General features: G+C 65.7%; 40 protein-coding genes (2 of these 40 running past the window's edge). 17 read left to right on the top strand and 23 right to left on the bottom strand.

Annotated features, from left to right (window positions below):
• The 3 genes from OG734_RS05540 to OG734_RS05535 all read left to right on the top strand — a co-directional run.
• Positions 1–154: the 3' portion of a hypothetical protein gene (locus OG734_RS05540; RefSeq protein ID WP_319129926.1), read on the top strand. 53 nt of this gene lie to the left of the window's left edge; 154 of the gene's 207 nt are visible here — the last part of the coding sequence; its start codon lies beyond the left edge, outside the window; its stop codon occupies positions 152–154.
• A complete protein-coding gene (locus OG734_RS47885; RefSeq protein WP_443064829.1) occupies positions 154–372 on the top strand; it encodes a hypothetical protein in 219 nt (72 codons plus the stop codon). Before OG734_RS05540 ends, OG734_RS47885 begins: the two co-directional genes overlap by 1 nt.
• Positions 373–713: 341 nt before the next feature.
• Positions 714–899, top strand: coding sequence for a DUF397 domain-containing protein (locus OG734_RS05535; protein ID WP_330286330.1), 186 nt, complete (start codon positions 714–716; stop codon positions 897–899).
• A 190-nt stretch (positions 900–1,089) separates the two neighbouring features.
• Here the strand turns inward: OG734_RS05535 and OG734_RS05530 are convergent, their stop codons facing one another.
• From OG734_RS05530 to OG734_RS05500, 7 genes are all read right to left on the bottom strand, one after another.
• The gene (locus OG734_RS05530) at positions 1,090–1,503 is read right to left on the bottom strand and encodes a DUF6197 family protein (RefSeq protein ID WP_330286329.1); all 414 of its coding nucleotides are present in this window, start codon (positions 1,501–1,503) and stop codon (positions 1,090–1,092) included.
• A 967-nt stretch (positions 1,504–2,470) separates the two neighbouring features.
• Positions 2,471–2,887 (bottom strand): PIN domain-containing protein, encoded by a 417-nt coding sequence (locus tag OG734_RS05525; RefSeq protein ID WP_330286328.1) that lies wholly within the window; start codon positions 2,885–2,887, stop codon positions 2,471–2,473.
• 225 nt (positions 2,888–3,112) lie between these two features.
• Positions 3,113–4,555, bottom strand: a complete 1,443-nt coding sequence (locus OG734_RS05520) for a type IV secretory system conjugative DNA transfer family protein (protein ID WP_330286327.1) — start codon at positions 4,553–4,555, stop codon at positions 3,113–3,115.
• Between the two features lie 59 nt (positions 4,556–4,614).
• Positions 4,615–5,610 (bottom strand): replication-relaxation family protein, encoded by a 996-nt coding sequence (locus OG734_RS05515; protein ID WP_330286326.1) that lies wholly within the window; start codon positions 5,608–5,610, stop codon positions 4,615–4,617.
• A 127-nt stretch (positions 5,611–5,737) separates the two neighbouring features.
• Positions 5,738–6,268: a hypothetical protein gene (locus OG734_RS05510; protein WP_330286325.1), complete on the bottom strand. Its 531-nt coding sequence runs from the start codon at positions 6,266–6,268 to the stop codon at positions 5,738–5,740.
• Positions 6,261–8,348: a helicase HerA domain-containing protein gene (locus OG734_RS05505; protein ID WP_330286324.1), complete on the bottom strand. Its 2,088-nt coding sequence runs from the start codon at positions 8,346–8,348 to the stop codon at positions 6,261–6,263. Before OG734_RS05505 ends, OG734_RS05510 begins: the two co-directional genes overlap by 8 nt.
• A gap of 612 nt (positions 8,349–8,960) precedes the next feature.
• The gene (locus tag OG734_RS05500; RefSeq protein ID WP_330286323.1) at positions 8,961–9,890 is read right to left on the bottom strand and encodes a single-stranded DNA-binding protein; all 930 of its coding nucleotides are present in this window, start codon (positions 9,888–9,890) and stop codon (positions 8,961–8,963) included.
• Between the two features lie 723 nt (positions 9,891–10,613).
• Here OG734_RS05500 and OG734_RS05495 point away from each other — a divergent pair.
• Positions 10,614–12,281, top strand: coding sequence for a hypothetical protein (locus OG734_RS05495; RefSeq protein ID WP_330286322.1), 1,668 nt, complete (start codon positions 10,614–10,616; stop codon positions 12,279–12,281).
• A 38-nt stretch (positions 12,282–12,319) separates the two neighbouring features.
• Here the strand turns inward: OG734_RS05495 and OG734_RS05490 are convergent, their stop codons facing one another.
• Positions 12,320–12,844 (bottom strand): hypothetical protein, encoded by a 525-nt coding sequence (locus tag OG734_RS05490; RefSeq protein WP_330286321.1) that lies wholly within the window; start codon positions 12,842–12,844, stop codon positions 12,320–12,322.
• A 71-nt stretch (positions 12,845–12,915) separates the two neighbouring features.
• On the opposite strand from OG734_RS05490, the gene OG734_RS05485 reads away from it, so the two are divergent.
• Entirely contained in the window at positions 12,916–13,668 is a 753-nt protein-coding gene (locus OG734_RS05485) for a DUF5677 domain-containing protein (RefSeq protein ID WP_330286320.1), read from the top strand.
• A gap of 63 nt (positions 13,669–13,731) precedes the next feature.
• Here the strand turns inward: OG734_RS05485 and OG734_RS05480 are convergent, their stop codons facing one another.
• Positions 13,732–14,586, bottom strand: coding sequence for a caspase family protein (locus OG734_RS05480; protein ID WP_330286319.1), 855 nt, complete (start codon positions 14,584–14,586; stop codon positions 13,732–13,734).
• Between the two features lie 204 nt (positions 14,587–14,790).
• On the opposite strand from OG734_RS05480, the gene OG734_RS05475 reads away from it, so the two are divergent.
• Positions 14,791–15,630, top strand: a complete 840-nt coding sequence (locus OG734_RS05475) for a DNA/RNA non-specific endonuclease (RefSeq protein WP_330286318.1) — start codon at positions 14,791–14,793, stop codon at positions 15,628–15,630.
• 139 nt (positions 15,631–15,769) lie between these two features.
• A complete protein-coding gene (locus tag OG734_RS05470; RefSeq protein WP_189152324.1) occupies positions 15,770–16,000 on the top strand; it encodes a hypothetical protein in 231 nt (76 codons plus the stop codon).
• 1,097 nt (positions 16,001–17,097) lie between these two features.
• Here the strand turns inward: OG734_RS05470 and OG734_RS05465 are convergent.
• From OG734_RS05465 to OG734_RS05450, 4 genes are all read right to left on the bottom strand, one after another.
• A complete protein-coding gene (locus tag OG734_RS05465; protein ID WP_330286317.1) occupies positions 17,098–23,712 on the bottom strand; it encodes a type I polyketide synthase in 6,615 nt (2,204 codons plus the stop codon).
• Positions 23,713–23,963: 251 nt separating this feature from the next.
• Positions 23,964–24,770, bottom strand: a complete 807-nt coding sequence (locus OG734_RS05460) for a thioesterase II family protein (protein ID WP_330293573.1) — start codon at positions 24,768–24,770, stop codon at positions 23,964–23,966.
• Between the two features lie 277 nt (positions 24,771–25,047).
• The gene (locus OG734_RS05455; RefSeq protein ID WP_330286316.1) at positions 25,048–25,914 is read right to left on the bottom strand and encodes an ABC transporter permease; all 867 of its coding nucleotides are present in this window, start codon (positions 25,912–25,914) and stop codon (positions 25,048–25,050) included.
• Positions 25,911–26,573, bottom strand: coding sequence for an ABC transporter ATP-binding protein (locus tag OG734_RS05450; RefSeq protein ID WP_330286315.1), 663 nt, complete (start codon positions 26,571–26,573; stop codon positions 25,911–25,913). The genes OG734_RS05455 and OG734_RS05450 overlap by 4 nt, the downstream gene beginning before the upstream one ends.
• A 682-nt stretch (positions 26,574–27,255) precedes the next feature.
• Here OG734_RS05450 and uppS point away from each other — a divergent pair.
• The 3 genes from uppS (at position 27,256) to OG734_RS05435 (ending at position 29,658) form a co-directional block, all read left to right on the top strand.
• Positions 27,256–28,182 (top strand): polyprenyl diphosphate synthase, encoded by a 927-nt coding sequence (gene uppS, locus OG734_RS05445; protein WP_330286314.1) that lies wholly within the window; start codon positions 27,256–27,258, stop codon positions 28,180–28,182.
• Between the two features lie 121 nt (positions 28,183–28,303).
• A complete protein-coding gene (locus OG734_RS05440) occupies positions 28,304–28,501 on the top strand; it encodes a hypothetical protein (RefSeq protein WP_330286313.1) in 198 nt (65 codons plus the stop codon).
• Between the two features lie 248 nt (positions 28,502–28,749).
• Positions 28,750–29,658 carry an LLM class F420-dependent oxidoreductase gene (locus OG734_RS05435; RefSeq protein WP_330286312.1) on the top strand — a complete coding sequence of 303 codons (909 nt, stop codon included), beginning with the start codon at positions 28,750–28,752 and terminating at the stop codon, positions 29,656–29,658.
• Between the two features lie 226 nt (positions 29,659–29,884).
• Here the strand turns inward: OG734_RS05435 and OG734_RS05430 are convergent, their stop codons facing one another.
• The 3 genes from OG734_RS05430 to OG734_RS05420 all read right to left on the bottom strand — a co-directional run bounded on the left by OG734_RS05430 (position 29,885) and on the right by OG734_RS05420 (position 34,053).
• Entirely contained in the window at positions 29,885–30,031 is a 147-nt protein-coding gene (locus tag OG734_RS05430) for a hypothetical protein (RefSeq protein ID WP_330286311.1), read from the bottom strand.
• A 237-nt stretch (positions 30,032–30,268) separates the two neighbouring features.
• Positions 30,269–31,906 carry an amino acid ABC transporter substrate-binding protein gene (locus tag OG734_RS05425; RefSeq protein WP_330286310.1) on the bottom strand — a complete coding sequence of 546 codons (1,638 nt, stop codon included), beginning with the start codon at positions 31,904–31,906 and terminating at the stop codon, positions 30,269–30,271.
• 5 nt (positions 31,907–31,911) lie between these two features.
• Positions 31,912–34,053, bottom strand: coding sequence for a hypothetical protein (locus OG734_RS05420; protein ID WP_330286309.1), 2,142 nt, complete (start codon positions 34,051–34,053; stop codon positions 31,912–31,914).
• 2,754 nt (positions 34,054–36,807) lie between these two features.
• Here OG734_RS05420 and OG734_RS05415 point away from each other — a divergent pair.
• The 4 genes from OG734_RS05415 to OG734_RS05400 all read left to right on the top strand — a co-directional run bounded on the left by OG734_RS05415 (position 36,808) and on the right by OG734_RS05400 (position 41,259).
• Positions 36,808–38,118 carry an ABC transporter substrate-binding protein gene (locus tag OG734_RS05415; RefSeq protein ID WP_330286308.1) on the top strand — a complete coding sequence of 437 codons (1,311 nt, stop codon included), beginning with the start codon at positions 36,808–36,810 and terminating at the stop codon, positions 38,116–38,118.
• A gap of 70 nt (positions 38,119–38,188) precedes the next feature.
• Positions 38,189–39,148: a carbohydrate ABC transporter permease gene (locus OG734_RS05410; RefSeq protein WP_330286307.1), complete on the top strand. Its 960-nt coding sequence runs from the start codon at positions 38,189–38,191 to the stop codon at positions 39,146–39,148.
• Complete coding sequence (locus OG734_RS05405) at positions 39,148–39,981, top strand: carbohydrate ABC transporter permease (RefSeq protein ID WP_330286306.1); 834 nt, start codon at positions 39,148–39,150, stop codon at positions 39,979–39,981. Before OG734_RS05410 ends, OG734_RS05405 begins: the two co-directional genes overlap by 1 nt.
• A gap of 90 nt (positions 39,982–40,071) precedes the next feature.
• Entirely contained in the window at positions 40,072–41,259 is a 1,188-nt protein-coding gene (locus tag OG734_RS05400) for an ABC transporter ATP-binding protein (RefSeq protein WP_330286305.1), read from the top strand.
• A gap of 268 nt (positions 41,260–41,527) precedes the next feature.
• Here OG734_RS05400 and OG734_RS05395 read toward each other — a convergent pair whose 3' ends face one another.
• Positions 41,528–46,744 carry a family 43 glycosylhydrolase gene (locus OG734_RS05395; protein WP_330286304.1) on the bottom strand — a complete coding sequence of 1,739 codons (5,217 nt, stop codon included), beginning with the start codon at positions 46,742–46,744 and terminating at the stop codon, positions 41,528–41,530.
• Between the two features lie 268 nt (positions 46,745–47,012).
• On the opposite strand from OG734_RS05395, the gene OG734_RS05390 reads away from it, so the two are divergent.
• Positions 47,013–48,518: a family 43 glycosylhydrolase gene (locus OG734_RS05390; RefSeq protein ID WP_330286303.1), complete on the top strand. Its 1,506-nt coding sequence runs from the start codon at positions 47,013–47,015 to the stop codon at positions 48,516–48,518.
• 67 nt (positions 48,519–48,585) lie between these two features.
• Here the strand turns inward: OG734_RS05390 and OG734_RS05385 are convergent, their stop codons facing one another.
• The 4 genes from OG734_RS05385 to OG734_RS05370 form a co-directional block, all read right to left on the bottom strand.
• On the bottom strand, positions 48,586–49,647 hold the full coding sequence (locus OG734_RS05385) for an iron-siderophore ABC transporter substrate-binding protein (protein ID WP_330286302.1): 1,062 nt from the start codon (positions 49,645–49,647) through the stop codon (positions 48,586–48,588).
• Positions 49,647–51,476 carry an ABC transporter ATP-binding protein gene (locus OG734_RS05380; RefSeq protein ID WP_330286301.1) on the bottom strand — a complete coding sequence of 610 codons (1,830 nt, stop codon included), beginning with the start codon at positions 51,474–51,476 and terminating at the stop codon, positions 49,647–49,649. Before OG734_RS05380 ends, OG734_RS05385 begins: the two co-directional genes overlap by 1 nt.
• Positions 51,473–53,170 carry an ABC transporter ATP-binding protein gene (locus tag OG734_RS05375; protein ID WP_330286300.1) on the bottom strand — a complete coding sequence of 566 codons (1,698 nt, stop codon included), beginning with the start codon at positions 53,168–53,170 and terminating at the stop codon, positions 51,473–51,475. Before OG734_RS05375 ends, OG734_RS05380 begins: the two co-directional genes overlap by 4 nt.
• A 99-nt stretch (positions 53,171–53,269) precedes the next feature.
• Positions 53,270–54,622 (bottom strand): lysine N(6)-hydroxylase/L-ornithine N(5)-oxygenase family protein, encoded by a 1,353-nt coding sequence (locus OG734_RS05370; RefSeq protein WP_330286299.1) that lies wholly within the window; start codon positions 54,620–54,622, stop codon positions 53,270–53,272.
• A gap of 86 nt (positions 54,623–54,708) precedes the next feature.
• Here OG734_RS05370 and OG734_RS05365 point away from each other — a divergent pair, with 86 nt between their 5' ends.
• Both OG734_RS05365 and OG734_RS05360 read left to right on the top strand, forming a co-directional pair.
• Positions 54,709–55,656: a methionyl-tRNA formyltransferase gene (locus OG734_RS05365; protein ID WP_330286298.1), complete on the top strand. Its 948-nt coding sequence runs from the start codon at positions 54,709–54,711 to the stop codon at positions 55,654–55,656.
• Positions 55,657–55,729: 73 nt separating this feature from the next.
• The gene (locus OG734_RS05360; RefSeq protein WP_330286297.1) at positions 55,730–56,299 is read left to right on the top strand and encodes a GNAT family N-acetyltransferase; all 570 of its coding nucleotides are present in this window, start codon (positions 55,730–55,732) and stop codon (positions 56,297–56,299) included.
• Here the strand turns inward: OG734_RS05360 and OG734_RS05355 are convergent.
• Positions 56,296–57,033: a GNAT family N-acetyltransferase gene (locus OG734_RS05355; RefSeq protein WP_330286296.1), complete on the bottom strand. Its 738-nt coding sequence runs from the start codon at positions 57,031–57,033 to the stop codon at positions 56,296–56,298. The genes OG734_RS05360 and OG734_RS05355 overlap by 4 nt on opposite strands.
• Positions 57,030–57,671 carry the 3' portion of an ABC transporter ATP-binding protein gene (locus OG734_RS05350; protein WP_330293572.1) on the bottom strand. Its footprint extends 213 nt past the window's final position, so only the last 642 of its 855 coding nucleotides appear in the window; its start codon lies beyond the right edge, outside the window; its stop codon occupies positions 57,030–57,032. The genes OG734_RS05355 and OG734_RS05350 overlap by 4 nt, the downstream gene beginning before the upstream one ends.

The following is a 57,671-nucleotide window of genomic DNA, read 5'->3' as shown; positions in this document are numbered from 1 at the left end:
GCGCGAGGCGCTCTACGAGGCGGGTGGCATCGTCTTCCCGTCTCTCTCGGTCGACCACGTGTCGCCGGACTTGAAGCTCGTTGATCTCGGACGGGTGCGCGCTGACGTAGCCGTGCGACTGGCGGACGCCCTACGGCGAGGGGGCCGTGAGTGATGACAACGGAGCATCCGGTTGACGCCCTGGTCGTTGACACCTCGAAGGAAGACAAGATCGGCTACGTGATGGGACACGAGGGCCCATACGTTCAACTGCGTGCACCAGGAGGGGGAGTTGAGTGGGACGCGAACCCCGAGAAGGTCAGGCCGGCGACTGAGACGGAAGCGCTGCGGGCTCGCGTTACCGAACTCAATCGGGCGCAGCGGTTCGGATGAGTACGACTGCTGGCGACGACCTCGAAACGCGGTCTGCTGAGTGCGCGCTCGCCGCTCGTCCTGACTACACGGACCTCCACACCAGATGCCGCCAGATCGAAGACATCCCGCTTCCCCGTTCCAACGGCATCCTGCTCATACGTCGCTGCACGTGCCCGTGCCACACGTACAACCGCAAGCCGTAATCCGGCAGGCTCCTCGACCTGAGCCTTTGGCCGGTGGCCTGCATCGTGGTGGGAGCAAGGAGGGCTTACGCTCGCCAGTGGATCGGGTAGCACTATCGTCTTCGCCGCGATTCAACACTTTTGACAGGATGCCAACCAAATAGGAGAACCAAACCTATGGCCATAAACCCCAACTGGCGCACCAGTTCCTACACGGGGACTGAGAACTGCGTTGAGATCGCTGACAACAACCCCACCATCATTTGGGTCCGGGACACCAAGAGCCGAGACCAAGGGCTCATGGCACTCCAGCCGGCCAACTGGGCACGCTTCGTCGAGTTCACGAAGGAACTCCCACTGTAGCGACACCACCCCTACCCAAACTGCTCATCGCCCTGAGGCTTTGGCCGGTGCCCTGCATCGTGGTGGGAGCGGGAAGGCCTTACGCTCGCCAGCGGATCGGGCAGCAGTACAGCTGCCCTTTAGTGTCCGATGAGGTCTTCCCGCGTCGGGCCCCACCACGAGGGAGGTGGGTAAAGCCTCAGGGCCACTCTTATGCTCGGGGGGCTGCGTTCCACGCGGGCCAATCCCGTGCGGCCTGACGCAAAGCGCGGGCAACGTCTTCGGCAGTGGTGTCCCGGTCGTCATTCCAGCTTGAGACGTCCCAGATGGCGCAGTTGCGCCGCACCCAGCGCAGGAAATAATTCTGCACTCGAAGGCACTGCTCGTACTCTTGATCGAAGTTCGGGTTCGAGAGGGCAAATTCCATGACGGTGCCCCAGATGGCACGCTCAATTGCACCCACGACAGAGACCGGAGCAGACCTGCCGGCCTCCTCTACGGGCTCGATCCAGGGAGGCTCATGAGCCACATCCTCAGGACGGGGCCAGGCAAACGAGCGGAACTGGGTGTGTCCATCGCGATCGATGATCTCAACTGCCTTGCGCAGTACCTCGTCAGGTGTCATTGAGCCTCCCGTGTGGCAGGGATTAGCCCCATGTTACTCCCGGCGTAGGGGCCCCAAGACAGGGCAGGTGGATAAATCTTCAGGGCCACGTCGTAACTCCGTGAGTTAGTACGGCACTTGGCAGAAATCATTGCGCATTAAACAGTCGCGAACATTGGCAGTATCGCATGAAACGTAAATAAAGGATAGATCTGTACATATCAGACACATGCCTGTTGTCATGGAGGCATCGAAAGGGCCGCGAGCTAACAACCAGGAGATCCAATGGTCGAGAACGGCACTGCCTCGGGCTTGGCGTACGAGGCGGGGAGGGCGCTGATCCCTGGCGGGCTAACCACCTCCGTCTTCGGCGTAGCGGGCGGCTTGTGGGGGGCAGAGCTATTCAAAACGAACGGCAAGACCTCCTGCCCCGAGGTGAGCTATGAAACGTCCACGTCCATGTTCCCCCAGCCCTCTAGCTGCAAAGTAACGCTAGATATGCCTGTCATTGGAGAGGTTTACAGCGCGCAGCAGGCAGGCATGATTATGGGCGTTGTCATTGCGGTTGTGGTAGGGCTCATCGCATTGGGATTCGTTTGGAAGTCGAAACGAGCTCACATCTAGTAAGGCTCGGCGACGATCACCTTATAAGTCCACAGGTGAAAGTTTAGAAGTGGGAGACCAAATTCCAGCTCTCTAACGGGAGCTGGAAGCTACGCTACTGAATAAAGATGTGACTACAGGTCCCGTGGGGGAGTCAAAAGTGTCACACGACCTCAAAACCCCGTCGCCAGACAATTCTTCTGCGACATGAGTCCTATGACAGAGCCTCAGCTATGGGATACCCCTTCCTTCCTTTGACGTCATACTGTCGCGGTTTGCCTGCGCGTCAAGGACTTCGCAAGCCGGCTCCGCCGGTCCTTGACCCGAGAGGCAAGCCCGCAAGGGAACCGTCAATTAAGGGGAGGAAGGGAAAGATGGTCAGAACCTAAGTGATGATGTGGTACCCAAGGCGAGCGAACGCCTTGTCAAGGCCGAAGATTTCCAAAGTCCCATACTCGTCGCACGATGCCATGACGACACAGTCAGTGTGACTAACAGATCCGGAAACCTCTGCGAACAACTTCAATGAGGCTAGGAGGGACGAAGAGCTGATGTTGTTGAGGATGGTGAAGTGGTCTGACAGTTCCTCGGCCACCCGCACAGCTGCCTCGTGGCCCATTATGCGACCAAGAATGTTAAGTAACTCCAGGTATACCGCCACTGGAATGAGCATGGTGGTGTGACGATCACGGAGGCGCTCTGCGGCTGCTACAGCTATATCGTGATTGCTGTCTAGTGGATGAAACAGGGAGACGAGTCCGCTCGTATCCGCAATGATGATGTGTGGGCTACTTTCCTCCATACAGGTAGTCGTCGATTCGGGAGGACAGATCAGTAGGCCCTGTGACCTTCAGCTCTTTGCCAAGCTTGGCGAGACGCAAGAGTGCATCCCCGAGGGTCTCCCTCGGCATAGTACGAGCAGTGGGAGCACTGGCACGCAGTTCGCGTCTGAGCTGTTCAGAATGCTCGATATTTATAGGCGTATGCAACATATATCTTTGCTTATAGCATATTTAACACTAGGGAGTCAACGTCTGCCTTTCCTTGCGGAATAGGCAAAGACGGTCCCGGCAGATGAAGAGCCAGGTTTTCTGTGTGGCCCTGGCCTACGGCCGATCAAGGTTGAAGAGGCAGGCGCTTGCGTTGTGGTGACGAGAGGGGCCGCGACGCTGGGCGGCTCGAAGTAGCGGTCAAGGTAGTACTGCTCGACCTCGGCCAGACTCTCAGGTGGCTCGGTGAGGTTGGGGAGTGTGGGGGTGGTGACCTTGCGCACCTCGTCGTTTGGGAGCCTGATGAAGGCTTGGCCGACGCGTAGTTGTTGGATGGACTGGACTTGTCGCTCCCACTGCTCCTGGAGGGCGTAGTACGTCGGATGCGTGCGCTCTTCGGCGGCGTGGTCGGTGACGATGTGCTTGATGGCGTCCGGGTCGACCGTGCCGAAGAGGCGGGCCGAGTGCTCGGCGTCAGGTCTCCCGGCTTTGAGGATGACCTCCATGCCCACGTTCTGAAGGGCTCCCTTGAGTCGGTCTGATGCCTGGCTCCAGTTCTGGTGGGCCATGACACAGAACAGGTTGTACTTGCGGGTTTCCGAGAGCATACGGGTGAGGCTCTCCTCGCTCTGGGCCATGAACTGCGAGAACTCGTCCAAGATCAGAAAGTGTGGGGCACGGCCTGATCCTGCGGCCCGGACGTTGGCCCGACTGAGTGCCGCGGTCTCCATGCCCACAGTGAGCAGACAGCCGAAGAGCCGGCGGGCATCGGGGGACGCGACTGCCAGGTTGACGATGAGGGACGTACCCGAGTCGATGATGGCTCGGAAGTCCAGGACGTTGCGCTCGTGTCCGAGGGCGTAGCGGAGGATGGGCGAGAGAGTCAGAAGATCAGCCCGGTTGAGTGTCGACTCCTTCATCCGGGGTGCGTCCCTTCCCCACTGATCCATGCGCAGCTTGAAGAAGCGAATCACCTGCGGATCGGCAACGTGGGTGAGTAGTTCGTCGCGGAGCGCCTTGTCCGTCAGTAGATCCGACAGGCGGGTCAGCGGGAGTCCTGCCTCGCGCAGTGCCACGACCGAGTGTTTGAGGATGTTCTCAAACGTCGGTGCGCCATGGGCCAGCTCGGGCCAGGCCCGGCGGGCTGCCTCGGCGACGTGCTCGGCCATCGCATGGTCGTCGTAGGGCTGGGCGAGGAAGTTAAACGGCAGATACCGCCCCTCGACGGCAGCGGCCGGTACGTCCAGATACATGAGCCGGGCTCGCTGCTCCGGGGTGACAAGCTGGCGGGCCTGGACGAGATGAGCCAGAACCAACTGGGCCAGATCGCCGTGGGGATCGATGAGAGTGACGGGCTGGCCGGCCAGGTAGAGGGAGAGAAAAAGGGAGGCGAGGAAGTAGCTCTTGCCCGATCCCGTCTTGCCCAGTACGTGCATGTGGACGCGGGCGTCGCTCAGCGGCAGATAGAGGGTCCGTGGCATGAGCCACCTGCGGTACGTGCCAAGCGCGATGCGCGACTGTGAGCGGGCAGGGCGGAAGATCATTTGTCAGGCCAGCCCCACTCTGGCTCCTCCTGGTCTTCATCCATGAGCACCCATGGGAAACCGGGCGGGCTCGGTGGCTCCTCTGGTTCCTTTGGCGCCGACTTCGAGTGAACGGCGGCGGCCTCTTGTTCAGGGACTTCCGGCAGGGGATCGAGCAAACTCACGGGACGGACTGCGCCGGCTGGGTACCAACAAGGGCTGAAGAACAGCTCGAAGGGGTCAGTCTCAACAGGGGACGCCTCGGTGAAGAGGAAGATGTCGGCCAGCTCCGCCTTGCCGATGTCCTCAAGCTCCTCATGTGTCCAGGCACTGAGCTGTTCACGACGTGGCGTACTTGGGGCTGCAACGGCCACCGTGAGGTTGTCGACCTCAAAGGCGCGACGATACGGGCCCTCGGCCCAGGCCGTGAGGGCGGCGATCTTGCGGCGCCAGTGCTTCTGGCCTTCCGTGTCCCGGTCGAGTTCCAAGGTGATTGCCACCGAGGGATCGTCTGAGACCTGAAGCTCAAACCATGCGTCGGGAATGACGGCGACACGGGGCGCATCAGGGCGGCCAGCGGGTTGCACCCGGACACCGCTTCGCTTGAGCTGGCGCTCATTGAGGAGGCGTGGCATCGACACCTGGAACCTGCGACACAGGCTCTCTGCGGCAACGAGAACGTCCACGGCGGCAAGGGTGTGCTCCATGAACGGGTTGTCCCGAGCCTTGGCCCGCTCCTCAGACGGTCGGTAGTACGAACTGGCAAGCACGTCGCCACGACCCGCAACAAAGCGCCGGCCCCTGTCCGCCAGGGTGAAGACGTGCGGTGCTGACCCAATGCGAGGGGCGGGCAGCTCGCGAAGCCTGAGGAGGTAGCCGGCCTCGACCAAGCTACGCAGGCGGCGCTGCACATAGCGGTTGTCGTCGTGCTGGTCGGGATACAGCAGGCGACCCACCTGGGCAGCGGTCATGTACTGCAACCGGTTGATGGCGCGGAGAATCTCCTCGTCCACGGCTCCGATACGAAGCGGGCTGCGAGGCGTAACGCTGGAAGTATGAAGTGCATCGTTCATTGCGCTACTTTGCCAAACGCGCGTGAGAACTCGAACGTCAAGGCCGTAAGACTCCCGTAATAACCGACTATTTCTGCTTCGGTGACCTCCTGCCGATAGAGGGAAGCACTGAGAGGATTTCCTCGGAATTCTGTTCGATTGGGTGGTCCCGTTGCCACTTGGCCCTAGCTGTCGCCTGGGCCAGATCAATCGGAGATGGAGCCGCTTTGGTGCTGACCTGACCGTGAACCAAGCGCTCCTGCCTCCGCCTAATCTCTTCCTCGACCTGATCGCTTGGTGTGCCATAGCGATCACGGCTCGTGCTACGCATATGTTCTATTTTCAGCGGGGGTGACGTAATTGGTGAGCGTTTTGCCCTCCTAGCCCCATACCGCCAATCGCGCATAAAATCTGACATCCTTCTTTGGAACTCCTCCGTCTTGATATACGTTCCTATCTCAGGCGAGTGACCGCTGAACTGCAGGATATCTAGAGGTTCTGGATTTCTGATCTTGGAACTGATTCTCAGTGCTCTCTTAAGCTGATCGTCAAAATAATGCGTCTCGGCCTGCGTTTTGGCGTTAGCGGGAGCCGGCGTCTGGACCCTATGTTCAGTCATGGGGCCTCTCCTCGGGATCGAAAACCTTGCAGTACGCGACGTATCGGGGGAGCTGCGTCAACATGTTGGCAATTTCAGCTTGCCGATCTGCGTGGGTTTGGTCGAGCTCCTCGACATAGTCAAACCACTGGGCGTTCACTTGGTGCTCGTAAGACAGGGGGTATGATGTGCCGCCCGGAAAGATCGAACGAACCATTTTCGACCCACGCACGGTTTCCTGTGACGGCTTCTCGCCGAGGTACTCTTTGTGGTGCCGAGTTGAGTGGTGACGCGCATAATGAAGCTCAGCACGCTCACGCAATTCGTGATATTGAGTTTGGTCTCGGTATAGCTCGGCTATCTTTCCCGCGAGCCAGGTAACACCCTCAGGAAACTGATCAGGTACCCAGTGGCCATAAAGTGGCCAGGGAGTCTCCTCGCTAACTCGCCGCTCGTATCCGGGCGGAGGAGCTGATCCGAGGCTATCATCGGGAATGAATCTAACGGACGATCGTTCGTAACGAGGGCCTAGTATTTCCGCGAGTTCTTTTTTGAATGACTTGACCCATGGAGCGTCATCGCTCAAGCGATAGTTGAGAGAAAGAAGCCCGGACAGCCACGACCAATGGCTGGTGCCAAGAATGTAGAAATACTGCTCCCAGATGGCATTACTTTCAATCATGCCTGAACGAGTGCACGTGTCATGCTCTAGCGCGAACTCGACCAAATAATTAAAATATGCACCAGAAGGATTGAACGGCATATGCCAGCTCATTGGTTTGTCGACAGGGAGGGGAAGGAGCCCTTTGCGGATTCGATCAAACGGAAAGCTCCCGTCGTAGACAAACGTGCGATGCCCAGATTTCGCTTCGACGGTAAATGGCTCATTGAGGCTTTTCTCTAGGATGGATAGCCTGCGCTCGGCGAGGTCGGCGCGCTCTCTAGCCGGATACAACTTGCGCGACAGGTCGTCGTATTGCTTCTTGGCCGTCTCGCTGTCCCAGATTTCTTCATCCCACTCCTTATACTGCGGATCGGTGCGCTGCCTGGCAACCTTCTTGGTTCGAGTAGGCGTGCAGTCAAACTCGTTAGCTACGATCGGTGCGTCTTCCCCTGAGAGCTGAAAGGCGATGAGGGATTCGACGTGCAGCGCCTCTCGCTGGGGCGTCTGAGCGAGGTTTTGATGTGCGATGGTTACGCCCAGGCCGTACTTGCCGCCCTCCTCAAGAAGCTGCTGCGTGGTGGAGGTGGCGAACCGGCCGTACTCGTCCAGGTACAAGTGCACGCGAGACCGCGGCCCCTCGGAGACCGAGCGCTGGTGTATGAGGTTGCTCAGAACCGAGAGAAACACCATGCCAAGGAACGAGACGGACTCACGATCCAGGCCGACGAGGTTGAGGATGAGGGTTCCGCCCCCGTCCATTGCCTCTTTGAACGGAACAGTCGTCCTGGCCTGTCCAATCATGAGGTGAATAAGGTCATCTTCAAGGAAACGGCCGACCTTGTTGAGTACGGGGTCGCGCCTCTCTTGCTGGCGCTGTCGCGTACTGGATTCGTACTCCTGCCAGTACTGATGCACACCTGGATTGCTTACCTGGGCGAGAGCGGCATGTCGAAACACCGGGTCTAGGTAGAGCTGAGGTATCTCCGCCATGGTTAGGCCATTGGCAATAAGCACGCGGGCAGTGTTGCGAAGTCCCGAGTCAATTACCGGCAGGAGCCCGCCACCCTCCACACCCATGAGCTTGTGAAAGATCCCAACGACGTTACCAACTGTGGTGGTTATGACTTCCACGCTAGCCGCAGGAGGACACTCATAGAGGTTCAGCCCAAACGGGCGGTCACCATTCGCTTCGACCAGGATGAGCTTGTCCCGTATATCAGAAGGTGCAAGGGAGATAAGGCGCTTGGTGAGGTCACCATGGGCATCAATCACGATGGCGGCTGTGTCATCTCGCATGTCTTGCAAGATCAGGTGCTCAAGCAGGGTGGTCTTGCCGAAGCGGGACTTGCCGAGGATGGCTACGTGAGCTGTGCGGCGGTCGTAGCGCAGGTAGACGGGGGTAGCACCGTCGTGACCGAGCAGAACATTGGAGCCCATGACGTGCAGCCCCTTCTGGAGAAGGAGGGACGCTGTCTCTTAGCGTCAAGCGTAGGCCTGCACACGCCGAGGGGCACGTGGAAGCGGTACTGAGGCGTCAACTCGTCATCGATGAAGGCGAAGCCAGGTGAGGACCCGTTGAACCTGCCGTCTCAGGGGACGATCAGCCTTCGATGACTGACGGCCCTCTCTGGAGGCCTCGTCGGATGGCTTCTGTTCTGTTGGCTGCGACCGAATAAGCTCCTTGGCCATCCGCTCCTCAGCCGCCTTGTGAGTTCCACCTGGTCCCCATATCAGCTCGTCTATCTTGGCGGTCGTAGGATCTTGCGCGGCCTTTGCGTACTCTTCGTCAATGCGTGCCTTATCCTCAGGCGATCCCGCGCGCTTAGGATATTCCGAGAGCCAGCTAGGCTCTTCTGGTTGTTGTACTTCTCCTCCTTCTGGCATATATAACTGTTTTTCTCATATTCGACACGCGAGTGTCAAGACGCAAAAAAGGGACGACAGGATTTGTGTCGTCCTAAAAGAATGCGCAGGGAGACCTGGTCTGTTTCATGGTAGAAAAGTAGTAGAGGCGCCGACGCGCATCCACGGCCAAGCCCGAAGGCTTGCTCAGTGTCGTGTTACCGCAACTGAGTAGATCTCCTGCGCCGTCTTGGTCGTGCCGTCTCTGCCCTGGTACTCCCGCTCATGGAGGTAGCCCACGACCTCGATCTCGTTTCCCTTGACCAACTCGCCGGCTTCGGTGCGCGTCTTGAGTGCTGCTGCGCGCTCGCCGAAAGCCACGATGTTGTGCCACTTGGTCGTTCCGTCGTCGAGATGCACGGCCAGGGGGAACTTGCCGACGAGCTTGCCGCCCGCGGTTTCCCGCACCGTGGGGGTACGTCCGAGTCGACCAACCAGCTTGACCCGCTGACGCTCGGCCTCGCCGGCCTCCGACTCCTCCTTCGCGTCTTGCTCCTGCTGCGGCGCGCCTTCCGTGGGCTTAGCGGGCTCGGGCGTGGATTCAATCTGCTGGATCATCGGGCGCACATCAGGGAGGGCACCAAGTGCCCGGGATGGTTCGGGCCCAGGCTTCTCCGGCGGCTTGGCTCCCTGCACGGTGACAGGTGGGCTGTCCTCCTCGGCCGGGGCCTGGACGGCCTCATGGCGCGTGATGATCTGCTCGGTGTCTTCCATGTCCTGTGGGAGGCCATCGACCGCAACCGGCCCGGCATCGACCTGGTAGCCAAACGTCAAGCCACCATCGGGATGAATGGTCGCCGTGGAGTGCTCGTGCTCCTGGTCCTTCTGCATGAAGACGATGCCCTCGTCCTCGACGTGGGGCAGCATGTCGCCGAAGAGCTCGATACGAGCGCCCTTGGTGGTGATGCGGGAAACGCCACGCTCGGGGAAGGTATCGAGACTCAGAAAGGTGCCGTTGCTTCGCACCTGGAAGTGCTGGCCCTCGCCGTACGCGGGATCGGTCACCGCTTGAGCCTGGGTGCCGAGCGCCTTCGCGACGGCTTGTGTATCAAATGTAGGTCTTGCTCGTTCTGTCATACGAGAACGGATTATACGAGGTCAGAACGAGGAAAGATGTAAGACAGATTACTCGCGCAAAAAACCCTATTTACCCAATACTGCTTGAGGTCGACCTTGACCTTCCCGCTTCCATGCTTTAAACTAACTTACCGAATGAGTCGTCTTGCTCTCCTCGATGAGGAGTTTAGATGGGGCCAACCACCGGTAAATTCCCTTGCGGCTTACTGTATGAAGATGGTTCCTGAGAAGTAGTCGTCCACCTGCGGCTCGCTAGGGCTCTGCAGTGCCTTCATTTCCCAGACAGTGCCAGCCGCGGGCAAGCTTGTGGAATCCTGAGTGCTGCTCTCATCGCGCCAAAGCGGGTTGACAGTAGGCTGGGTCTGCGACATTTCCTGAGGCGTACTCATAGGGTTTCTCCTGAATGCGCGAAATATTCTGCGCTTATGTTCTTGGTGATCGGGTCCGCCCCGAGATGTGCTCTTTTCCATACAAGTCAAAAATGATCTTACCATTTCTGGTGATCATTTACAATGGTAACTTTGCGTGATGACTCCAATGTAGGCCTCCCCGCCCTTGGTGGGCCGCCACGACTCCCATGTTCTGCGCAAGTCACACATGTCATGCGCATGACATATAGCTCCGTCTGGCTGATCTTAAGGCGTCGGCTGTTAGCGCGCAGGAGATCGCTGGTAGTAGCAAGGTTGGCAATAGGGTGCTTATTTGAGGACAGGAGCAAGGCCAGTGGGATCACGGGAACATGAAGGGGAATCCAAGGACACGCAACAAGGAGCGGAAAATCCTAAGCAGGACCAGGGATGTGAGGACCGAGTCTCTGAACTGCGAGAACCTCCAAAGATTCGCGATGATGTTGTATTCGGTCTCTTGCGTAATCCTCTTGCCTGGCGATTGCGTGCAGTTGAACAAATCGAACTCTCAAGTGCCATCTTCGCGGATAGGCGAAGGTCAATCCAGGCCATGCCGCTTCGTGAGTTGCTAAAAGGCATCGCCGCAGATGGGGTGCAGAGTACTGACACCCACGCCCGGCTCTACCTGCCAGTGGGAAACTTTCCCAAGAGGCAGCTGTTCGACTTCGACCTTACTGTAGATGGCGAGATCGCTTTCCTTCTTCCTCGTGCTGCCCATGGATATTTTCAATCTCGTTTTCTGGAGACTTTGGCGTCTGAGTGGGCTGGAGATTTCCCTCCTGATCTAATGGCACTCCTTGATGCGATCTGTCAGTTTCCTGTTGGCCCATGGCAGACAATTCACGAACGGAGCAAAAAAGTAAAGGGTAAGAAAGAGGCTTTCACGAGTCTGCTTTGTGAATACCTAACGGCCAAAGGGTTGGCGAGTCATTTTGGGAAAACGGAGCTATCTCCTCCTGACATTGCATCTTTTCAATGTGCTATTGAGCCACTCCGGCGAGCAGTATGTGAAAACTCCCCTCCAGACATTAACAGCGCATCGGAGAATCCACTACTGGCGCTTCCGTACCTAGATCGGCAATGGTTGCCCGACGAGGATAGAACAAGAATCCTTTTGGAGCGACTTCGGAATCTAGTCACCGAAGGAAGTCGAAATAATACTGCCAATGCCAAGCGGTTCGTGAGGGTGTATTCGGACTACGGTAGAAACTGGGATGCACTCGCCGAGTGCAAAGTTCCCCTCGATTCCCCTTTTCTGATTAAAGTATCGGAAAGGAGGGCCCTGCCGCTAAGAGAGCCTCAAGGAGGTGTCATCGACGACGCTAGGCATCATGAAGGACTGCGTCGAAAGATTCGACGCAAGAGGGTCCATCAGCTGGTCAACTTTGCCGATGCTCGAACAAATCACGTGAGCGTTCGGATGATGGATGCTTCTGTAGAGTTGATCAGAGAAAAATGGAAGCCCATGGACGAGCGATACCTCCCTATCGCGCCCGTATCGCCACCTGATGCATCAGAAGCAACCGACGAAATCATCGCGTTCTATGATGCTAAGCCCGGCCGTAAAGAGCGGATGTGGCTCGAACTTCCCTTGCGTCCTTCGAGCGGTGTAATCGCCACAAACCTGGTGATCTTGCTCCTGACGCTGACCGCTATTGTTGGATTTGTGACCTTGGTTTCTAATGCTGGAGGAATTGGAGGGGGTAAAGATCTGTCGGGAAATGATGTCGCGGTTCTACTGGTGCCTTCCGCTGTTGCGGCTGCCCTATTGCTCGTGCGGCATAGTACGACCCTCGCCGCTGAAGTGAATCGAAAAGTCCACTATGGCGCTGCTGTATTGCTTGTTGGTCTGTGGCTACTCACGCTTATTCTGTATATGACCGACCAAGTCTCATTCGGCGAACTCGAAAATTCTTCGGCACCGCAAAAGGTTGACGAGAGACTCGATCGACACACACTCATGGTGCGGGTTGAACATCATTAAGCTCGAATTGTCCTTGTGTGTGATAGCCCGATTCCTCGCTATCTAGGCGTATCTACTCGCTCGGTGTACAACCGAATTGCCTCGTCAGGCGTCGGAGGCTGTACCTTGGCCTTTACTGCACCTGTATAGTCGATGAGGAATGCTCGAACCTTTTCTGGGTCCGTTGCCTCCACGAAACGTGCTTCAAAATCCGGAGCAACTTCCTTAGCAGCCTCGGTTACCTGCTCCTGATTCTTCTCAGTCACAGCTTTCGAGGCCTCAGCCCAACTGATGGAATGGTCTTTTCCCAAGGAAACCTGTGTTGGTAGCCGGCCTGCAATGGCGAACATGAGAAACACGAGTGCCAGTACAAACAAACTGGCAGTCCCCGCTTCGCTCGCGTCCTTCTTGAAGGTGGCGACAATGCCAAACGCTAGAGTGGTGAGCCCAACTGCTGCGCCAAACCAGCGAAATAGCGGCCGAATCGTTCGACGACGAGTCTTAGTTGGCGTCATTGAAGTGACCTCCATTGCGAAACCGTCGATCTCCTCCCCTCCAGGTTGGCACAACGTGGTGTGAGTCACACCTCGGATCACAGCGATGGTCTGTCGAAACCCCATGGCGCATCGAGAGCCGCTCCCTCGATGATGGGCCGATGGCAGAACGCGACCCCAAGGACGACCTGATCCGTCTCGAAAACCTGATCAGCAGCGACCTTCACACGTACATCGACCCCATGAACCGAGCCGCAGTCATCGGCTGGGGCCTCTTCTTCAACGTGGCTCACCAGGTCCGTGCGATCCTCACCCTGCACCAGGCCGGCGCGTGCGGCGCAGCTTCCCCGAACCGACGGAGCGCTCTGGAGTACGCCATCACGCTGCGATGGTGTGTGGACCAAGGCGACCGGATGGGCGACATCTATAACCGAAAGCTCGGGGCCGACCAGATCCAACTCGCCAAGGCCCTCAAGGCGGACGGTACGAAGGACCGCTACAAGGACGCCTACGAGATCATGGTCAAGACCGTGAAGACGGTGAAGGAGACCATCCCGGCGGATCCAAACGAGCGCCTGGCCAAGATCGAGCACCTGATGGAGGGCTACCGCCTGACGATGGAGCGGACGTTCTACCAGGTCGATTCGCGCTTCGCGCACCCGACGCTCACGGGCGCACAGATGTTCTTCAAGGACGACGGCAAGGACTTCCACGTCAGTCAGATGCCGATCCACGAAGAGCTCGTGGCCTGCCAGCTGTTCTGCCTGTGGATCTTCCACATCGCGATGCTGGCCTTCAACGAGGTGCTTACCGGCAAGCCGTGGACCACCGAGCTTGAGCAGGTCGCCAAGGAGCACGGGTTTCCAACGACGCTCCCACAGTGGCGGGAGCCCGGAGGGCCCAGCGCGCAATAGATCAGGGAGCCTCATCGGAAAGGGGCGCTCAGATTACCGAGCGCCCCTGTGTGCCTGCTCCCTTCAGACCGTAAAGGGATCCTGCTTAACGAACCGGTTGTTGGTCGGACCGACGACGTAGAGGTTTGGGCTCTGGGTGGCCGGCATCTTCTTGAGGATCTCGCGGTGGAACGCCTTGTAGCCACCCGTGAACTTTCCGCCGTTCCAGACGTCAAGCAGGGTCGCAGTGAAGAGGCCGTTGCGCAGGCCGTCAGCTGCCAGCTGGTTGTCCTGGCAGGCGGAGATGAGCAGGGCGGTCGCGCCCAGCTCACGATGGTCCTTGGCGTTCAACTTGCGCTGGATGTCGTCGAAGAACTCCTTGTCCCGCTCGTAGAGTTCGGCCTGCTTGTCCAGGGGCATGAGCCTGGACGTCGTCTCGACCTTGTTGGGGTCTTTCGTCTGGAACTGGTCCTGCATTGCCTCGGGCGTGAGGATCTCGCGGACCTTGATGCCGCTGCCGCTGTGACAGCTGTCCATGAACGCCAGGATCCGAACACCTTCGGCGAATCCCTCGAACTCCCTGTACAGCTCGTCGTCGATGTACTCCCGGTCGAAGAGACACATGGTCTCGTCAAGCCGGTCCGACTCGTCCTCGGGACCGTTGAGGTCGGGTACCTGCCCACCGTGACCCGAGTAGGTGAAGAGGAGGATGTCACCGCTTACCAGCTTCTTGGCGGCCTTACGAAGTTCTGCGGTGACCTTCTTGACCGTCGCGTCTGCCGTGAGCAGTGTCGTACCCGTGAATCCAGCTTCCTGGGCCAACTGAGCCATGTCGCGCGCGTCGTTCTCACAGGCGATGAGCTTGCCGTCCCAGCCGCCGTACTTCTTGGGATCGACCTTGTTCAGCCCGACGTGAATGGACATACCAGTGGCAGCCATCGAGGCGTCTCCTTCGGTGACGGACGGGATGAACCGTCCAGACGGGGTGCGGGTGTCGACTGCACTAGTTCCGTGCCCCGCTCCTACCTGAACCCGCTTATAGATCCAACCGCCCGATTGGACGTGCCGATGTCGTAGGCCATCTGAATGACTCAGGGCCCTGCAATGGTGTGTTGATCAAAAGCGCGCGGTACTGAAGGAGCTATGGCAACTCTTCCCGAAACGCGTGCTTCGTTGGCAAACCGGGCTGGCTACGATGCGGCTTTTCTTGGGCCCACTGTGCCCCTGCCGGTGCCCACCGATCCGGCCATCGAGACGGTAGTCCTCCCGTACACCCACTTCAGCGTGGTGTTCCGTCCTGACCGACGTCTGGCCACGGCAACGGCGGTCACCATCGACGGCGTAAAGCTGATCGACGCAGACCGTGACGACGACTGGCGGTTTGACCCACGTCTTCCCGACAGCCAGCAAGCGGGCAACCCGGTCTACAAGAACAACCCGCTGGACAGGGGTCACCTCGTCCGCAGGCTTGATCCGGTATGGGGCGTGGGAGACGAGGCAGAGACGGCAAACGAGGATACGTTCCACTTCACCAACGCTGCTCCGCAAATGGACATCTTCAACCAGGGCAAGGAGCTCTGGCTGGGGCTTGAGAACTTCCTGCTCGATCATGCAGAGCAGTTCGACCGCAAGCTGTCGGTGTTCACCGGCCCGGTGCTTGAGGACTCTGACCCGCCCTACCGGGGCATCAAGGTGCCGCTGCGGTTCTGGAAGGTCGCCGCGTTCATGCAGGACGGCGAGCTGGCGGCTACCGCGTACGTCCTAGACCAGAGTCCCGACCTAACCCGCGATGCCGCTGCCCGAGCCCTGGCCGATGCGGCGAGGGCTGGTGATCCTCCGCCTCTGGGCGCCTTCCGCACCTTCCAAGTGCCGGTCGCTGACGTTGCGGAAATCACGGGTCTGGACTTGGGGCCGCTGCCGGCCGCTGACCGGCTGCCTCGTGCAGTTCGCGCCGTGTGCGGTTCTGTACCACCCCCTCGTTGAAGCCGTGGCTGGGCGGGCTGCCGTTTGGTGCGCGGGTCGAACTCCGTACACGTGCAACGGCAGTCCTGGAGTGGCGAATCGGGTGAACAAGGCAGATTCTGGCGTAGACCGCTCAACTCTTCTGTGAAAGGAGCCTTGTATGACGACGCACGAGATCCCTACGGACCGAGCCCTCTCCGCCGAGGAGGGGGTCGAGCTCAAGAAGCGCATCGCTGAGAGTAAGGCGACCGGACAGTGGCACTGGATGGGGAACTACGGAAGCCCCTACGACGTGATGGCCGTCGCGAACGCCGCACCGAAGTGTGAGGCTGGCGAACTCATCACCGGTTTCCATGAAAACGGTCTGATCCCGACGTTCATGTACCGCTAGCGGCGCGTACCCCGCGAAAGCGCTCCCTCCACCGGCCGAACGAAGCGCCCTCGTGGAGGGGCGTTGCTAGCAGGTCGCCAACCATTGGCTGACGTAGCGCCGTGTAGCTTCACTAAGCGGGCGCTTCGCGCCAAACGATCAAGTAGCCAAGCAGCGCCCGCGCCCGGCTTCCTGGAGACTCAGGTGCCCTCGTAGGGCACATCCGCACTGCGCCTCGGCGTGTCACCGATGTGTCACACACCCCAACCCGTACACGGGAAACCAGGGCGCTGACCTGGACGTATACCAGACCGTGTGGACTGCACGGACGAGAAAGACTGGGCGTCAGCCACTGGGGGTCAAGGGGTCGCAGGTTCAAATCCTGTCGTCCCGACTTTACGAAGTCGCAGGTCAGGGGCCATTTCAGAGGAGATCTGAAACGGCCCCTTGATCATTCTTGGGGAACCAGTTGGGGACCAGGGCACTTGACTGAACTATGGCGCACCTTGACCCAGTCAAGGTGCGCCATATGGCCCGTTGACGTGCGCACGGTGTGTTCCAAGGACGCGTTCAAAGATCTCTGGCGCAGCACACTAGAAGAAGCCAAGCAAATGGTGCCCGTCGAGACTTAGGCAGGACCCCTGGCCCGGGAATGGTCCGGATCTTGATCGATGCGGTTCCTCGGACCGGGTCATTGCTTGGATGGACCTTCGCCTCCTGCACTACTTGTCGGCAGCATCGAAGAGCGCCGCTCCTGCTGGGCCGCCGCCCGGTGCCATGAAGTGGTCGAAGCTGGATAGGGGGGTGCCATCCTGCTGCACCGCTCGCGCTCCGGCGTGACATTCGCGCCGACCGACGCCGCCTTGTGCGCCGAAGGAGCAATTGTCAGTTGCTGGACTGGTCTGCTCGTGAGTCTTCTCCTGGCTCTTGACAGCGGGTCTCGGCGATCAGGCAGGGAATGTCCTGGCGGGCGCTGGCAATGAAGTGGGCGGTTTCGTCCCAGAGGTCGTCCGCGACGTCGACAGTCCTGAACATCGCTCGGTTGTTCCTCGGTGCGCCGACGTCGCGGAACCAGTACAGGTCACCACGGGCGTACGGGCGTGGGGTCCGACACCCCCTCAGCAGCCCCCGCGCCCGCCGTGCGAGAGCGTGTGGGCGGGGAGTTCGGCTGCGAGCGTGCGCAGGCTGGCGGCTTTGAGTAGGTGGGGCACTGTGATCTCGCAGCTGTGTTCGCGCCGCAGGCGCGTGGTGAGTTCGGCGGCCAGGAGAGAATCGATGCCCATTCGGTTGATGGGCTTTGTCGGGTCCACCTGGTCGACGGGCATGTCCAGGACGAGGGCGACCTGTTCTGTCAGCCAGTGCTCCAGCGTGGGTGCGGTGTGCGCAGGGTCGGGTTCCGGTGGTGTCCCGTCGCGCTGTCCGGGTGGGCTGTCCGTCGTGAGGGACGCCGTAGACATGCTCATGGGGGTGCGAGCGAGGGGGATCGGGCTTGGTCGGTTGGGTGTTCGTGACGGCTCCATGACCGTGTTGGCAGTGGTGCACGTCGTGTCGGTGGCGGTGTGAAAGGAGGCGCTGGCGGCAGGGCGGGGGCGGTCTGCTGGCCCGGCCGGGGTCGGCTGGCCGGTGGCGTCGAGCAGCTCCTTCAGGAGGGGGTCGGTGGCATCCTGTGGTGAGGAGGAGGCGTAAGCGTGCCAGTCGGCCGGGATGCAGCAGAGGTTGTTGTCCGCCGCGAGTACGGCGGTGAACAGCTCTGGCGCCTGCGCCGGGGTGATGGGCAGGATGCCGATGGGCAGTACGGATCGGCCGTCGCGTTCGCTGAGTCGGTGCGCCATGCCTGTCTCGGCCCAGTAGCCCCAGTTCACGACCGTGGCGGGGGCGCCTGCCGCTCGCCGGTGGGCGCCGAGCGCGTCGAGAAAGCCGTTCGCGGCGGCATAGGAGCCGAGCTGGCTGCTCAGGCGCATGCCGCTGAGAGGCGATACGGCCGAGGAGAACAGGACGAAGAAGTCCAGGTCGTCGCCCGGGAAGAGGCGGTGGAGGACCCAGCCGCCCGCGACTTTGGGACGCAGCGTCCGCTCGATGTCCGCCTTGGTGGTGTCCCGCAGCGGCGCGGGTTCGAGCGCGAGAGCGCTGTGGACCACTCCGGCTACCTTCGGCAGGCCCTGACGGGTGCGCTCGCGCAGCAGCGCGGTCATAGCGGGCTCGTCGGCCACGTCGACGGCCGCGTACCGCACATCGAGGCCCGGTCGCTGGGTGAGGCGGGACAGCCGTTGCGCACGGGGGTCGGTGGGTGGTGCCGTCGACAGGTCGGTGCGGCCGGTGACGAGCAGATGCCGGGCCCCGTTGTCGGCCAGCCACTCGGTGAACAGCCCGCCGATGCCGCTCAGCCCGCCGACGACGAGATAGGTGGCGTCGGGGCGTAGCCGCGGGTGGGGCTGTCCGGGCGGGGGGAAGCGGAGGGCCAGCTTGCCGGTGTGCTCGGCCCGCGCCATCAGGCTCATGGCCTGCGCCGCCTGCTCAGCCTCGAAGACCTTGACGGGGAGGGGTGCCAGCTCGCCGCGGGAGAGCAAGTCGATGACCGTTCGCAGGGTGATGCCCAGGGCGCCGGGGGCGTGCTCGTGCAGCGCGGCCAGATTCATGGAGTGGTAGGAGCGGCCGGGTTCGAAGAGGCGGGCGGGAAACGGTTGCCCGTCGTGCGTCTCGTTGCAGGCGGCCTCCACGTAGTGGCCGAAGGGGGACAGAAGTTCGAAGTTGGCCTGCCGGGCGTCTGCTCCCTTGAGGGTGTTCAGGATGATGTCGACGCCTGTGCCGTCCACGTCGCGCAGTTGGCGGGCGAAGTCCGTGGAACGGGAGTCGGCGACCTTCTCGGCGCCCATCTGCAACAGCAGGTCACGCTTGGCCTTGCTGCCTGCCGTGGCGAAGATTCTGGCGCCGCACCAGCGGGCGATCACCATGGCGGCCATTCCCATGCCGCCACTCGCCGAGTGGATGAGGACCTTCTGACCCGGCTGGAGGCGCGCGAGGTCGATCAGGGCGCGGTAGGCCGATACGTACGCGACGGGAACGGAGGCCGCCTCGGCTGGTGTGAACTGGGGGGGCCGTACGGCGGCGTAGGCGGCCAGGGCGATGGCGTAGGAGGCCGGCGGCGCGAACGTGAGGGCACAGACCTCATCGCTGACGGCGAACTCGGTGACGCCCTCTCCCACGGCCACCACGGTGCCTGCGCATTCAAAGCCCGCGAGGGCTTCTTTCCGGCCGGCCAGCATGCCCACGGCGAGCAGCACGTCACGGTAGTTCAACGAGGTATGCGTGACCTGGATGGCGATCTGACCCGGTCCCGGCGGGGGATTGTCCCTCGCGGGGGTGAGGCTGATGCCTCCGATACCGCCGGTGGTGGAGAGAGCGACCCCGAACGGGTGTGCTGCCAGGCGTTGCGGTGAGGGAACCAGTCGCGGAACGTGGGCACTCCCCCCGCGTAGGGCGATACGGTCCTCGTCGCCCGCCGCGTGCAGGTGGAGGGCCAGATGGTCGGCCTCTTCACACGGTTCACGGGGTCCACGAAGCTCGGGTGCGCGGGCGTCGAGGTCGATGAGGACGGAAGACGAGCGTGGTGTCTCGAGCTGCAGGACACGCGTCAACGGCCACAGGGCTGCCTGCCATGGGGCGGGCAATGAGTCGTCGGCCAGGGCCGCCTGGGCGCCACGGGTGATCACAAACAGTGTCGGGGGCGGCGAGGACGGCAACTCGGCCAGGGCGCGGGAGACCGGTAGCAGACTGGCGCACAGATCTGTCGTGACCCACTGCACCTCGCGCGGCGAGGCGTCCGCCCCGGTGGCCCCAGCCAGAGCACCCAGGTGGACCACACCAGTCAGGGGTGCGTCACGGGTGATGTCCTTGAGCATGCGCGCCAGGTCGTCGGCCGAGGCGAGGTTCGCGCGAAAGCGGCCGGGGCCGTGAACCCGGTAGCCAATGCCGGGCCTGACGGTGTGGACGGTGCCTCCGTTCGCGGTCAGCGCGGCGTGCAGGGGCTGGTCGAGGGATGAACCACCGGACACCAGCAGCCAGTTGCCGCCTTGGCCGGACGGTGCGGGTGGCGGCAGCGGCCGCCAGCACACCTCGAGCATCGGGTCGAACAGGGGGGCGGCCGCCGGTTGAGGCGGGACAGGCGTAAGGCTCTTTCCCCGCACGCCCTGGATTTCGGCGATAACCGTGCCGTACCGGTCCGCCACCACGAGATCGACGCGGATGTCGTCCGCCGTGTCCGGCTTCCGCCTCGAGGCGTGCACCCACAACTCCTCCCCCTCCGGCTCTCGGTACAGCCGTAGGCGGTCCACCGCTGTCAGCACGAAACCGTGCTCCGTGGCTCCGTCGGACTCGGCCGCGGCGAGCGCTGCCTGCAAGCAGCCGTCGAGCGCTCCGGGGTGGATGAGATGGCCACCGCGTGCCACCGGACGCAGGCGCACCAGCGCTTCTCCTGCCCCGCGGTGGATCTCGGCCACGCAGCGGAACGGCCCCCGCCAGTCGTTGCCCTCCATGGCGCGCTCTTGGTAGAAGTGCTCGCCGGCCTGCCAGTCGGGGCAGCGCTCGCGCAGGTGATCCAGGTTGACGGGCGAGGGGGGCAGCGAGGTGTCGCCGGCAATGTGGAGGTTCACGTGGTGCTGCCAGGCGGCGGTCTCATCGCGGCGGCTGGTGACGCTGAGGCACCGGGCGTCGTCGGCGCTCGACTGTGCGCGTACCCGCAGGTTCCAGGGCTGGTGGTCGTCGAGCAGCAGCAACTCCTCGAAGGTGACGTTTCGCACCTCGTTGCCCAGGCTTCCCTCCCTGGCGGCCGCGAGGGCGAATTCGAGGTAGAAAGCACCAGGGACTACGGGGCGCTCCGCGATGCGGTGGCCGAGCAGGTAGGCGTGCTGCTCCCTGTCGAGCACGCCGCTCCACGACCGAGCGCCCGCGCCCGTCTCCTCCTCTGTACGCGTGAGGACGGCGTGCGAGGTCTTCGGGGGCGGCGGTGCAGGGGCAGCAGCGTCGGTCACTGGGAACACCTTCGTGGTGGTGGACTGGATGGGGGGCCAGGGGAAGGCACGAGCCTGTTGCCAGTACGAGAAGCGCTGCCAGGGGTAGCCCGGCAGCGACACAGGGGCTGCGGGCTTTCCGAGGACCTGCGGCCAGTTCGGGTCGCAGCCGGCCGCATACAGGTCGCCCAGTGTGCGGTGGAGGGAGGCCAGCTCGTCATGGTCGCGGCGCAGCGACTCCAGCGTCAGGGCGCCACCGCGGCCCAGGGCTTCGGTGAGCACGGGGTGCGGGGAAACCTGGAGGAACACAGTGCGTCGTTCACCGGCCAGCTGGCTGCGTACGGCTCTGTCCAGCAGTACCGGGTCGCGCAGGTTTCGCCACCAGTAGTCGCCGTTCAGGGCAGTGCCCGGCACCACTGATCCGGTGACGGTGGACAGGAAGGGCACGTTGGTCTCACGGGGACGCAGATCGGCAAGCTGCCGCCTCAGCGGGTGTCGCACCGGATCGACACTGCGGCTGTGCGCGGCGTAGTGGACCGGTACGCGCAGGCAGGAAATGCCCCGCTGCTCGCAGCCCTCCTCAATGCGGTCGATTGCCTGCGAGGTGCCCGCGAGCACGCTGGAGGTGGGACTCTCCTCCACGGCGACCGAGGCCGCCACACCCAGCTCGTCCAGGAAACCGGCGACCTTGTTCGGCGGCACCTCCGTCCAGCACAGGGCACCGGGCTGGGCAAGTGTGTCGATGAGCCCAGCACGCAGGCAGCTCACACGGCCGGCTTCTTCCAACGTGAGGGCACCGGCTACCTGAGCGGCGGCGATCTCACCCTGGCTGTGCCCCAGAACGGCGTCGGGTTCGATGCCCCAGGAACGCCACAGGGCGGCCAGGGACACCCCCATGGCCCACAACGCGGGCTGGATGACGGAGGTCTGCTGTAGCCAGGTGTCGTCCTCGTCCCGCAGGACGTCGCACAACGACCACCCACCGTGCGTACGGATGACGGCGTCGCAGCGCTCCACCGTGTCGGTGAAGACGTCTTCCCTGCCCAGGAGTTGCCGGCCCATACCGGCCCACTGGGAGCCCTGGCCCGGGAGCACGAACACCACGCGCGGTGCGGACCACACCGCACCGTTCGACGCTGACACATCCCGCCGCTCCTGTCCCGCCAGGTGGGCGCGCAATGTGTCGGCCAGAGAGGCGGGCGTTGTTGCGGACACCGCCAGCCGGTGTTCGTGGTGGTCGCGGCCGGTGGCGGCAGATGCGCACACGTCTGCCAGACAAGGGGCAGGGTTTGACGTCAGCAAGTGCACATAGCGTTCGGTCAGTTCCCGCAGGGCGTCGGTCGAGCGGGCGGACAGGGGCAGCAGGGACTGGCCCGCACCGGGCCGCGGTTTCGGCACGGCCGCCTGACCGCCGGGCGCGGCCGACAGGACCAGGTGGGCGCCCACGCCTGAAGCCCCGATGGACGTTACGCCTGCCACGAGGAGGCGCTCGTCGTCCGGCAGTGCGGTGGGCCGACGGGGAAGGCACAGCGGAGCGGCTTCCCAGTCGACGGCAGGGTTGGCAGTGCCCAGTCGCGTGTCCCCAGGCACGAGGCGGTGCTCCAGGCACAACACGGTTTTGATGAGGCCGACCACCCCGGCGGCCGCCTCGGTATGTCCGATGTTCGTCTTCACTGACCCCACCAGGCAGCGCTCACGGTCGCCGTCCCGCGGGCCGAGCACCCGGGCCAGGGCTTCCAGTTCCACCCGGTCGCCCACGGCGGTGCCGGTGCCGTGGGCTTCGACGAACCGGGTGTCACGGGGGTCGACGCCCGCGAACTCGCAGGCCAGGCGCAGGGTTTCCTCTTGGCTCCGCACGGACGGCGCGATCATCCCCTGGCCGGTGAAACCGCTGCTGCCCAGCGCCCCTCCGAGAATCACCGCTCGTACCCGGTCACCGTCGGCCAACGCCCGTGCGAGGGGCTTGAGCAGCAGCATGCCGACTGCCTCGGACTGGACGTATCCGTTGGCCGAGGCGTCGCCGAACTTGCAGCGGCCGTCCGGGCCGATCGCTCCGGCCCGCGCCAGGGGTACCGAGCCGTACGGGGCGAGCAGTACGTGGCTGCCGCCTGCCAGGGCGTAGTCGCACTCGCCCAGCCGTAGGGACTGGCACGCGGTGTGCACAGACACCAGCGACGAAGAGCACGCGGTGTCAATAGTCATGGCCGGCCCTCGTAGGTTCAGGGCGTACGCGATACGGCCGTGGAGAGCGCTGTGGGTCCCGCCTTGCATGGCGAGCAGATCCAGGTTCTCCAGGTCCCCGATCTGCCGCAACCAGTAGTCGTTGCCGAAGGCGCCGAGGAAAACGCCGGTGCGAGCCCGGCTCAGTTCCCGTACCGGGACCGCGGCGTCTTCGGCAGCCTCCACGGATGTCTCCAGCAACAGCCTCTGCTGGGGATCCATGCGCCGGGCCTCGCGGGGGGAGATACCGAAGAATCCCGCGTCGAAGAGATCAAGGCCGGGGAGGAATCCACCACGCACCGTGGGCAGCTTCCCAGGCGCACCCGGCTCTGCGGCGTACAGCTCGCGCAGCCAGGGCCGTTCGGTAGAGGCTTCCGTGACGCCGTCCCGGCCGGCCACCAACAGGTCCCACAGTTCACGTACTCCCGGCGCTCCCGGAAAACGGCCGCTCATCCCGAGGACGGCAACTGCTTGTTCCGGGGCGGCGAACTCTTCCTGCCCGTCCATGGATAGGAACTCCCTTTCCGTCCCCGACGAACAAGCAGGACCGGGTTGGCTTTCACAGCAGTTGTTACGCCAGGGCCCGTCCGGACGCTCTGCCCGGGAGCTGCCCCCTACGCAGACCAACGATCAGCCTGGCAAGCCGTAATGGCAGACACCGCTGCCGTACTGGCTGCGGGCAGGCAATCGCGGTTGCGTGCGGGAGCTGCTGTCGTATCGGTGCCCCGGTCGCTCGTGGTGACCCTCTCCTGTTGTCCTCATGCGAGGGGGAATGACGGTTCCTCTGGTGGGGAAGGCAGGACAGCTTTGACGTCCGAGGAAAAATGCCGTGCCACGGTGTCCCAGTGTTCGCGCAGGAACACGTGTCCACCGGCGTACGCCCGGTCCGCGATGACGCGCGAGCTGGTGTATGCGTCCCAGCGGCGTACCAGGTCGCGGGGGATGATGGCGTCTTCTTCGCCCGAGAAGAGGGAAACAGGACAGGTCACTTGAGTCCCCGGGCTGTACCGGTAGGACAGCACCGTAATGCTGTCCCGGTAGATGGCTTGGGCTGCGAGTTCACGCATATCCGGTGTCAGGGCTCGTTCCTGAAGGAGCGCGCGGACCGCTCTGTCCGGACGCGCCATGAACCGTGAGTATTTGGCGGCTTCGCCCGGAGCGGGAGCAGCGCACACACCGAGCAGGAGCGGCCCCTGAGCACCCTTGTGGACCAGTGCGCGCGCGGTCTCGAAAGCCCAGATCCCACTGGCGCAGTAACCGAGGAAAACGCTGGGTTTCGAGCTGCCCGCCGCACTCATTGCTTCGGTGGTGGCCTCCACCAGTTTGGAGTAGTGGTTCACCCGCGGTTCAGCGCTGCGTTCTTCGCGACCGGGCGCCTGCAAGGCCACCGGCTCCATGAACGTGGGCAGCTCCTCCGCTAGCCCAAGGTAAAAGGATGCGCCTGTGCCAGGTGGTGGGAAAAGGTAGGCGCGCACAGACGCTGATGGGCGGGAGGCCAGTGGAATCAACCAGCGGCTGGCCGAGCTGTGCTCGGTTCCGTTGGACGGCGGCTTGCCATTTCCCATCATGTGCCCTTTCCGGCAGTTGCTGTGTGCTCCAGCAGGCCGAGGTCCGGGCTGCCGGCTTCGAGGCCGAAGAGGGCAATCTCGCCGGCCTTCGGCGACGACAAGAAGCCTGGCTTGGCACCGGCCAATCCACGGTTACGCCCCTCCGTCGATTTGTCGCAGGAGAAGCGCGAGTGCCGGCGTGGCGTTCAAGCGGCGAACAGTTCACGCCCGGCTCCCTCCCACCCTCGCTGCGCAGTTGCACGCCGACGGCCCTCTCCAACCAACCTGGAGCGGTTCAGTGCTGGTCTCCGTGCTGCGGGCTGGGGGAGGTTCCCGACCGGGAGGCGGCAAGCGCCGGGCTGCAGTCATGTCGTTCACCCGCCGGTGCTGTGGTGGTGTTGTCAGCGAGACGTGAGCGGCTCCGTAGGCCGAAGGCCGTCATGCCGGCGCCCACCATGCCCATTGCCCAGAGGATGCCCAGGGCGAGTTCGTGCCAGGGCACCACGTGCAGTCCCCCGGCTGTGACCACGGTCTGCATGGCACCGTAGGCCGGAAAGAATCGCAGCAGAGGGCTGTCGGCGGCCGGGTTGGCAATGGGGTTCTGCAGAGAGAGGTCAATGAAGCTGATCATGATGACGAGGAACATGCCGGCCAGTTCGCTGCGCAGACCAGCGGCGAGCATGACACCGATCCCGCCGTAGATCAGTGCCCCCACGAACAACCCCACGGCCAGCAGAAGCAACTGCTGGGGGCGCCAGTACACGCGCATCCACGCGGCGCCGTAGACGGCGACCACGGCCGCAGCCAGCACCAGAGCGGTGAACTTCGCCAATGCCAGGCACAACCTGGGGTAGCCGGCCAGCACCAGGCGCCGGTCGAAGGAGGCGGAACGGGCGGTGGCGATGAACATCATGAAGCCGACGATCAGACCCAGAGCGTGCAGGGCCCCGGACATCTGGCTGATGACATTGCCGTCCATGGTGATCGACCGCTTGACGGGGCGGACGAAGAACCGCACCGGATCACTGGCCGTGACCTTGTACCCCAGTGTGATCCACAGCGGGATGAAGAACACCACGATCACCAGGGCCAGCCGATTGCGCAGCTGCTCGATCAGCGCGAACCGCACGGCAGTCGCCAGACAGGACGTCCATCGCCTCATGACCGCACCCCGGGAGCGGCCGTGCCGCCGATGGCCACGCCGATAGGTTCCGTCTCCTGAAGTACGCCGTCGTGCAACCGGTACATGCAGTCCAGGCGGGAGGCGTCGTAGGCGAGGTGGGAGACGACCAGAACGGAACAGCCGCGATCGCGCAGCTCCCCGGCTACATCCCAAAAACGCAGATACGTATCCCAGTCCAAACCCTGATAGGGCTCGTCCAGGAGCAGCACTTGCGGATCGTGCATCAAAGCCAGCGTGAGGTTCAGCTTCTGCCGTGTTCCGCCGCTCAGCGTTCCCGGGCGAGCCCGGAGGTACTCGCTGCACTGCAGGATCTCCAGTAGCTCATAGGCCCGGTCCAGGCTGTCCAGACCATAGGCGGTCTGGAAGAACCGCAGATGCTGCTCGACGGTGAACGCCTCATGCAGCAGGGTCTCTTGCGGACAGTGCCCAAGCAGGCCCTGGCAGCGCACCGAACCGCCATCCAGGCAAAGGTCACCAACCAGGATGCGCAGCAGAGTGCTCTTGCCTGCACCGTTTTCTCCTACGATCCCCACCAGCTGCCCCGGCGGAAGGTCCAGGGACACGCCTCGCAGGACCTGCCGACGCCGGTAACTCTTGCGCACGTCCTGCATGCTCAACACGGGCCCGCTCGCCCTCATCCTTCTCCCCCTTCCTGGACAGGCCCGGCCGCAGCCTGTGGCGGCCTGCCTGTTCTGCGCCCGCGCTTGCTGTGTCACAGCAGAAGCCCTGATCCATGCCGAGTGGAATCCCTCAGGGCTGTGCCCAGGACGCCGGGCGAGTAAGCACGACGAACGCATACGCAGAGCAAGGAAATGATTACATGCTGCGATAGTTGAGGTTGGCTTCAGTGGGGCACCCTGTGCTCAGCCACGCCGCCCCTTGCCCACGCTCCTATCACTCCTCAAGCATTGCCGGTTATGCCGGGCAGACGCGAAGCTGTCCCGCAGCCCGCTGATCGTCACGCATCCACTCGATGTACAAAACCGGTCCGGTCATGCGCTACCCCGCCCCGACCGTGACGCCTGCCCGATGACGGTGACCGGTTGCTCCACCGCCTTCTGGCCACCGAAACGTGTGACGACGCCAGGGGCGGCCGGCTGACCAAGGAATCGGGTCGCCGCTCAGTCCGAGTGTTGCTTTGGACACGTGTTTGACGGATTGTCCTTCATCGTGTCGGTTGCCACGTGTCCCGGTGGCCTTGCCGCTCGTTGCAGAAACTGGCGCTGCGCCCATTCCTTTGAGGTGGCATCGCTGTCTTCAGTTTTTCTACTGAAGCCGGTTCCCTGCCTCGCGTGCTGCTCAGAACTCCAGGAGAACGCCGTGACTCTCGACTCGGTTCCACAGCCGCCGTCTTCTCAGCTGTCGGCCGTGTCCGACCGCGCTCACCAAGACCATGGTGAGATGCCTGGCGCGGGCAGGGACGACACGCCAACAGGGAAGGAGCGGATGCCTGCGCATGTGGCCTGCATCATGGATGGCAACGGCCGCTGGGCGGAACAGCGCTCACTGGAGCGGACCGAGGGACACTCCGCGGGCGAAGCCGCGTTGGACTCCACGGTCCGAGGTGCACGCGACATGGGGATCCAGTGGCTGACCCTGTTCGCCTTCTCCACCGAGAACTGGCAGCGCCCCCAGGCAGAGGTCGACTATCTGATGCGCTTCAACCAGCGCACCCTCAGCAACAACGGCCAGCACTGGCACCACATGGGAGTCCGGCTGCGCTACCTGGGCGCACTCGACGCCCGCGTCCCGGACTTCGTCCGTGAACAAATCATCCACTTCGAAGAACTGACGGCCGACAATACCGGCATGACCTTGACCATGGCCTTCAATCATGGGGGACGCAGTGATCTCGTCCATGCGGTCCGCGCGCTGATGGACGCTGGCACCAAGGCGGCCGAGGTAGCCGAGGAGAGCCTCGCCCGGCACATGCAGTGTCCCGACCTGCCGGATGTGGACCTGCTCATTCGGACCTCGGGAGAGCACCGGCTTTCCAATTTCCTGCTCTGGCAGATGGCCTACGCCGAAATGTACTTTCCTGAAACCCTGTGGCCTGACTTCCGCGCCGAGCACCTGGCCAAGGCCGTGGCCGTCTATCACAGCCGCCAGCGCCGCTACGGGACAGTCATCCGTACGCCTCAAGACCAGCCCCTCGCACCCCGCTACCCGCGCGGGCATGTGCCGGCACCGGTCCAGATCACCGACTCCAGCGCCCGGGACCTGCTGCGCGAGGCCGACGAGCAGTGAGACCCGCAGCCCGTACACGCAGCGCAGCAGCACGTCCCGGCCATGCCGCTTCGAGGGAGTAGGCGAGCGAGGTGACGCTCCGGTCGAGCCGCGATCCCGGGCGGCGAGCACCCCGAGCAGCGTGCCGACCAGCACGGCGACGATGAACGCGACGGCGCACAACAGGGAGGATCACACTGGCAAAAGCACCTGCGCCGCACTCCTCCAACGCTACTGGGATCCGGCCGCCGACACGGTCACCATCGGCGGCCACGACTTGCGCGACCTGCCCTCGGCCCAACTCCAGCGCCTCATCGCCGCCGTCCCCCAGGACGCCTGACTCTTCAACCTGTCCATCCGCGACGACATCCGCCTCGCCAGCCCAGACGCCACCGACACGGACGTGGAAGCAGCCGCCCGCGTCGCCCACGCCCACGACTTCATCACCCGGAGCGGCCTGCGTCCTGAGCATCATCGTCGGCCACCGGGGTACTCGCGCTCACGGACGAGGGCGGCACCGGGCGGGAGGTCGACCTGCGGCCGGGGACGAAGCGGTGAGGGCGCACAAGGACAGAGGAGAAGAGCGGCATGGTGCGGATCGGGTACACGATGATGACCGAGCAGGCCGGACCGCGGGAGCTGGTCGGGCATGTGGTCGGTGCCGAGCGCGCCGGCTTCGACTTCTCCGTCACGTCCGACCACTACTTTCCCTGGCTGGCGTCCCAGGGACACGCCCCCTACGCGTGGAGCGTGCTCGGTGCCGCCGCGCAGGCCACCGAACGCATTCCCCTGATGACGTACGTGACGTGCCCGACGACCCGCTACCACCCGGCGGTCGTCGCGCAGAAGGCCGCCACCCTGCAACTCCTCTCCCAGGGGCGGTTCCGCCTGGGTCTCGGCTCCGGGGAGAACCTCAACGAGCATGTGGTGGGCGGCGGTTGGCCCGCCGCGCATGTCCGGCTCGAGAAGTTGGAGGAGGCCGTGGAGATCATCCGCTCGCTCTTCACGGGGGAGAACGTCAACCACCACGGCGACCACTTCGACGTCGAGAACGCCAGGTTGTGGGATCTGCCCGACACGGCCCCGCCGATCGGTGTCGCCGTCTCGGGCGACCGCTCGTGCGAACTCGCCGGCCGTCTGGCCGACTTGCTGATCGCCACCGAACCCAAGCCGGAACTGACCTCCGCGTTCGACCGGCACGGTGGCGCGGGCAAGCCCAAGGTCGGCCAGCTGCCGATCTGCTACGACACCGACCGCGACGCCGCGATCGCCCGCGCCCACGACCAGTTCCGCTGGTTCGGCGGCGGCTGGCCGGTCAACTCCGAACTGCCCGGGCCCGCCGCGTTCGATGGCGCCACCCAGTTCGTACGGCCCGAGGACGTCGCCGAGTCCATTCCCTGCGGCGACGATGCGGACACGGTCGTCGAGGCCGTACGCCCTTACGTCGACGCGGGGTTCACCGAGGTCGCGCTCGTCCATGGTCTGCCGGCCCGATGACCTGCGGCGGCGTGCGGTTGGACGAGCCTGGTCGCGGGGCGGTCGGGCCACGCCCGCCTCCGGGCGCCGCCGATGCGCGAACCCCGTTCACCAGTGGACGGTCACCCTCGCCGACTCGCGCCGAACGGCGTGGCGGGACGCGGCCGGTGGCGACCGCGGAGCGCAGGGTGCGGAGTCCCCGATAGCCCTCCTTGTGAGCCGACGTACATCCATCCTGGAACATGACTCAGGCCGAGCCCTTCTTCGCACCGCAAAGCACGCCGAGGGCGGCCCCTGGTGGGGACGGCTCGACGAGATCGACTTTCTGGAGGGTGTACGACCTGGACGCGCTGGCGTCGACGGACTGCCGGTTCACGACGGCGCGTGACGACATACTCCAGCACCGGATCAACAATCCATGGTCCCCGTCCGGTGCCGGGCCGTTCGGGTGGGACCATACGTACGGGTGGAGGGCGGGTGGGGATTCCCACTGCTGCGGAATGGTAAAGGCTCTGACCTGGCTGCGCACCCGGTGAGCGCTCATTCCGGGCCCGGCAGGGAGGAGTGCGACAGCAAACCGAGGAATCGCCGACTGTCCGCTGGGGGTGAGCTGAGAGAGGGGTCGGCTGTCTCAGGATGTGCTGCTCGGGATCACGCAGTTCTTCGGCTGTTCCTTGCCGGTGGGCCAGCCCAGACCGACGAACTTCAGGGTCCCGCGCACGCCCTGGCCCGGGTTCAGTTCGACGACCGCGACGGGCTTGTCGTACGGATTCCCGCCGTTGGTCAGGCAGATCAGGCCACTCGTGCCCCTCACCCGGTGCACCGACTGGAGTTTCGACCACTCCTGGCGGACGTCCGCGAGGCTGGGTGCCTGCTCGGCGTCGTTTCCCTGGACCTCGTGCAGGGCCGTGCCAATGGTGACGAGGCCGTCGTAGACGACCATGGTGCGGGAGTCCTCCAGGTTCGGGGTGGAGCCGAGGTCCGTGCCCGCCGTGCTCGTGCTCTTGATCAGGTCGTTGAGGGCGTCCAGGGCTGCCTTGGGCTCGGTGAGGTGCTGGGGGAGCTCGTTCGCGGCGGGCTCGCGGTGATGGGTCTGCTTCCAATGCTTGGTCCAGGCGGCCAGCTCGGTGTCCCAGGCGGCAGGGTGCGCCGGGGCGGCGTACTGGACCGTGACCTTCGCCTCGCCGTCCTCGCCGCGCAGCTGCGCCCAGTCCTTCTCGGACATGGCCTGTCGCAGCGAGGCGGCGTCGGAGCCGCTGACCAGGGTGAAGTGCCGGTCCGCGCAGGTCTGCCTGGCGAGCGTGAGCGCGAAGATCCGCATGTGCAGCGTGCGCCCCGCGAAGTAGACGGTGTCGGCCGCGGAACCGCAGATGTTGTTGGCGATCTGCTCGAACTGGCTGCCGGTCGAGCCGGCCTCGTCGATCCCCGGGGATTCGAAGGACATGTTGTCGGGACCGGCCGGCCCCGTTTCCTTGATCCCCCGGAACGCGCTCGCCAGCGACTCGTCGTAGGCGTCCGGGCGGGTGTCGTAGACCAGCACCGTCCTGGCGTTCTCCCGGCCCCGCTCGCCGTTGAAGTTGGCCAGGGCCTCGGCCGCGTTGCCGTTGGTGGGGATGATCCGGGCCAGGCCGGGGAATCGTTGCTTCTTCCCGTCGACGTTCGCGATCCCGTCCCCGCTGATCCGGGAGGCGAGCACCGGGACGCCGTTTTCCGTCAGACGTTCTACGGCCGCCTCGGTGGCGTCGAGGGTGAGGTTGAAGCCCGTGACGGCCCGCAGCTTGTCCTTGTCGGATTCGGCCATGTCGAGCAGCGTGCTCACGACCTTGTCCTGATGGCCGTAGTTCAGCCCGGGGTTGGCCAGCACCAGTCGGATCTTGGGCACTTGGCCCTCGCCCGAGTTGGCCTGTCGCTGTCCCAGATACGCGCCCTGGAGGTCGCTGCGCATCTGCCGCCGCAGCCCCGCCGTGTCCGACTGGAGGGGCAGCATCATCGCCACGGCGATGTGGGGCTGGTTCGCGATCCTCTTGTTCTCCTCCGAGATGGCCTCGGCCACGGCGCTGATCTCCGGTGTGCCGAAGTCGTAGCCCGCGCCGTCGACGCCGACGCACTCGACGCCGATCTTCTCGATGCCGTCGTGGCAGGTGTCCGGCTTCAGGAGGGCGGGAACGCCGTATACGCCGGCGGCCACGAGCACCGCCACGCCCGCCAGCGCGTAGAGGATCTTTCCCCACCTGGGCAGTCTGTTCCACCTGGGTATCCGGCTGGGCATCCCCGTTACCTCCTTCTGCCGAGCTGATCGGTGCAGTCGCAGCGGAGCAACGGCTGCTCGTTCGCGGCCAGGCGGCGCCACTCGGTGGCTGTCGGGCCGAGTTCTCCGGCGCCGTCGAAGTCCATGGTCGACAGTTGCCTCAGCAACTGCTCCAGCGTGCGGGCCATTTCGCCCCCGGTCGGCCTGGTGCGCTCCTCGCACAGCCATACGGCGTGCAGCAGTTGGTCGACGGTGCGGCGCAGCGGCGGTCCGTCGACCCGTGCCAGACCCTGGGCGCGCTTGCGGCGCTCGTCCGCCCCGCCCGGATACGGCGCCTGGGCGATCTCCAGCAGTTCCTCGCACCACTGACGCGAGCGGCCGGGGAGGGTGGCGGCGAGGTGGCGAACCACGTCGTCGACGCCGCCGGAGACAAGATGGTGGTTCATCTGGTGGGTCGTCACCGAGTGGAACGCACCGCCGCTCGGCTCACTCACGGCGTAGTGGTCGCGCAGCAGATGGTGGTTGGTGTACCAGGCGGCACCGTCGCGCGACAGCCCGTACAGCCGGTGCACCAGCAGCTGACGCAGGCCGAAGTCCCCGATGAAGTGCCGCTCGCAGCTGGGCCACCCGGTGTCGTTGAGCAGCCGCGCGACCTCATGTGCCGTCAGGCGCAGGACACGGCCCGCCTGGTGATGGCGCAGCAGGACGTCCGCGCACGCCGGGTCGTGCGCCACCGACAGATGGGTGAGGAGATCGAGCCACTGTTCATGGTGCTCGTCCGGCAGCCGCACCGGCAGCTGGTCGAGGATCAGCTCCTGAAGCAGTACGTCCGTCACCGGCCGCTCGGCGGTGCCGTCCGGGTGGTGCAGCTTGGCGTCCAAGATGGCCCGGTCGTTGGCGTCCGTCTCCATCCGGTGGTCGGCGGCAGCGGTGGCCAGCCGGATCACCGTGTGCGGCCGTCCGCCGCTCAGCTGGGCCACGGCGGCGGTGATACGGGGGCGATGCATACCGCCCTCCCGCTCCGCGCCCAGCTGTATTCGCTCGGTCGCCCGGCGGAGCTGGTCGCCGGTGAGGAAAGGCATCCGCAGTATGAGCACCCCGGCGGACAGCGGGCCCCGGTCCTCCTCCGGGTCACTGCGGCGGGACCAGGTGGCCGGCACCCCGTCTGCGGGTCGGAACGCCGCCACCTCCCTCGGCGGCAGACCCCCGTGCAGGAAGTCGCCGCCGTCCGCCCGGCGTGCCGTGCCCACGATCACCACGCGGTCGCGCTGCCCGTCCCGGCGGTCGGTGAGCGCGGCGCGCAGTAGCCGCTCGCCCAGCGGTTCTTCGGCGTGGTCCAGCAGCAGTCCCGGGCGGCCGACCCGGCCCAGCCAGCCGCCCAGACCGCCGTACGCCGCCTCCAGATCCTCGCGCAGCGCCCGGAACAGGAAGCGCTCCGCGTCCTCCCGCCGCTCGCCGCCGGCCCGGAAGTCGTCGGCGAGCCTGCGCAGCCCGTGCTTGGGCTGGCCCGCCGCGCCGGGATACTCGCCGTAGATCCGGGTCAGTTCCGCCTCGATCCGGGGCGTCACGCGCTCGAAGAGGGCGTCGAGCAGCGCGGTGAGCGCGGCGGCCCCGTATGGGCCGAACGCCTGGCCGGCCAGGACCTCCAGCATCCTCTGTACGGCCCCGAGGAGCGCGCCGCGCCAGAAGTCGAGCGCCCACAGACCGCGCAGGCGCGGCTGCTGGATCAGCTCCTCGTACCGCTCGACCTCTGTCCTGATCGCCTCACCGGTGCCACCCGCGACGCCGGTCGCGATCACCGCCAAGCCCGCGAAGAACCGCGGGAAGGCGAACGCGCCTCCCGTTCCCCGCCAGGTGTGCAGCAGCAGGGCGGCCTCGACCAGGGCCTCGGTCACCACCGAGCGGGCACCGGGCTCCGCCCTGGCCCGGCCCATGTACTCCGATGAGGCGCAGTCCAGACGGATCACCGGCACCTGGCGGGCGAACCGGTCGTGCACCGCCCGCAGCAGCCGCCCCTTGCCCATCCCCGGGCCGCCGGTGAGCAGCACCACGGGCAGGTCGGGGCCGTACAACGGCTTGCGGTCTTCACCCGACGGCGACCGCCCTAACAGGCGTGCAAAGAAACCGTCCGCGTCAAGGAGTTTCTCGAAGCCCAGATCCTCATACACGCATCTCCCCCGTGAATGCCCTCCCGCTCGGAAGCGGGTGATCGATGTGGTGGATGGAGATTAGTGGAACACGAGACCTTCAATCAGGACAACGGTTGTTATGTGAAGGGAAGTTGGTGGTGGAGACCAATGGTGTCTCATGTCGTTGCTTCATGGCGCGGTGGGGGCCGACGTGCCTGAGCTCCGGAGAGCATGAGTACGGCCGCCGAGCGTGGAGTCGGCGGTCGCGCCGTCGGCGTGCACCCAGCCCCTGCCGCTGGTCAGGACTGCTCGTTGTGGGAGCCGAGACGACGATGGTGCAGCATCAGGAGGGTGGCCACCGCGTTCGCCGACCGGATCTCACAGCGCACCACCGGTTCGGGCACCTTCTCCAGAGGTGCCTACTCACGGCACGCGGACTCGATGGCATCAGCCGCATCGGACCCGGCCGTCAGCGGGTCTCCTCCTTGAACTCGCGCGAGGCGACCACGGCGGGGTCTTCGCCCCACGCTGGTGCCGCCCGACGGCAGCTCCCAGCCCCATCCCCGGTCATGAACCGGTGCCGCCACAGCAGCAAGAACGTTGTTCGCCTCGTTGACGACCGTGGCTCCTGCGACCGGCCGCAGGCGAATGATGGTGTGGTCCAGTTGCCGGCCATCGGGCAGCTCGACGTCCGCCTGTGCGGTCGCTGCCCCGAGCGGGCCGCGCGCAGCCCGGGGCCGTTTTACAGCCTGTACTTTCCGCCCTCCGGCCTCGCAACAGCCGGTTTCGTTTCGCGAGCCGCACTTGGAGCGAGCCGAAATGTACTGGCGGAGCTGCTCCGCTGTGGCCTGATGAGGGAGAGGCCGAACCGGGAGCGGGTGCGCCGCCAGAGCGCTGTGGGGACAGCGTGGCTGTTCAGAAGACACCTGCTCTGTTCTCAACAGCGGCAGCCGGCCTTGCCGCCGAGGCTGAGCGAGGCCCAGTTTCGCACGGCTGGAGGAGCGGGAGCTGGAGGAGCGGGAGTTGGACAAGGGGCCGGTCGCGCACGGCTGGCTGGTTCCCTCACCGCCCACACCGTCAACATCCCGTCGGGACTGCCCGAGCGGCTGGACACCGAAGGGTTGCGTGGCTCGTCCTGCTGGTGCTGGAATCGGTCGGCGGTGGCCTGCTACCGGCTGTAGTCCTGACTTTGGCGTGGGTTCTGCCCTTGGCTCCCCGGGCGCAGTGCTTCGGGCGCCGGTCCCGGCGGTCGGCTCTTCTGCGGACGGTGACGGCGTTCACCGCCGGGTTGTGCGGTATGCCCGTCGCTGACGGACTGAGGTTGTGGACCGGGCCCGGAACGCTGTTGCCGAAACGGGTTACGCTGCTGGTCGGGGCGATGGCGGTCGTGGCCGCAGACGACAGTGCCGGTCCCTGCACCGCTGGCCGGGCCGTACGCCATGGGCATGGTCCTGTTGTCGTGCACCGATTCGGGCCTCCGTGGCCTGCCGGACGCACTTCCCCATCTTCTGGCTGGAGGGCAACTGCTGGCGGGCCTGACCGTAGTGGCGGTGGGCGGCGCCAAGCGGGTGCTCGGTCGAGTTGCGCGAGCCACTGTGGCGAGGGACATCAAGGGCGGAGAGTCCGATGGCGCCCCGCCCGTCGCGGCCGGCCCTGCTACTCAGTTCTATGATCCTTTGCCGGCAGAGGCTGTATGCAGGGCACTGGAACACGGCGGCCCGTTAAGCACATCGGACCGGCGGAGCGTGCGGCGTCTCCCGGTCCGGTCCCACCGCCGGCGAGCTTCCCTGAAGAAGGAGGGTGGATCGTCTGGCCGTGGTTCGAAGATCAGGACCTCGGCGCCGCTGGACGCTGCCGGGTCCAGGGCCCAGCCTTCACTGCCCGACACGCACTCCACGACGAACGACCAGTCGCCGCTTTGGTCGATGCGGCCGGGGCCGGTGGGGCACAGCGAGAACCAGTGCTGTGCCCCACCAACGGTCAGAAGCCTGTCACGGCTTGAGATCGTGCAGGCCACGGTCGCCTTGGACGCGTCGTGGTGCGCGAACTGGGGGAAGTTCACCCAGTACGGGTCCTTGTCCAGCAACCGGTACTTGCCGGAGAAGCCCCCGCTGAACGCTGCCCCCATCGAGGTGGAGTTTGATCTATCCCGACATGGCCGAGCGGCCACACCTGCGTCCATGTCGGAGCAGCCTCACGGACGTTGTCGTACAGGTGCCATTCGCCCTGCTTGACCCGGTGGCACAGGTCTGCACGCGGTCGTTGCCGGTGTCGCCTTCGTTCATGCCGCCCACGCCGGCGGACATGCCGCCGGAGTTGCAGGAAGCGGCGTAGGCAAACTCGTCGCACGACGCCTTGTCGGTCGAACTGATCTGCCCCACACCGTTGTGACGGGCTCGGGCAAACTGCGCGGCCTGGTCAGCCGACGAACTCGACCATGACGGTCGCCGTGCCGGGCACATGTGTGGCGTCGCCCGCGTAGGTGACCGTGTACTGCGGATACGTGTTCCAGTCCGGCCGCACGGGCGCGGCCGGTGGAGCAACTCTATTGATCCGCACTGACATTGGGCCCGCAGTCTGATCGCGTGCGGAGCGCACGTCAGGCCACGGAATCGCTGCAGCCCTCGTCACCTGGCTCCGCACATGACCGACCGGGCAAGTCCTAGTGGGCAAAGTTGGGCGATTGGATGCGATATGTGCTTGATCTTGCTTTATGTGGCCTTTAGTGTTCGCTGCGCAAACGCTGCGAGGTCCGAGTCCCGTGCCACCGTCCGGAAGAGAGGTGTGGAGCGCGTGCACGCGAAGTGCGGCTGCCGGCCCGTTTCGGGTCAGAAGGGACGCCCCAGGGGGGCGCGATGGCTGCGGGCGTTCGCCGTACTGCCGTTGCTGGCGTCGGTGCTCGCTGCTTGTGGCAGTGACGAGGGCTCCGGTAGGCCCACCCTCAACTGGTACAACTTCCCCGATGACTCCGGTGCGCTGCAGAAGGCGGCCGACCGGTGCAGCCAGGCGTCGGGCGGCCGCTACAGGATCAGCTACAACAAGCTCCCGCGCGCCGCGGACGGCCAGCGTCAGCAGCTTGTCCGCAGGCTCGCCGCTGAGGACGACTCGCTCGACATCCTGGGCCTGGACGTCACCTGGGCGGCGGAGTTCGCCGAGGCACGCTGGATCCGGGAATGGACGGGGGCGGCGAAGCAGCAGGCCATCAAGGGCACCCTGCGCGTACCGCTGCAGACCTCGACCTGGAAAGGCAAGCTGTACGCCGTCCCGTACAACACCAACACCCAGCTCCTGTGGTACCGCAAGGACCTGGTGCCCACCCCACCCAGGACCTGGGCCGAGATGCTGGAGATGGCCGGCGCCCTCGCCCGGCAGGGCAAACCACACTTCGTGGAGATCCAGGGCGCCCAGTACGAGGGCCTGACCGTCTGGTTCAACACGCTGATCAACAGTGCAGGCGGCTCCATCCTCAACGCGAGCGCGACCGAGCCCTCCCTCGGTCCTCCTGCCGTGCGGGCCGCCGGGATCATGCGTGATCTGGCGAAGTCCCCGGCCGCGGACCCTTCCCTGTCAAACCAGATGGAGGACCAGAACCGCCTCGCAATGGAGTCGGGGGTGGCGGCGTTCGAGCTCAACTACCCGTTCGTCTATCCCTCGATGAAGGCGAACAACCCCGAGCTGTTCAAGAACTTCCGCTGGGCGCCGTACCCTCGGGTCGACGCCAACCGCCCGGCACGGCCCACCATCGGCGGCATCGACCTGGCCGTGAGCGCCTACTCGCGCCACCCCGATCTGGCCTTCGAGGCGGCGCTGTGCCTGCGCAACCGGGAGAACCAGCTCACCGCCGCTCTCGAGGGCGGTCTGCCGCCCACCCTGCGCGCCCTGTACGACGAACCCGCGTTCATGAAGGAATACCCCTTCTCCCGGGAAGTGCTGGCCGCCCTGGAGTCGGCGAGCGTGCGCCCGCTCACTCCCGCCTACCAGAACGTGTCGATCGCGGTCTCCCACACGCTGTCTCCGCCGTCCGGGATCAAACCGGAGAACTCCGTCAACACCATCAGGGAGCAGATCGACGATGCCTTGCGATCCGAGGGTGTGATCCCGTGAACCACCTCCTTCCGCACCACTCCGTCAGCCGACACCGCGGTGCGCGGGCCTCGTCCTCGGACGGCCCAAGATGAGCACGCGGGCGCAACCGGCCGGAGCCCCGCTGCCCCCCGACGCGGAGACGGAGCAGGCGGGGCCGGACCGGGCTGCGCTCTCGGCGGGCGCCAGGCAGGAGCGGCGGCTCGGCTGGCTGCTCTGCGCGCCCGCGGTCGTCGTCATGATCGCCGTGACCGCATACCCCATCGGGTACGCCGTCTATCTGTCCCTCCAGCGGTACGACCTGCGCTTTCCCGGACGGGCTGAGTTCGTGGGCCTGAGCAACTACGGGGCAGTGCTGTCCTCCCCGTTCTGGTGGGATGCCTTCTGGGTCACGCTGTTCATCACCGCCGTGTCCGTGGCGATCGAGCTGGTCCTCGGCATGGGGCTCGCCCTGGTGATGCATCGCACGATCTTCTGGCGCGGCGTCGTCCGCACGTCGGTCCTCATTCCGTACGGGATCGTCACCGTGGTCGCCGCCTTCTCCTGGCAGTACGCCTGGACCCCGGAGCTCGGATACCTCGCCGCACTGTTGCCCAGCGGGGAGGCCCCGCTGACCGAGCAGTGGCCCGCCCTCTGGCTCATCATCCTCGCCGAGGTGTGGAAGACGACGCCGTTCATGGCCCTGCTGCTGCTCGCGGGCCTCGCGCTGGTCCCCGAGGAGACCTTGAAGGCGGCCATGGTGGACGGTGCCACCGCCTGGCAGCGGTTCACCAAGGTCATACTGCCGCTGATGAAACCGGCCATCCTGGTGGCACTGCTCTTCCGCACACTGGACGCGTTCCGGATCTTCGACAACATCTACGTCCTGACCGCGGGCGCCCACGGGACCGGCTCGCTGTCCATCCTCGGTTACGACAACCTGTTCACCGCGCTGAACCTGGGCATCGGGTCGGCGATCTCGGTCCTGATCTTCATCTGCGTCGGGATCATCGCCTTCACCTTCGTCAAACTGTTCGGCACCGCCGCGCCCGGCACGGAGATGAAGCGCTGATGGCCGCGGCAGGAAAAACTCATGCCGCCCGATGGGGTGTCCTGAACGTGGTGGTGGTGCTGTACGCCCTGTTCCCGGTGTGGTGGATCGCCGCGCTGTCGTTCAAGGACCCCGCCACCCTGACGGACGGCAACTACGTCCCCACGGACTGGACCTGGGAGAACTACCGGGGCATCTTCGAGACCGCCGAGTTCACCCGCGCGCTGATCAACTCGATCGGTATCGCCCTGATCGCCACGGTGATCGCGGTGGCGCTGGGCACCATGGCCGCCTACGCGGTGGCCAGGCTGCGCTTCCCCGGCAAGCGGGTGCTCATCGGCATGTCACTGCTGATCGCCATGTTCCCCCCGATCTCCCTGGTGTCACCACTGTTCAACATTGAGCGGATCATCGGGATCTTCGACACCTGGGTCGGGCTGATCATTCCGTACATGACCTTCTCCCTGCCGCTCGCGATCTACACCCTGTCGGCTTTCTTCCGGGAGATCCCCTGGGATCTGGAGAAGGCCGCCAAGGTCGACGGGGCGACGCCCGCGCAGGCATTCCGGATGGTCATCGTGCCGCTGGCCGCGCCGGGCGTGTTCACCACGGCCATTCTCGTGTTCATCTTCTGCTGGAACGACTTCCTGTTCGCGATCTCGCTGACTTCCACCGAGTCCGCGCGCACTGTGCCGGCCGCGATCGCGTTCTTCACCGGGAGCTCCCAGTTCCAGCAGCCCACAGGGTCGATCGCCGCCGCCGCTGTGGTCATCACCATCCCGATCATCGTTTTCGTCCTGTTCTTCCAGCGGCGGATCGTCGCCGGACTGACCTCCGGGGCAGTCAAGGGGTGAACGGGCCGACCGCGGCAGACAGGCCACCGGCCCGAGACACCGACCGCAGTGCTCGGACCCGGAAGGCATCAAGGCAAGGAGGCACCATCCATGGCCGAGATCATCCTCGAGGGAGTCACCAAGCGCTTTCCCGACGGGGCCCTCGCTGTGAAGGACGTGGACCTCGAGATCGCCGACGGGGAGTTCGTGATCCTGGTCGGTCCGTCGGGATGCGGCAAGTCCACCACCCTGAACATGATCGCCGGACTTGAGGACATCACCGAGGGCACCCTGCGCATCGGAGACCGGGTCGTCAACGACCTGGCTCCCAAGGAACGCGACGTCGCCATGGTGTTCCAGAGCTATGCCCTGTACCCGCACATGAACGTCCGGGAGAACATGGGCTTCCCGCTGCGCCTGGCCAAGGTGGACAAGGACACCATCAACGCCAAGGTGACGGAAGCCGCCCGGATCCTCGACCTCACCGAGCACCTGGACCGCAAGCCCGCCAACCTCTCGGGCGGTCAGCGCCAGCGGGTGGCCATGGGGCGGGCGATCGTCCGTGATCCCAAAGCGTTCCTGATGGACGAGCCGCTGTCCAACCTGGACGCCAAACTCCGGGTACAGATGCGCACTCAGATCTCCCGGCTGCAGCGGAGCCTCGGCACGACCACCGTGTACGTCACCCACGACCAGACCGAGGCGATGACGCTCGGCGATCGCGTCGTGGTCATGAGACAGGGCCTGGTCCAGCAGATCGGCACACCTGCCGAACTGTACGACTTGCCGCGCAACATCTTTGTCGCGGGCTTCATCGGCTCCCCGGCGATGAACTTCCTGAACGCCACTTTGGAGGGTAGTGCCCTGCGCTCGCCCCTGGGCGACCTGATCCTCGACGACCGTACGAGGCAGGCGCTGGAAAGGCAGAACGCGCCCCGTGAGGTCATCGTCGGGCTACGACCGGAGACATTCGAGGACGTGGCCGTGTCACACGACCGGGATCGGACGGGCCCGGTCTTCACCGCCATCGTGGAGGTACTGGAGTCGCTGGGCTCCGATGTGTACGTCTACTTCACCGCGGAGGGCGGGCCCGCGACGACCGCCGAACTGGAGGAGCTCGCCAAGGACTCGGGCCTGCGTGACACCGGCGCCGACACCCATCACATCGTGGCCCGCCTGGACGCCGCCACGCGTGCCCGTGAGGGCGAACCGGTAGAGCTGCGGGTCGACATGGCCAAGGCCCACGTGTTCGACCCGGCGACCGGAGCGAACCTCACGCATCCAGTGAGGGCGGACTGACGATGCACATCACAGGGCGCGATCCGCATCCATGTACCCGGCGACTCAAGAGGCGGCTGGTCTTTGCCGACTGCGCAGGTGTCCCGGACAGGGGTGTTCCCTGTGGAGGTGGCGCGTGGTGTTCAGGCGCCACCGGCGGCCGGTGCAAGACGCTGTTCTGAAATCGGGCAGCGGAACGCCGAGGGCGCGCACATCGAGCGGGCGGTCATGCCCCACTCGGTGTGCGCGCCCTCAGGTTCAGCTGTCTGGCGCGATCAGTACCTCTGGCCTAGCGGCTGAGGACGATGCCCTTCGTCGCGGCCCCCGTGCGGTTGTCGTAGACGACATCCCCCGTGGACTTCTTCCAGATCCGGATGCGGAACGTGTCAGGCCCGTCCGTCACCGTGATGCGGAAGACGTAGCCGCTCTTGCCGTTGACCGAGCCGGAGCCCTGGTACTCCGCCGTGGAGCCGGTGACCAGCAGCCAGTCGGAAGACGTGGCGCGCAACCGCACGTTTGTCTTGGACTTCCCGGCTGCCGTGAAGTCGAAGGACGCCGTGCCGGTCGGGACCGTGGCGCCCTTCCGGTAGGTGGCGCCGAAGGAGAAGGCCCCCTTGCCGGTCAGCTTCGGGTCGGCCGGGTAGGAGCCCGCCCGGGATGTGATCACGCTGTTGCCCGAGGCGCCGGCCTTGGGGTCGAACACGATCAGCTCGGGGAGCTGAACGGTGGCCGCGGCCTTGTCGTCGTCCGTCACCGTGATCGTCGGGCGGAGGATGCCCGCCTTCAGGTAGGCGTGGCTCGCCTCACAGGTGCCGTTCGTGACCTTGCCGGAGGTCGGGGTGGTGCCGTCCTTCCAGTCGATCTTGCAGGTGTGGGTGTCGGCGCGGCCCGGGTCGGTGAACTTCGCCGAGATGCGGACCGGGGTGCTCTTGCCCGCCGGGACCGGGGTCTTCGGGCCCTGGACCGAGGTGATCGACGGGGGCGCGTTGGTGACGGTCACCGTCAGGGTGTCCTTGCTGCGGCCGCCCGTCAGTGTGACCTCGTACGTGCCGTTGTCCTGGCAGGTGATGGACGTCGGGATCGTGGTCCTGCTGGAGAGCGTGCAGGGGGTTGTCGGGCTCACGCTCCAACTCGGCTTTCCTGCCCCGGAGATGGTGCCCGTGAGCGGGATCGCGCTGCCTTCCTGGCCCGTTGTGTCGGCGCCCGCGTGGACGATCGTCACCGGGTCGATGCTCGACAGGGTCGGGATCACCTTCTTGATCAGACCGTTGGCGTCGAACTCCAGCTTGTCGATGGTTGTTTCGCGGTGCATGCCGTCACCGCCGGGGATGGCGAAGCGGTGGTAGGCGATGTACCAGTCGTCGGTGTTCGGGACGTGGACCACCGAGTGGTGGCCCGGGCCCTTGATGCCCAGGGAGAGGTCCTTCTCCAGGATCACACCGCGCTTGGTCCAGGGGCCCGTCGGCGAGGAACCGGTCGCGTAGGCAACCTGGTAGTTCTCGTCGCGGGTGTCGTTCTCCGACCACATGAGGTAGTAGGTCCCGTTGCGCTTGATGACGAACGAGCCCTCGTTGTAGTTGCTCGGCGTGATGTCGGTGACCTTCGAGGCGTCGAAGGAGACCATGTCCGCGTTGAGCGGCACCACGTAGGCCCTGCCGTTGCCCCAGTACAGGTACGACTGGCCGTCGTCGTCGGTGAAGACCGCCGGGTCGATCATCTGGCCCGGGTGGTCACCGGCCTTCAGCAGCGGCTTGCCCAGGGCGTCTTTGAAGGGGCCCGTCGGCGAGTCCGACACCGCCACGCCGATGTTCGCGTCGGCGCAGAAGTAGAAGTAGTACTTGCCGTTCTTCTCCTCCATGGTCGGCGCCCAGGCGCGGCTGTCCGCCCAGCTGATGTCGGGACCGAGGTCGAGGATGATGCCGTGGTCCTTCCAGTGGACCAGGTCGGTGGAGGAGTACGCCTTGAACTGCGTACCGCTCCAGCCCTCGAAGCCGTCGGTGGTCGGGTAGATGTAGAAGGTGTCGCCGAAGCGCACGATGTTCGGGTCGGCGTTCAGACCCGGCAGCACCGGGCTCCTCATCACCACGGCCGACACCGTCCAGGTGCGCTTCTTGCCGTCGGAGCCGGTCACCTCGTACGTCACCGGCTTGGTGAAGTCGTGCAGGGTGCCGGAGGCGGGGCTGATGCTCGCGCCGTGGGCCAGGGTGAACTCCGGTGCCAGGGCCTTGACATTGCTGCCCGGGGTGAGCGGCAGGACGATCTTGCTGTCCTTGTCGGTGATGATCGCGTCGACCTTGAGCGCCGGGTGGGTCGCCCCGGCGATCCCGGTGGTGTTGCCGCTGATCTCCAGGACCTCGGCCGGGGAGAGCGCCCGGTTGTAGATCCGGAAGTCGTCGACCTCGCCGCCGAAGTACGGGTCGGGCGAGTACATCGACTTGCCGATGTAGCCGGAGTAGCCCTTGGCCGCGTCGTACAGGTCGGACGGTTTGATGGTGATGCCGTTGACCCGGGCCGCCTCGGCGCCGTCGACGTAGAGGATCGCCGTGCCGGAGGCCCCGTCCAGGGTGACCGTCACGTGCTTCCACTGGCCGGCGGTGAGCGGGGCGCCGCCGATCATCTGCTTCTCGCCGGACCAGGTCGCCTTGGTGATCGCGGAGAAGAGCTTGCCGCTGCCGTTGGACGGCGTGGCGAACAGGTACTTGTTGCTGTCCGGGCCCAGGCCGAACAGCCACTGGAAGTTGTCCCCGCCCTTCCACTTCACGTACGTGGAGACGGTGACGCTGTTCGTGTCCTTGAGGACGCCGTTCGGGATGCTGACGTACGGCGACGTGGACGAGCTGTTGCCGCCGGACATCTTGAAGGAGCCGCCCTCGACTCCCGTACCGAAGTCGGGAGTTCGGACGTAGGTGCCGTGGTAGCCGTGGCCGCTGGAGTCACGGGCGATGTTGCCGCCCGTCTCGTCGAAGTCGTAGTGCAGGACCAGGTCGGCCGGTACGTCCGGGCCCTCGGCCGAGACTGTGACCGTGGCGTGGACCGGGAGGGCCTCGCCGTTCGGGAGGGAGCCGATCACCGTGAAGGTGCCGGGCTGGGCGTACGCCGACGCGGGGACGGCGTCCCAGGTGACGGAGACGGGCCGCTTGACGCCGTCCGCGTAGGTGGCGATGACCGTGGCCGGGAGGACCGGGGCCTCACCCGTGCGCGTCTTCACCGTGATGTCCTCGACGGATGCGACGAGTTGGTCCGGCTGGTAGGAGCGCAGCAGACGGTCGTACTCGGCCTGCGTGACCGGAAGTACCGTGCCGTGGCGGGGCTTTGAGGGGAGGTCGTAGTTCGTGGAGGGAGTCCACACACCCGACGCGAGGTCCGTCGACTCGAACGGGATGTACCCGCGGCCGCCGAACTCGTCGGCGAACAGGTACCACTTCTCCTCGGAGTTGGACTTGAAGACCAGCGGGCCCTCGGCCGCGCTCATCGCGCCCTTGCCGATGCCCTCGGCGACGAAGTCGTAGGACGGGTTGAGGATCGAGTCGCTCTTCTCCTCGAAGATGAACTTGCTGTTGGGCGTCGAGGAGGAGTTGTTCCGCTCGTCCTTCGAGAAGCGGTAGTAGGTGTCGGAGTCCTTGATCATCGTGGAGTCGATGACCGAGTAGCCGCGGTCGATCCACACCTTGGGCTGGCTGAAGGTGCGGAAGTCACGGGTGGTCGCGTACATCATGCGGTTGTACGTGTCGCCGGAGTGGTCGGCGTTGTCGTACAGCTTCGAGGCCCAGAAGACGACGTACGAGCCGAGCTTCGCGTCGTAGAACGCCTCCGGCGCCCAGGTGTTGCCGGCCGAGTCGGGGGAGACCTTCACCAGGCGCTGGTCGGTCCAGTGGACCAGGTCGGTGGACTCCCACACCATGATGGACTTGCTGCCGGTGCGTTGGGAGGCGTCCCAGTCGCCGTTGCCGTAGATCCGCAGGTCGGTGGCGATCTGGTAGAACTTGTCGCCTTCGGGGGAGCGGATGATGAACGGGTCGCGCAGGCCCTTCTCGCCGAGCGTGGAGGTCAGGACGGGCTTGCCGTCGTTCAACTCCCGCCACTTCAGCGGGTCGTTGCCCTTGCTGAGGGCCGCGTAGAGCTGTTCGCCGTCCGAGGTGCCCTCGCCGGTGAAGTAGCTGAACATGTAGCCCTTGAGGGCTTCCTTCGCGGGGAGTTCGGGGACCTTGGCCGTCAGGGTGCGGGTCGCGGTGGCCGTGCCCTTGGTGACCGTCGCGGTCAGCTGAGCCGTCGTCGCGCCGGCGCCGTGTGCGGGGCGGTGCACCACACCGTCCGTCGCGATGACGTCCGGGTTCGCGGAGGACCAGGCAACTGCCGTGCCGTAGACGCCCGTTGACGGCAGCGTGAGGTTGCCGCGTACGTCGTCGATGTTCGGGACGGTCAGCGCGTCGGCGGCCTGCTGGGTGGCCGTCGTGTCGTCGAAGGTGGCCGGGACCGTGATGTCGAAGGTCTTGGTGTCGCTGGCCGGGCCCTTCTTCAGGGTCGCCGTGAGCGTGGCGTGGCCGTCAGGCTGTCCGGCGGCGGGACGGGTGACGGCACCGGAGGACGACACCACGGAGGCGTTGTCGGTGGCCCAGGTGATGGCGGAGCCGCCCGCCGGGCCCGCGCTCGGCAGGGTCAGGTCGGCGGTCACCGCGCTGGTGTCGCCCAGTGTCAGGGCCGACTTGTCGGCGGCGACGCCCTGCGCGGCGATGGGGAGGGAGAGTTCCTCGACCTCCGTGCCCGCCAGTGCCCGGTTGTAGACGCGGAAGTCGCGGATGTTGCCCTTGAAGAGATTGTCGCCGGGGTAGACCGACTTGCCTATGTAGTTGGCGGTCGTGGTGCCCGAGCCGATGGAGCCGGGGGTGAGGGTGATCGCCGTGTTGCGGCCCACCTCCACGCCGTCCTCGTAGAGCACGCCCGTGCTGCCGGTCTGGGTGTAGGTGATCTGCTTCCAGACCGCGCGCTGCAGGTTCGCGCCCGCGTTCCGCGTCGTCTGTTCCGTCGACCAGTTGCCGCTGGCGATGGAGGTCCGGTACGAGTTGCCCGTGGTGAACAGATAGCCGTTGCCGGCCGTGCCGCTGGTGTTGCCGAAGCCGTAGATGAAGTACGGGTTGGACTGGGCGGAGTCGATCTTCACGTCCATCGAGACGGAGATCGAGCTCATGCCGCTCATGATGTTGTCCGGCACCTTGATGTAGGTGTCGGATCCGTTGAAGGCAAGCCCGTCACCGGAGTTGGACCAGCCGGCGGTCCCGTTCACCGTGCCGGTACGGCCGTTGCCCGAGGCGTCGGCGACGGTCGTGCCGGAGGCCGCGTCGAGCTTGTACCAGAGGGCCAGCCCGTCGGTGAGGTCCGACGCGGCGGCGTGAGCGGGGACCGACATGGCCAGCGGCCCGGCGAGGCCGAGGAGAAGCGATGCGGCGGTCAGTCCGGCGAGCCTTTCCGACCATGGTCTGCTGCGGCCGCGTGATCTCGCGAGTGGCATCGTTTCGGCTTCCTCTGCTCGGACACGGGGGTGGTAAACGGGAGACATCAGATTTCGTCTGTGTGTCCGCGCGTTGCGAGAGTGTCAATCGATGCGACCAGGGGCGTCAAGAGTTTTCGAACAACGTTCGGCTGGTCGGACAAGTTGTTTTCTGAGCGTGACATGTAAACCGGAACCGAACCTGTCACAAGCGTTGACGTGTGCACCTCGCGTACCTATGTTCTGGTCGAAGTTACGTACATCGTCCGGAATTTCGAACGTTGTGACCATGAGAAGGGACCCGTTTGTGTTCCGTACCCGTCGCTGGCTGACCCTCCTGGCAGCGCTGCTGGCGCTGCTCGTACCTGTCGTCGGCATCCAGCCCGCCGCCGCGGCCGAGGGGCGGCCGTACACGAACCCGGTCAAGTCCCAGAAGGGTGCCGACCCCTGGCTGGAGTACTACAACGGCAACTACTACCTGGTCACCACGTCCTTCACCGGCGTCCTGACCATGCGCAAGTCGCCGACCCTGGCCGGGCTGGCGACGGCCCCCAGTGTGCAGGTCTGGAGTGACACCACCTCGACCCGCAACAACAACTTCTGGGCGCCCGAGCTGCACTTCTTCGACGGCCACTGGTATCTGTACTACTCCGGCGCGCCGAGCGGGGCCGCCTGCTGCGACCAGCAGCGGACGTACGTCGTGGAGAGCGCCGGCACCGATCCGATGGGCCCGTACACCTTCAAGAACCAGCTCACCGGGTCCAACCTCGACCCGGGTGGCTGGCTCATCGACGCCACGGTGCTGACGTACAACAACAAGCTCTACCTGGTCGGCAGCGGTGCCATCGGCGGCAGCAAGCAGAGCCTGGTCATCGCGCCGATGAGCAACCCCTACACGGTCAGCGGCTCCACCTTCAGCCTCATCTCGCAGCCGACGCTGGCCTGGGAGACCTCCGGGGCGCCCGTCAACGAGGGACCCGAGCCGCTCTACCACGACGGCCGGACCTTCCTCACCTTCTCCGCGAGCTACTGCCAGACCGCCGACTACAAGCTCGGCCAGCTCGAACTCACCGGCACCGACCCGCTGCTCGCGTCCTCCTGGACGAAGAAGCAGACGCCCGTCTTCCAGCGCAACGACGCCGCCGGGGTCTACGGGCCGGGCCACAACGGGTTCTTCACCTCGCCCGACGGCACCGAGAACTGGATCGTCTACCACGCCAACAACTCGGCCTCGGGCGGCTGCGGCAACGGCCGTACCACCCGCGCCCAGAAGTTCACCTGGAACGCGGACGGCACGCCGAACTTCGGCACCCCCGTCGCGCTCGGCACCACGCTGCCCGGGCCGTCCGGCGAGACCGCCGCGACCCCGACCGCGTACACGCTGGTGAACCGCAACAGCGGCAAGTGCCTTGACGTGGAAGGCGGGAACACCGCCGACGGCACCAACATCTTCCAGTGGACCTGCAACGGCGGCACCAACCAGAAGTGGCGCATCGAGGACCAGGCCAACGACACCAGTCGCCTGGTCAACGTCGCCACCGGCAAGGTGATGGACACCGCGGGCTGCGCCACGGCCGACGGCACCGATCTGCGCCAGTGGTCCTGGCTGAACAACAACTGCCAGAAGTTCAGGCTCGTCTACACCGCCACCGGCGACTATGTCCGCATCGTCAACGAGTCCACCGGCAAGGTCGCCGACGTCGCCGACTGCTCCACCGCGAACGGCGCCGACGTACGCCAGTGGACCTGGCTCAGCAACAACTGCCAGCAGTGGCAGATCAGGCCCACCACGTGAGTCGATGAAGGAGAAGGGTGCGGCCCGGCCGGGAACTCCGGTCGGGCCGCACTTATGTGATGGGCTGTCAACTTGTCGGCTCGGTCACCTTCGTGTCCGTCTTGCCGTCGACGGCCGCCGACAGTTGCGGGACCAGCCGCTCCAGCATGTACGGCAGGCTCAGCACGGACACGAACGACACCGAGTTGCCGTAGTCGCTGGTCTCCTTGACGAAGACCTCACGGTCCTCCTTGGCCACCTTCAGGTCCGCGTACAGGGGGTCCTGCCGCAGCTTCGCCCTGTCCTTGGTGGTGTCGGAGACGATCCACACGATCGCGTCCGTGTCGAGGAGATCGGTGCGTTCCTTGCTGATGTTGGCGCCGAACTCGTCACCGATGACCTTGTCCAGGTCGGTGGGCAGCTTGAAACCGAGGTTCGTGAGGACGCGCGAGCGCGGGTCCTGGCTACCGAAGACGAAGGTGCCCTCGTACGGGGTCGCCATCACGGCGGTGGCGCCGGCGAACTCGGGGTGCTCGGCCGCCACCTTCTTGAAGTCGGACTCGACGCCGGTGACCAGCTCCTTCGCCTTGGCCTCCTGGCCGAGCGCCTTGCCGATGATCTCGGTCTGGTTCTGCCACGGCACGCCGTAGTCGTTGTACTCCTTCGGCTGGGCCACCACCGGGGCGAACTTCGACAGGGTGTCGTACTGCGCCTTCGTCAGTCCGCCGTAGACCGCGAGGATCAGGTCCGGCCGCAGGGCGGCGATCTTCTCGGTCTGCGGGCCCGTGCCGGTGTCCTTCAGGACGGTCGGCGCCGCCGCGCTGCCCAGCTTGTCCGCCGCCCACGGGCCGACGGCCCCCTTGTAGCCGCCCAGCCACTCGGTCGTACCGACCGGCACCTTGCCCAGCGCGAGCACGGCGTCCTGGTCGGTCAGACCGACCGTGACGATCCGCTTCGGCTCGGACTTGATCGTGGTGCTGCCGTACTTGTGCGAAAGGGTCACCGGGAAGGCGGAGTTGGCGGACGCGTCTGCCGCGGAGCCCGCCGTGCCGGAGTCGTCGTCGGAGCCGCAGGCGGCGGCGGTGCCGAAGAGGAGCAGTACGGAGGTGAGCGTTGCGGCGAGCCGAGTGCCTCTGGGAGAGCCGAACATCAGTGGTCCTTCACGGTGGTGGTTGTGTCGGTGCTGGGGCGCGTGGGGGGCTTCTCGGCTGTCGTACGGGTACCGGACCAGGCCTGCCACAGGAGGGCGTAGGTGCCGGCCGCCGCGCACAGCTCGTCATGGGTGCCGCTCTCCACGATGCGGCCGCCGTCCATGACGACGATCCGGTCCGAGTCGGCGGCCTGGGTGAGACGGTGGGCGACCACGAGCGCGGTGCGGTTCTCGATCGCCCGGTCGGCGGCCTTCTCCAGCAGCCGCGCACCGCTACTGCCTGCCTCGGCCGTCGCCTCGTCCAGTACGGCGACCGGCGGATCCGCCAGCACCAGCCGGGCCAGGGCGAGTTGCTGCACCTGGGCGGCGGTGAGCCGATGCCCGCCCTCCCCGACGACGGTGGCCAGACCCTCGGGCAGCGCCAACACCCAGCCCAGCGCGTCCACTTCGGTGAGGGCGGTGCGCAGAGCTTCGTCCGTCGCCTCGGCGCGCGCGAGACGCAGATCGTCGGCGAGCGGGCCCGCGAAGACATGCGTCTCCTGGGTGACCAGGGCAACCGGCAGGCTCTCGGCGGACGTTGACACGCCGGTCAGCAAAACCGTGCCGGCGGTCGGCTCGTGCACCCCCGCGATGAGCTTGGCGAGCGTCGTCTTGCCCGCCCCGCTCGGCCCCACCAGCGCGACCCGTTCCCCGGCCGCGAGCGTGAGATGAACGTCCCGAAGGACGGGACGCCCGGGTACGTACTCGTGGTGGACGCCGGTCACGGTGACCGTACCGGGCTCGCGCTGCTGCGCGGTGGGCGCCGGGGGAGCGGCCTCGGGCTCGGGTATGTCCGTGACGCCGACCAGCCGGGCCAGCGCGGCCGTCGCGGACTGGGCGTCGTCGAGCAGCGCGAGGGCCTGGTTGACCGGGCCGAAGAGGCTGTGGAAGTAGAGCGCGGCGGCCGTGGCCGTACCGATGGACACGGAGTCGGCGCGCACCAGCAGGAACCCGGTGACCAGGACCGCGGTGAGGCCGGTGTACTCGGCGAGGTGCAGCCGGTTGTAGAAGTCGAGCACCAGCCGCACGCCCCGCATCGTCAACGCGACCGCGGCGGACGAACGTCGGGTGACGGACTCGGTGTGCGATTCCTCCAGCCGGAACGCCCGTACGGTGCCGGCGCCCGCGATGGTGTCCAGCAACTGCTGCTGCTGGGCTCCCATGGCGATGCGCTGCTCGGCGTACAGCGGTACGGCGTTGCGTACGTACCAGCGCGCGGTCCCCGCCTGGATGGGTACCGCGAGCAGCGCGGCCAGCAGGAAGTGCCAGTCCAGTGCGGCCATCGCGGCGAACGTCAGCACGATGGCGAGCAGTGAGCGGGCCAGCTCGGGCAGCGCGCCCCGCACCGCCTCGCCGACCACCGAAACATCCCTGGTGACACGGGCGTTGAGGTCGCCGGACCCGGCCTTCTCCACCTGCTCCAGGGGCAGCCGCAGCGCCCGCTCGACGAACCGTTCGCGCAGCTGCGCCAGCACGGTCTCCCCGAGTCGGGACACCAGGGACAACCCGAGCGTGGTGGAGACGCCCTGGGCGACGGCCACCACGATCAGGAGAACAACGGGGAGGGTCAGGTCGTCCGGCGGGCGGTGGTCGGCGACCATGTCCACCATGCGGCCCAGGAGCGGCTGGACGAGCAGCCCTACAGCGGTCGCCGCGACCATCACGGCGAAGGCGCCGAGGGCGAGCGAGCGGTGCGGTCGGACCAGTTCGCGGACCGCGCCACGGGTACGCCGGGGTGTCGCCGTGGGGAGCAACTCCCGCGCCCCGCCGGAGAATTCCTGGCCGCTCATGACAGCACCGCCGCTCGGTAGGTCTCGTGACGGTGGATCAGGTCGGCGTGTGAGGCGATGTCGGTGACCTGCCCGTCCTCCAACAGCACGACCCGGTCGGTGACCGACAGCAGCGCGGGACTGTTGGTGACCAGCACCGTCGTACGGCCCTTGCGGATCTCCCGGACGCCGGTGGCGATGCCCGCCTCGGTCACCGTGTCGACGGCGGTGGTCGGATCGTGGACCACCAGGACGGGCCGGTCGGCCGCCAACGCCCTTGCCAGCGCGACGCGTTGACGCTGGCCGCCGGAGAGCGAGCGGCCCCGCTCACTGACCGCGGTGTCCTCGCCGTCCGGCAGGCTCTGCGCGACCTGGGCCACGCCCGCCGCGGTCATCGCCGGTTCAGGGTCGGCGGCGTGGGGGGCGGCCGCGGTGACGTTCCCCCGGAGGGTGCCCTCGAAGAGGTCGGCGTCGTGCTCGGCGACCAGCACCGCGGTGCGCAGCTCGGCCGGGTCCAGATCCCGCAGGGGGACGCCGTCCAGCTCGACGGTGCCCGACTCGGGGTCGGAGCGTCGGGCCAGGCAGCGCAGCAGGTCGGTCGCGTGGGCGGGGTCGGTCGCGACCACGCCGAGCAGCTCACCCGGTGCGATGTCGAGGTCGAGGCCCTTGAGGCCGCCGAGGCTGACACCGGTGAGGCGGATCGCGCCGCGCACCGGCTCGGCGAGGGTCGCCGTGCCCGGGGTGACGTTGTGCGGGGCGGCCAGTACCTCCGCGATACGGGTGGCCGAGGCGCGGCCCTGGGCGAGCTCGGCGTTGACCCACGCGAGAGTCTCCAGCGGGCCGACGAGGAAGAGGGCGAGCCCGACCGCCGACACCAACTGGCCCAGGCTGATGTCCCCTTGGGTGGCGAGCCGGCCACCGACCAGGGCGACGGCGGCGATCAGACAGCCGGTGAGGGCGAGCACCATGCCGCTCTGGAATGCCTGCGCGCGGGCGGCCTTCAGGGTGGCCTGGAGGGAGTCGCGGCTGGTGGTGCGGTAGCGGGCCAGCGCCGTGGACTCGCCGCCGATGCCCTTGAGGATGCGCAGGCCGGCCACCAGGTCGGCGGCGACGGCCGAGGCGTGCGCGGCCCGCTCCTGCTCGGCCTCGCTGCGTGACTCCAGTGGCTTGCTCAGCAGATGGCCCAGCCACAGCAGCACGGGCGTGCCGAGCAGCACGACGAGCCCGAGCGTGACGGACATGCGCAGCAGGACGACCGCGCCCACGAGGAGGCCGGCGAGAGCCGAAATCCCGGCCATGGTCGCCATGTTGACGGCGCCGACGCGTTTGGCGTCCTCGGTGGCGATGTTGGCGAGGGCGCCGGGCAGCCGGCCCTCCTCCGCACCGCCCCCAGGGGCCAGGACCCGGCGTACGAGGGTGATGCGGAGGGTGTGTTCGGCCTGGGCGGCGGCCCGGTCGGTGGACCAGGCGCCGAAGCGCCAGCTGAGCGCGAGACCGACGTAGACGAAGGCGAGGACGGCGAGCCAGCGCAGCAGGGCGCCGGTGTCGGAGCCCGTGACGGCGCGGTCGATGACCAGACCGATCACGACGGGCACCATCACTTCGCCCAGCTGATGGCCGGAGCCGAGCAGTGCGCCGAGGGCGACGTCGCGCCGTTGCCCTCTGACTGCCTGCCGCAGGACGTCCCGCCCCGACAGCTGTGAAGGACTACTCACCCGTACCCCTCCGGGATCGGACGACAGTTGGGGCCGTGTGGCCTGCCCGAGTGTGGGTGCGTGCAACTTGGGCAGGCCTAAAACTTAGGTGAGGCTACCTTAAGTTGATGACGCCTGCCCAGTGCTCACAGTCACCCCGCTCGTGCGACGGTCGAGCAGGGAGTCGAGGATCTCCCCCGAGCGCACGGCGGTCGTCGACAGCAGGGTCGAGGTGAGACCGTGCGTGTGCTCGGTCGCGCCCTGGAGGTAGATGCCGGCGGTGACTTCGGGCGAGACCTCGACCCGGTGGTCCCGGCCGACCCGTACGGCGTCGTTGTCGTCCCGCAGGCAGAGCTTGGCGGCTCTGCCGAGCATGGTGTCGAGGTCGCGGGGGCGGTAGCCGGTGGCGTGCACGAGGACGTCGCAGGAGAGCACCTCCCGTTCTCCGGTGGGGAGATACTCGACGGTGACGTCCAGCCGGTCGTTGAGCTGCTCGACGTCCCGGATGCGGGAGACGTTGCGCATCCGCAGCCGCTCGTTGCCCTGGACCTTCTCGCGGTACATGGTGGCGTACAGCGTCTCGATCAGGTCCATGTCGACCACCGAGTAGTTGGTGCTGCGGTGGTAGTCGTGCAGGGACTGCTTCACCTCCGGCCGGGACCGGAAGTAGACGTCCACTGCCTCCGGGTCGAAGATCCGGTTGGCGAAGGGACTGTCGTCGGCGGGCGTGTAGCCGTACTTGGCGAAGACCGCGCAGACCTCGGTATCGGGGAAGGAGCGATGCAGGTAGTCGACCGCTTCGGCGCCGCTCTGACCAGCGCCGAGGACGAGAATGCGGTCCACCGAGGCACCCGTTCCGCTCAACTCGCGGGTGCGGGGGACCAGTTCGCTGTTGTGCCAGATGCGGTCCGACAGGGCGGTGCCCGGCGGGACGTGCGGCTCGAGACCGACGGCCACCGAGATGTTGCGGGCCCGGCGGACCACCGTACGCTCCGGATCGCCCGGCACACGGCTGACCACGTCGAACCAGCGGATCTCGCCGCCCTCGGTCAGTACGGGCTCCACGGACACCACTTCGGCGTCGTAGGTGACCTGGTCCGCGACCCGGGCGGCCGCCCACTCGAAGTACTCGTGGAACTCGATCCGCAGCGGGAAGAGGGTCTTCGCGTTGAGGAAGTCCACCAGCCGGCCGCGGTCCCGCAGGAAGCACAGGAAGCTGAAATCGCTGGTCGGATTGCGCATGGTGACCAGGTCCTTGAGAAAGGACACCTGCATGGTCGCGTCGTCGATGAGCATGCCGCGGTGCCAGCCGAACCTTGGCTGGCGTTCCAGAAACTCGGCGTGAATCCGCTCCTCAGGCACGGCTTGTGCGTTGTGTTCCGCGATGGCTATGGCCAGCGCCAGATTTGACGGACCGAAGCCGATACCGAGCACGTCATGGACGGCGTCCGGTTCGTCGTGCAGTGCGTTCACCGCAACTTCCCTTCCCCTAGGCGCCACTGATAGTAAATAAGGTTAGCCTTACCTTGCAATGGTGTGTCCTATCGGAAGGATCGACTATGCGGGTCGTCATGTTCGGCTATCAGACCTGGGGGCATCGAACGCTCCAGGCCCTGCTGGACTCCGATCACGAGGTGGTCATGGCGGTCACCCACCCCAAGAGCGACCACGTATACGAGAAGATCTGGGACGACTCGGTGGCCGATCTCGCCGAGAAGCACGGCATCCCGGTGCTGCTGCGCAACCGCCCTGACGATCCCGAACTCCTCGCAAAACTAGGGGAGTTGGAGCCGGATCTGATCGTCGCCAACAACTGGCGAACAGTGCTGCCCCCCGAGATCTTCGACCTCCCGGCGCAGGGCACGCTCAACATCCACGACTCGCTGCTCCCGGCGTACGCGGGCTTCTCCCCGCTGATCTGGGCGCTCCTCAACGGCGAACGGGAGGTCGGCGTCACCGCCCACCGTATGAACGCGGAGCTCGATGCCGGTGACGTGCTGTTGCAGCGTGCGGTCCCGGTGGGAGCGCGCGACACGGTGACCGACCTCTTCCATCGCACTGTGGACTTGATCACACCGGTCATCCACGAGTCCCTCGCGCTCATCGCCTCCGGGCGCGCGGAATGGATCCCCCAGGACCGCAGCCGGGCCAGTTTCTTCCACAAACGTTCCCTGGAGGACAGCCGCATCGACTGGACCTGGCCCGCCGAGGACCTGGAGCGCCTCATCCGCGCCCAGTCGGACCCGTACCCCAACGCCTTCACCCATCACAAGGGGCAGCGGATACGCATCGTCGAGGCCGCCGTCTCGGAGGGCGGCTACGGCGGCACCCCGGGCCGGATCTTCATCCGCGAGGGCGACGGGATCGTCGTGGTCGCGGGCGCGGAGGCCCGGCACGGGCGGCTGCGGGGGCTGCTGGTGAAGCGGGTGCGGACGGAGGACGGGTCGGAGATCGCGGCGACGGAGTACTTCCGGACGATGGGCGGGTATCTGACGGCGCGGCCCTGACGGAGGGTGATCGGAGGCGCGGGCGGGCCGATTCCCGGTCGACGCGGACACGTGATCACGTCAGGATGGCGACATGCCAGACCTGCGAACCGAACGCCTCGTCCTGCGCTCTTGGCGCCCGTCCGACCTCGTCCCCTGGGCGGCCATGAACGCCGACCCGGAGGTCCGCGAACACCTCGGAGACGTCCTCACCCGTGAGCAGAGCGAGGCCTCCGCCGCCCACTTCCAGTCCGGCCTCGACGAACGGGGCTGGGGCTGGTGGGCGGTGGAGGTCACAGGCACCGGCGAGTTCATCGGGTTCGCCGGGCTGGACCCCGTCGAGGACGACATGGCGTTCGACGGGGTCGAGGCGGGGTGGCGGCTGGCCCGGCACGCTTGGGGGCACGGTTACGCAACCGAGGCTGCCCGTGCGGTGGTTGCCCACGCCTTCGACGAGAAGGGCGTGGGCCTCGAAGAGGTCCTGGCGATCACGACGGCCACCAATCTCCGGTCGCAGGCGGTGATGCGCCGCCTCGGCATGACCCACGCCCCGGACAAGGACTTCGACGACCTGACCGTCCCGGAGGGACCACTGCGACGGAACGTGGTGTGGGGGCTTCGGGCCGGCGCCTGGGTCCAGCCGATACCTGGGGTGTCTCCCTAGACGTGCCGCATCCAGACGTTGGGCTCCTGGTACACGCCCTCGTCGGTGGTTCGGTCGACGCGCAACAGCCCCAGGCCGTCCGGGACGACGTACTCGCCCGATGCGGGAAGGGCGAGGCCCGTCCACTTCTCCCACTGGGCGACCGTGCCGGTCATCGTCTGGGAGACCGGGGCGGCGGCCAGGATTTCGGCGCCCAGGCGTTCATGCGTGCGGATCCATGGGTCGAGGGCCGTCCCGTCGGGGCGGCGCCAGTGCATGAAGGTCTCGATCGGCGTCAGGGGATAGCGCGCCTTGGTCGTCGGGCGGACCGGTGCGACGACCCGGGTCAGCCCGGACTCCAGGGCGGCCCGGCGCAGTGCCGTCAGCGTCTCGCCCGCCAATCCGCGGCCCGTGAGGGAGGGTGCGACGACCGCCCCGCAGATCACCAGCGTGTTCGGTGTCGCACCCTGCTCCCGCCCCTCGACCGCTCGCACCAGGGAGTCCGTGTACCCGGTCGGCAGCCCTTCGACCGACCCGTCCCAGTGGACCGGTACACCCCAGCCCGCCGCCACCGGAACCTCACCCTCGTCCACCAGCGTGAGGTTCCAGGCAGGGAACCACTCCCGGACCCGGCCTATGTACTCCGACACCAGCCGGTCGGCCGTGATGAACTCCGGGAAGCTCTCGCTGAAGAGTTCCTTCAGCTGCTCAACCGGCCAGGTACGCACGTCGGTTCGCTCGGTCCTCAAGGTCATGAGGACGTCTTAGCACGCACGTCCTGATGGTGGCGGCCCATGGGAATCACCATGGGAGTGTCGCTGACCGGGTCGAGGGTGATGCGGCACGTCAGGTCGAAGACGTCCTCCACTGTCTCCGCCGTGATGACCTCCGCCGGCGGGCCCTCCGCGACGATCCGGCCGGACTTCATGGCGACGACGTGATCGGCGTACCGGCAGGCCTGGTTGAGGTCGTGCAGGACCATCACGACGGTGCGGTTCTCGCGGCGGTTGAGGTCCGTGATCAGGTCCAGTACGTCGATCTGGTGGGCCAGGTCGAGATACGTCGTCGGCTCGTCGAGGAGGAGTACGGGGGTGCCCTGGGCGACCGCCATCGCGATCCACGCCCGCTGCCGCTGACCGCCGGACAACTCGTCCACGGGGCGGTCGGCGAGGTCGGTCATGTTGGTCGCGGCGAGCGCGTCGTGCACGGCCTGCTCGTCCGCCTTCGACCACTGTCGCCACCAGGTCTGGTGCGGCGAACGGCCCCGATTGACGAGGTCGATGACCGTCAACCCCTCGGGTGCGACAGGGCTTTGGGGCAGAATGCCCAGGCGCTGCGCCAACTCGCGGGTGGGGATGGACTGGAGGGTCCGACCGTCCAGGTGGACGGCGCC

This window comes from Streptomyces sp. NBC_00576 (assembly GCF_036345175.1).
Taxonomy (GTDB): Bacteria; Actinomycetota; Actinomycetes; order Streptomycetales; family Streptomycetaceae; genus Streptomyces.
The sequence above is the reverse complement of the archived record's forward strand: the minus strand, read 5'-3'. Positions and strand labels throughout refer to the sequence as shown.

Coding starts and splice junctions, on each gene's coding strand:
- OG734_RS47885 (WP_443064829.1), top strand. CDS start 154: ATGACAACGGAGCATCCGGTTGACGCCCTGGTCGTTGACACCTCGAAG.
- OG734_RS05535 (WP_330286330.1), top strand. CDS start 714: ATGGCCATAAACCCCAACTGGCGCACCAGTTCCTACACGGGGACTGAG.
- OG734_RS05530 (WP_330286329.1), bottom strand. CDS start 1,503: ATGACACCTGACGAGGTACTGCGCAAGGCAGTTGAGATCATCGATCGC.
- OG734_RS05525 (WP_330286328.1), bottom strand. CDS start 2,887: ATGGAGGAAAGTAGCCCACACATCATCATTGCGGATACGAGCGGACTC.
- OG734_RS05520 (WP_330286327.1), bottom strand. CDS start 4,555: ATGCCACGGACCCTCTATCTGCCGCTGAGCGACGCCCGCGTCCACATG.
- OG734_RS05510 (WP_330286325.1), bottom strand. CDS start 6,268: ATGACTGAACATAGGGTCCAGACGCCGGCTCCCGCTAACGCCAAAACG.
- OG734_RS05505 (WP_330286324.1), bottom strand. CDS start 8,348: ATGGGCTCCAATGTTCTGCTCGGTCACGACGGTGCTACCCCCGTCTAC.
- OG734_RS05500 (WP_330286323.1), bottom strand. CDS start 9,890: ATGACAGAACGAGCAAGACCTACATTTGATACACAAGCCGTCGCGAAG.
- OG734_RS05485 (WP_330286320.1), top strand. CDS start 12,916: ATGGCAGAACGCGACCCCAAGGACGACCTGATCCGTCTCGAAAACCTG.
- OG734_RS05480 (WP_330286319.1), bottom strand. CDS start 14,586: ATGGCTGCCACTGGTATGTCCATTCACGTCGGGCTGAACAAGGTCGAT.
- OG734_RS05475 (WP_330286318.1), top strand. CDS start 14,791: ATGGCAACTCTTCCCGAAACGCGTGCTTCGTTGGCAAACCGGGCTGGC.
- OG734_RS05470 (WP_189152324.1), top strand. CDS start 15,770: ATGACGACGCACGAGATCCCTACGGACCGAGCCCTCTCCGCCGAGGAG.
- OG734_RS05465 (WP_330286317.1), bottom strand. CDS start 23,712: ATGGACGGGCAGGAAGAGTTCGCCGCCCCGGAACAAGCAGTTGCCGTC.
- OG734_RS05460 (WP_330293573.1), bottom strand. CDS start 24,770: ATGGGAAATGGCAAGCCGCCGTCCAACGGAACCGAGCACAGCTCGGCC.
- OG734_RS05455 (WP_330286316.1), bottom strand. CDS start 25,914: ATGAGGCGATGGACGTCCTGTCTGGCGACTGCCGTGCGGTTCGCGCTG.
- OG734_RS05450 (WP_330286315.1), bottom strand. CDS start 26,573: ATGAGGGCGAGCGGGCCCGTGTTGAGCATGCAGGACGTGCGCAAGAGT.
- OG734_RS05435 (WP_330286312.1), top strand. CDS start 28,750: ATGGTGCGGATCGGGTACACGATGATGACCGAGCAGGCCGGACCGCGG.
- OG734_RS05430 (WP_330286311.1), bottom strand. CDS start 30,031: ATGTCGTCACGCGCCGTCGTGAACCGGCAGTCCGTCGACGCCAGCGCG.
- OG734_RS05425 (WP_330286310.1), bottom strand. CDS start 31,906: ATGCCCAGCCGGATACCCAGGTGGAACAGACTGCCCAGGTGGGGAAAG.
- OG734_RS05410 (WP_330286307.1), top strand. CDS start 38,189: ATGAGCACGCGGGCGCAACCGGCCGGAGCCCCGCTGCCCCCCGACGCG.
- OG734_RS05405 (WP_330286306.1), top strand. CDS start 39,148: ATGGCCGCGGCAGGAAAAACTCATGCCGCCCGATGGGGTGTCCTGAAC.
- OG734_RS05400 (WP_330286305.1), top strand. CDS start 40,072: ATGGCCGAGATCATCCTCGAGGGAGTCACCAAGCGCTTTCCCGACGGG.
- OG734_RS05395 (WP_330286304.1), bottom strand. CDS start 46,744: ATGCCACTCGCGAGATCACGCGGCCGCAGCAGACCATGGTCGGAAAGG.
- OG734_RS05390 (WP_330286303.1), top strand. CDS start 47,013: ATGAGAAGGGACCCGTTTGTGTTCCGTACCCGTCGCTGGCTGACCCTC.
- OG734_RS05385 (WP_330286302.1), bottom strand. CDS start 49,647: ATGTTCGGCTCTCCCAGAGGCACTCGGCTCGCCGCAACGCTCACCTCC.
- OG734_RS05380 (WP_330286301.1), bottom strand. CDS start 51,476: ATGAGCGGCCAGGAATTCTCCGGCGGGGCGCGGGAGTTGCTCCCCACG.
- OG734_RS05365 (WP_330286298.1), top strand. CDS start 54,709: ATGCGGGTCGTCATGTTCGGCTATCAGACCTGGGGGCATCGAACGCTC.
- OG734_RS05360 (WP_330286297.1), top strand. CDS start 55,730: ATGCCAGACCTGCGAACCGAACGCCTCGTCCTGCGCTCTTGGCGCCCG.
- OG734_RS05355 (WP_330286296.1), bottom strand. CDS start 57,033: ATGACCTTGAGGACCGAGCGAACCGACGTGCGTACCTGGCCGGTTGAG.